General features: G+C 47.2%; 58 protein-coding genes and 1 tRNA gene (1 of these 59 running past the window's edge). 54 read left to right on the top strand and 5 right to left on the bottom strand.

What is annotated here, in order from left to right; translation table 11 throughout:
• The 24 genes from B5E64_RS14935 to B5E64_RS18085 form a co-directional block, all read left to right on the top strand.
• A protein-coding gene (locus tag B5E64_RS14935) for an Rpn family recombination-promoting nuclease/putative transposase (protein ID WP_087169246.1) crosses the window boundary here: on the top strand, nucleotides 1–609 show its 3' portion. It extends 228 nt beyond the left edge of the window; only the last 609 of its 837 coding nucleotides appear in the window; its start codon lies beyond the left edge, outside the window; it ends in the stop codon at nucleotides 607–609.
• Nucleotides 610–739: 130 nt separating this feature from the next.
• Nucleotides 740–1,231 (top strand): VanZ family protein, encoded by a 492-nt coding sequence (locus tag B5E64_RS14930; protein WP_242960247.1) that lies wholly within the window; start codon nucleotides 740–742, stop codon nucleotides 1,229–1,231.
• On the top strand, nucleotides 1,221–2,129 hold the full coding sequence (gene ispH / locus B5E64_RS14925) for a 4-hydroxy-3-methylbut-2-enyl diphosphate reductase (protein WP_087169245.1): 909 nt from the start codon (nucleotides 1,221–1,223) through the stop codon (nucleotides 2,127–2,129). The genes B5E64_RS14930 and ispH overlap by 11 nt, the downstream gene beginning before the upstream one ends.
• Nucleotides 2,110–3,201: a 30S ribosomal protein S1 gene (gene rpsA / locus B5E64_RS14920; protein WP_087169244.1), complete on the top strand. Its 1,092-nt coding sequence runs from the start codon at nucleotides 2,110–2,112 to the stop codon at nucleotides 3,199–3,201. Before ispH ends, rpsA begins: the two co-directional genes overlap by 20 nt.
• A 118-nt stretch (nucleotides 3,202–3,319) precedes the next feature.
• A complete protein-coding gene (gene rsxC, locus B5E64_RS14915; protein ID WP_087169243.1) occupies nucleotides 3,320–4,639 on the top strand; it encodes an electron transport complex subunit RsxC in 1,320 nt (439 codons plus the stop codon).
• Between the two features lie 19 nt (nucleotides 4,640–4,658).
• A complete protein-coding gene (locus tag B5E64_RS14910) occupies nucleotides 4,659–5,600 on the top strand; it encodes an RnfABCDGE type electron transport complex subunit D (protein WP_087169242.1) in 942 nt (313 codons plus the stop codon).
• Complete coding sequence (locus tag B5E64_RS14905; protein WP_087169241.1) at nucleotides 5,600–6,208, top strand: RnfABCDGE type electron transport complex subunit G; 609 nt, start codon at nucleotides 5,600–5,602, stop codon at nucleotides 6,206–6,208. The genes B5E64_RS14910 and B5E64_RS14905 overlap by 1 nt, the downstream gene beginning before the upstream one ends.
• On the top strand, nucleotides 6,201–6,902 hold the full coding sequence (locus tag B5E64_RS14900; RefSeq protein WP_087169240.1) for an electron transport complex subunit E: 702 nt from the start codon (nucleotides 6,201–6,203) through the stop codon (nucleotides 6,900–6,902). The genes B5E64_RS14905 and B5E64_RS14900 overlap by 8 nt, the downstream gene beginning before the upstream one ends.
• A 12-nt stretch (nucleotides 6,903–6,914) precedes the next feature.
• Nucleotides 6,915–7,490, top strand: a complete 576-nt coding sequence (rsxA, locus tag B5E64_RS14895) for an electron transport complex subunit RsxA (protein WP_087169239.1) — start codon at nucleotides 6,915–6,917, stop codon at nucleotides 7,488–7,490.
• Nucleotides 7,491–7,503: 13 nt separating this feature from the next.
• Nucleotides 7,504–8,292 carry an RnfABCDGE type electron transport complex subunit B gene (locus B5E64_RS14890; RefSeq protein WP_343215463.1) on the top strand — a complete coding sequence of 263 codons (789 nt, stop codon included), beginning with the start codon at nucleotides 7,504–7,506 and terminating at the stop codon, nucleotides 8,290–8,292.
• A gap of 73 nt (nucleotides 8,293–8,365) precedes the next feature.
• On the top strand, nucleotides 8,366–8,824 hold the full coding sequence (locus tag B5E64_RS14885) for a DUF2752 domain-containing protein (protein ID WP_087169237.1): 459 nt from the start codon (nucleotides 8,366–8,368) through the stop codon (nucleotides 8,822–8,824).
• Nucleotides 8,825–8,986: 162 nt separating this feature from the next.
• Nucleotides 8,987–9,550, top strand: a complete 564-nt coding sequence (locus tag B5E64_RS14880) for a hypothetical protein (protein ID WP_140398870.1) — start codon at nucleotides 8,987–8,989, stop codon at nucleotides 9,548–9,550.
• Between the two features lie 120 nt (nucleotides 9,551–9,670).
• The gene (locus B5E64_RS14875; protein WP_087169235.1) at nucleotides 9,671–10,030 is read left to right on the top strand and encodes a NusG domain II-containing protein; all 360 of its coding nucleotides are present in this window, start codon (nucleotides 9,671–9,673) and stop codon (nucleotides 10,028–10,030) included.
• 12 nt (nucleotides 10,031–10,042) lie between these two features.
• Nucleotides 10,043–10,543: a Gx transporter family protein gene (locus tag B5E64_RS14870; protein ID WP_242960245.1), complete on the top strand. Its 501-nt coding sequence runs from the start codon at nucleotides 10,043–10,045 to the stop codon at nucleotides 10,541–10,543.
• A gap of 17 nt (nucleotides 10,544–10,560) precedes the next feature.
• Nucleotides 10,561–11,175, top strand: coding sequence for a Holliday junction branch migration protein RuvA (ruvA, locus tag B5E64_RS14865; protein ID WP_087169234.1), 615 nt, complete (start codon nucleotides 10,561–10,563; stop codon nucleotides 11,173–11,175).
• A gap of 62 nt (nucleotides 11,176–11,237) precedes the next feature.
• Entirely contained in the window at nucleotides 11,238–12,242 is a 1,005-nt protein-coding gene (ruvB, locus tag B5E64_RS14860; RefSeq protein ID WP_087169233.1) for a Holliday junction branch migration DNA helicase RuvB, read from the top strand.
• A gap of 103 nt (nucleotides 12,243–12,345) precedes the next feature.
• Entirely contained in the window at nucleotides 12,346–12,759 is a 414-nt protein-coding gene (locus B5E64_RS14855; RefSeq protein ID WP_087169232.1) for a cell division protein ZapA, read from the top strand.
• 49 nt (nucleotides 12,760–12,808) lie between these two features.
• A complete protein-coding gene (locus B5E64_RS14850) occupies nucleotides 12,809–15,208 on the top strand; it encodes a U32 family peptidase (RefSeq protein ID WP_087169231.1) in 2,400 nt (799 codons plus the stop codon).
• A 23-nt stretch (nucleotides 15,209–15,231) separates the two neighbouring features.
• The gene (locus B5E64_RS14845; RefSeq protein ID WP_343284086.1) at nucleotides 15,232–16,689 is read left to right on the top strand and encodes an FtsW/RodA/SpoVE family cell cycle protein; all 1,458 of its coding nucleotides are present in this window, start codon (nucleotides 15,232–15,234) and stop codon (nucleotides 16,687–16,689) included.
• Nucleotides 16,601–18,166 (top strand): penicillin-binding transpeptidase domain-containing protein, encoded by a 1,566-nt coding sequence (locus B5E64_RS14840; RefSeq protein WP_343284085.1) that lies wholly within the window; start codon nucleotides 16,601–16,603, stop codon nucleotides 18,164–18,166. Before B5E64_RS14845 ends, B5E64_RS14840 begins: the two co-directional genes overlap by 89 nt.
• 12 nt (nucleotides 18,167–18,178) lie before the next feature.
• The gene (locus tag B5E64_RS14835; protein ID WP_087169229.1) at nucleotides 18,179–18,499 is read left to right on the top strand and encodes a hypothetical protein; all 321 of its coding nucleotides are present in this window, start codon (nucleotides 18,179–18,181) and stop codon (nucleotides 18,497–18,499) included.
• 1 nt (nucleotide 18,500) lies between these two features.
• Entirely contained in the window at nucleotides 18,501–19,481 is a 981-nt protein-coding gene (locus tag B5E64_RS14830; protein ID WP_087169228.1) for a DUF2953 domain-containing protein, read from the top strand.
• Nucleotides 19,482–19,880 (top strand): GerW family sporulation protein, encoded by a 399-nt coding sequence (locus tag B5E64_RS14825; RefSeq protein ID WP_087169227.1) that lies wholly within the window; start codon nucleotides 19,482–19,484, stop codon nucleotides 19,878–19,880. It abuts the gene before it with no gap.
• A 54-nt stretch (nucleotides 19,881–19,934) separates the two neighbouring features.
• Nucleotides 19,935–20,072: a hypothetical protein gene (locus B5E64_RS18085; protein ID WP_158099192.1), complete on the top strand. Its 138-nt coding sequence runs from the start codon at nucleotides 19,935–19,937 to the stop codon at nucleotides 20,070–20,072.
• Between the two features lie 61 nt (nucleotides 20,073–20,133).
• On the opposite strand, the gene rpmB is transcribed toward B5E64_RS18085, so the two are convergent.
• The gene (gene rpmB / locus B5E64_RS14820) at nucleotides 20,134–20,319 is read right to left on the bottom strand and encodes a 50S ribosomal protein L28 (RefSeq protein WP_024732358.1); all 186 of its coding nucleotides are present in this window, start codon (nucleotides 20,317–20,319) and stop codon (nucleotides 20,134–20,136) included.
• 240 nt (nucleotides 20,320–20,559) lie between these two features.
• Between rpmB and B5E64_RS14815 the strand changes: the two genes are divergently transcribed.
• The 3 genes from B5E64_RS14815 (at nucleotide 20,560) to recG (ending at nucleotide 24,705) form a co-directional block, all read left to right on the top strand.
• On the top strand, nucleotides 20,560–20,919 hold the full coding sequence (locus B5E64_RS14815) for an Asp23/Gls24 family envelope stress response protein (RefSeq protein ID WP_087169226.1): 360 nt from the start codon (nucleotides 20,560–20,562) through the stop codon (nucleotides 20,917–20,919).
• An 18-nt stretch (nucleotides 20,920–20,937) separates the two neighbouring features.
• Entirely contained in the window at nucleotides 20,938–22,608 is a 1,671-nt protein-coding gene (locus B5E64_RS14810; RefSeq protein ID WP_087169225.1) for a DAK2 domain-containing protein, read from the top strand.
• A gap of 75 nt (nucleotides 22,609–22,683) precedes the next feature.
• Nucleotides 22,684–24,705 carry an ATP-dependent DNA helicase RecG gene (gene recG, locus B5E64_RS14805; RefSeq protein WP_087169224.1) on the top strand — a complete coding sequence of 674 codons (2,022 nt, stop codon included), beginning with the start codon at nucleotides 22,684–22,686 and terminating at the stop codon, nucleotides 24,703–24,705.
• 39 nt (nucleotides 24,706–24,744) lie between these two features.
• Here recG and B5E64_RS14800 read toward each other — a convergent pair whose 3' ends face one another.
• Nucleotides 24,745–25,023 (bottom strand): type II toxin-antitoxin system HicB family antitoxin, encoded by a 279-nt coding sequence (locus B5E64_RS14800; RefSeq protein WP_087169223.1) that lies wholly within the window; start codon nucleotides 25,021–25,023, stop codon nucleotides 24,745–24,747.
• A 181-nt stretch (nucleotides 25,024–25,204) separates the two neighbouring features.
• Between B5E64_RS14800 and B5E64_RS14795 the strand changes: the two genes are divergently transcribed.
• From B5E64_RS14795 to B5E64_RS14780, 4 genes are all read left to right on the top strand, one after another.
• Nucleotides 25,205–25,411, top strand: a complete 207-nt coding sequence (locus tag B5E64_RS14795) for an alpha/beta-type small acid-soluble spore protein (protein ID WP_087169222.1) — start codon at nucleotides 25,205–25,207, stop codon at nucleotides 25,409–25,411.
• 216 nt (nucleotides 25,412–25,627) lie between these two features.
• A tRNA-Thr gene (locus B5E64_RS14790) sits at nucleotides 25,628–25,700 on the top strand.
• 105 nt (nucleotides 25,701–25,805) lie between these two features.
• Complete coding sequence (locus tag B5E64_RS14785; protein ID WP_087169221.1) at nucleotides 25,806–26,036, top strand: hypothetical protein; 231 nt, start codon at nucleotides 25,806–25,808, stop codon at nucleotides 26,034–26,036.
• Between the two features lie 145 nt (nucleotides 26,037–26,181).
• Nucleotides 26,182–28,704 carry a GH25 family lysozyme gene (locus tag B5E64_RS14780; protein ID WP_162610203.1) on the top strand — a complete coding sequence of 841 codons (2,523 nt, stop codon included), beginning with the start codon at nucleotides 26,182–26,184 and terminating at the stop codon, nucleotides 28,702–28,704.
• Nucleotides 28,705–28,764: 60 nt separating this feature from the next.
• Here B5E64_RS14780 and B5E64_RS14775 read toward each other — a convergent pair whose 3' ends face one another.
• Nucleotides 28,765–29,574, bottom strand: a complete 810-nt coding sequence (locus B5E64_RS14775; RefSeq protein WP_087169219.1) for an ABC transporter permease — start codon at nucleotides 29,572–29,574, stop codon at nucleotides 28,765–28,767.
• Nucleotides 29,555–30,343, bottom strand: coding sequence for an ABC transporter ATP-binding protein (locus B5E64_RS14770; protein ID WP_087169218.1), 789 nt, complete (start codon nucleotides 30,341–30,343; stop codon nucleotides 29,555–29,557). Before B5E64_RS14770 ends, B5E64_RS14775 begins: the two co-directional genes overlap by 20 nt.
• 98 nt (nucleotides 30,344–30,441) lie before the next feature.
• Between B5E64_RS14770 and B5E64_RS14765 the strand changes: the two genes are divergently transcribed.
• The 12 genes from B5E64_RS14765 (at nucleotide 30,442) to B5E64_RS14710 (ending at nucleotide 44,009) form a co-directional block, all read left to right on the top strand.
• Entirely contained in the window at nucleotides 30,442–31,089 is a 648-nt protein-coding gene (locus B5E64_RS14765; RefSeq protein ID WP_087169217.1) for an epoxyqueuosine reductase QueH, read from the top strand.
• 63 nt (nucleotides 31,090–31,152) lie between these two features.
• Nucleotides 31,153–32,532 carry an argininosuccinate lyase gene (argH, locus tag B5E64_RS14760; protein ID WP_087169216.1) on the top strand — a complete coding sequence of 460 codons (1,380 nt, stop codon included), beginning with the start codon at nucleotides 31,153–31,155 and terminating at the stop codon, nucleotides 32,530–32,532.
• 12 nt (nucleotides 32,533–32,544) lie between these two features.
• On the top strand, nucleotides 32,545–33,630 hold the full coding sequence (gene asd, locus B5E64_RS14755; RefSeq protein WP_087169215.1) for an aspartate-semialdehyde dehydrogenase: 1,086 nt from the start codon (nucleotides 32,545–32,547) through the stop codon (nucleotides 33,628–33,630).
• Between the two features lie 142 nt (nucleotides 33,631–33,772).
• Nucleotides 33,773–35,881, top strand: a complete 2,109-nt coding sequence (gene ppk1, locus B5E64_RS14750) for a polyphosphate kinase 1 (RefSeq protein WP_087169214.1) — start codon at nucleotides 33,773–33,775, stop codon at nucleotides 35,879–35,881.
• An 18-nt stretch (nucleotides 35,882–35,899) separates the two neighbouring features.
• Entirely contained in the window at nucleotides 35,900–37,900 is a 2,001-nt protein-coding gene (locus B5E64_RS14745) for a DNA topoisomerase (protein ID WP_087169213.1), read from the top strand.
• Between the two features lie 13 nt (nucleotides 37,901–37,913).
• Nucleotides 37,914–38,579, top strand: coding sequence for a UDP-N-acetylglucosamine pyrophosphorylase (locus tag B5E64_RS14740; protein ID WP_087169212.1), 666 nt, complete (start codon nucleotides 37,914–37,916; stop codon nucleotides 38,577–38,579).
• Between the two features lie 110 nt (nucleotides 38,580–38,689).
• Complete coding sequence (locus tag B5E64_RS14735; RefSeq protein ID WP_087169211.1) at nucleotides 38,690–39,163, top strand: methylglyoxal synthase; 474 nt, start codon at nucleotides 38,690–38,692, stop codon at nucleotides 39,161–39,163.
• Nucleotides 39,164–39,343: 180 nt separating this feature from the next.
• Entirely contained in the window at nucleotides 39,344–40,405 is a 1,062-nt protein-coding gene (gene recA / locus B5E64_RS14730; protein ID WP_087169210.1) for a recombinase RecA, read from the top strand.
• 3 nt (nucleotides 40,406–40,408) lie between these two features.
• Nucleotides 40,409–41,023 carry a regulatory protein RecX gene (locus B5E64_RS14725; protein ID WP_087169209.1) on the top strand — a complete coding sequence of 205 codons (615 nt, stop codon included), beginning with the start codon at nucleotides 40,409–40,411 and terminating at the stop codon, nucleotides 41,021–41,023.
• 151 nt (nucleotides 41,024–41,174) lie between these two features.
• Complete coding sequence (gene rny / locus B5E64_RS14720) at nucleotides 41,175–42,728, top strand: ribonuclease Y (protein ID WP_087169208.1); 1,554 nt, start codon at nucleotides 41,175–41,177, stop codon at nucleotides 42,726–42,728.
• Between the two features lie 87 nt (nucleotides 42,729–42,815).
• The gene (locus B5E64_RS14715) at nucleotides 42,816–43,355 is read left to right on the top strand and encodes an NUDIX hydrolase (RefSeq protein ID WP_087169207.1); all 540 of its coding nucleotides are present in this window, start codon (nucleotides 42,816–42,818) and stop codon (nucleotides 43,353–43,355) included.
• A gap of 114 nt (nucleotides 43,356–43,469) precedes the next feature.
• On the top strand, nucleotides 43,470–44,009 hold the full coding sequence (locus tag B5E64_RS14710; protein ID WP_087169206.1) for a hypothetical protein: 540 nt from the start codon (nucleotides 43,470–43,472) through the stop codon (nucleotides 44,007–44,009).
• A 94-nt stretch (nucleotides 44,010–44,103) separates the two neighbouring features.
• Here the strand turns inward: B5E64_RS14710 and B5E64_RS14705 are convergent, their stop codons facing one another.
• A complete protein-coding gene (locus tag B5E64_RS14705; protein ID WP_087169205.1) occupies nucleotides 44,104–45,438 on the bottom strand; it encodes a polysaccharide biosynthesis protein in 1,335 nt (444 codons plus the stop codon).
• Between the two features lie 123 nt (nucleotides 45,439–45,561).
• Between B5E64_RS14705 and B5E64_RS14700 the strand changes: the two genes are divergently transcribed.
• The 11 genes from B5E64_RS14700 (at nucleotide 45,562) to B5E64_RS14650 (ending at nucleotide 57,291) form a co-directional block, all read left to right on the top strand.
• A complete protein-coding gene (locus tag B5E64_RS14700; RefSeq protein ID WP_087169204.1) occupies nucleotides 45,562–46,065 on the top strand; it encodes an Rrf2 family transcriptional regulator in 504 nt (167 codons plus the stop codon).
• Nucleotides 46,058–47,242, top strand: coding sequence for a cysteine desulfurase NifS (nifS, locus tag B5E64_RS14695; protein WP_087169203.1), 1,185 nt, complete (start codon nucleotides 46,058–46,060; stop codon nucleotides 47,240–47,242). Before B5E64_RS14700 ends, nifS begins: the two co-directional genes overlap by 8 nt.
• Before the next feature lie 31 nt (nucleotides 47,243–47,273).
• Nucleotides 47,274–47,717, top strand: coding sequence for a Fe-S cluster assembly scaffold protein NifU (nifU, locus tag B5E64_RS14690; protein ID WP_087169202.1), 444 nt, complete (start codon nucleotides 47,274–47,276; stop codon nucleotides 47,715–47,717).
• 21 nt (nucleotides 47,718–47,738) lie between these two features.
• Nucleotides 47,739–48,791, top strand: a complete 1,053-nt coding sequence (gene mnmA / locus B5E64_RS14685) for a tRNA 2-thiouridine(34) synthase MnmA (protein ID WP_087169201.1) — start codon at nucleotides 47,739–47,741, stop codon at nucleotides 48,789–48,791.
• Between the two features lie 17 nt (nucleotides 48,792–48,808).
• Entirely contained in the window at nucleotides 48,809–49,615 is an 807-nt protein-coding gene (locus B5E64_RS14680) for a histidinol-phosphatase HisJ family protein (protein ID WP_087169200.1), read from the top strand.
• 208 nt (nucleotides 49,616–49,823) lie between these two features.
• Nucleotides 49,824–50,837, top strand: coding sequence for a type I glyceraldehyde-3-phosphate dehydrogenase (gene gap / locus B5E64_RS14675; RefSeq protein WP_087169199.1), 1,014 nt, complete (start codon nucleotides 49,824–49,826; stop codon nucleotides 50,835–50,837).
• A gap of 120 nt (nucleotides 50,838–50,957) precedes the next feature.
• On the top strand, nucleotides 50,958–52,151 hold the full coding sequence (locus tag B5E64_RS18525; protein ID WP_087169198.1) for a phosphoglycerate kinase: 1,194 nt from the start codon (nucleotides 50,958–50,960) through the stop codon (nucleotides 52,149–52,151).
• A 24-nt stretch (nucleotides 52,152–52,175) separates the two neighbouring features.
• Complete coding sequence (gene tpiA / locus B5E64_RS18520; RefSeq protein WP_087169197.1) at nucleotides 52,176–52,925, top strand: triose-phosphate isomerase; 750 nt, start codon at nucleotides 52,176–52,178, stop codon at nucleotides 52,923–52,925.
• Nucleotides 52,926–53,083: 158 nt separating this feature from the next.
• The gene (locus B5E64_RS14660) at nucleotides 53,084–54,121 is read left to right on the top strand and encodes a LacI family DNA-binding transcriptional regulator (protein ID WP_087169196.1); all 1,038 of its coding nucleotides are present in this window, start codon (nucleotides 53,084–53,086) and stop codon (nucleotides 54,119–54,121) included.
• 99 nt (nucleotides 54,122–54,220) lie between these two features.
• A complete protein-coding gene (gene gpmI, locus B5E64_RS14655) occupies nucleotides 54,221–55,762 on the top strand; it encodes a 2,3-bisphosphoglycerate-independent phosphoglycerate mutase (protein WP_087169195.1) in 1,542 nt (513 codons plus the stop codon).
• A 239-nt stretch (nucleotides 55,763–56,001) separates the two neighbouring features.
• Nucleotides 56,002–57,291: an aminotransferase gene (locus tag B5E64_RS14650; protein WP_087169194.1), complete on the top strand. Its 1,290-nt coding sequence runs from the start codon at nucleotides 56,002–56,004 to the stop codon at nucleotides 57,289–57,291.
• Nucleotides 57,292–57,671: the final 380 nt, after the last annotated feature.

Raw genomic sequence — 57,671 nt, 5'->3', positions numbered from 1 at the left:
TATGATACAGAAATGCAGCAAAACTGGAGGGATGACTTAGAAAAGCGAAGCAGGTATTATCAGGGACTGCTGGACAGTTCCCTGCTGGTTCCGGGAGAGCAGAGTTATAATGCGTTAAATGATACGTATATCATCATGATTATGCCCTTTGACCTGTTTGGAAAAGGAAGATATCAGTATACAATCAAAGCTTTTTGTGAGGAAGACAAAGAAATTCAGATACAGGATGGAGCTACCCGTATCTTCCTAAATACCCACGGAAAGAACAAAGAAGAAATTAGGCCGGAACTGATTGAATTTCTGAATTATGTAGAAAAGACCAATGAGCTGCAGGAAGAAACGTTCCGTAGCGAAAAAGTAACAAAAATCCAGAGAGCCGTGCAACAGATCAAATCCAATGAACAGATTGGAGTGAAATATATGCAGAAGTGGGAAGAAATCGCAGAAGCACGCGCAGAGGGACGCGAAGAATATACTCTTGAATTAATTCAGAAAAAGCAGGCAAAAGGTAAAGATCTCACACAGATCGCAGATGAACTTGAAATGACCGAAGAGGAAGTGCAGAAAATTCTGGACAAGTATGCCGAAACAATTCAATCCCAAATCTGAAAAGGAATCAATAAATAATAAATCATCATTTTTTTGAAATCCAGACCAGCGTCTCCATGCACCCATTACTTGACTTCCGGATATGCTTTTCGATATAATACACGAAGAAAAACATAAAGGGGAGCAGGGTGTGAAAGAAAAGAAACGGATGTGGACAATCCTCGTGGCTGTCTGGATGGTCGTGATCTTTTTGTTCTCGGCGCAGCCGTCCGACGAGTCTTCTAAAGAAAGCCTTTTCGTGGGCAGGATGGTAGGCCAGATCTTTGTGAAGGATTTTGAAGAATGGCCGGAAGAGGAGCAGGAGGCATTTGCAGAGGCAATCAATTATCCGGTCAGGAAGACGGCTCATGCGACGGAGTATGCCATTCTTGGCATTTTTGTGTTTATGAGATGCCGTTGTCAGGACACATGGAGCAGAAAGCGGATGATTGCGACTGCGTGGGGAATCAGTACAGTTTATGCGGCGACAGATGAGTTTCATCAGATTTTTGTCCCGGGACGGGCAGGAATGGTGACGGATGTGATGATTGATTCATCCGGAGCACTGGCAGGAATTCTGCTGGCGGCTTTGGCTGGATTTATTATAATAGGTAGAAACAGGAGAACAGAGTATGGAAGTTAAACTCGCAAAAACGGCGGGGTTCTGTTTTGGGGTAAAACGTGCTGTAGACACGGTTTACGAGCAGGCCCGGCAGCGAAAGGAACGGCTGGACGCCGGCGAAGAAAATGTGCCGGATATTTATACCTTTGGTCCGGTCATTCACAATGAAGAGGTCGTAAAAGATCTGGAAAAGAAAGGGGTCAAAGTGCTCCGGTCAGAAGAAGAGCTGATGGAGCTCCGGGAAGGACATGTCATTATCCGTTCTCACGGAGTCGGAAAAACCGTTTATGATATTCTGGAAAAAAATAACATCGGGTACACGGACATGACCTGTCCGTTCGTGAAAAAAATCCACGATATTGTGAAGCGGGAAAGCGAAGCAGGAAAGTACATTATTATCATCGGAAATCCGGAACATCCGGAGGTGAAAGGGATCCGCGGATGGGCCGGAAACCGGGTGAGCGTGATCGAAAGTGAGGCGGAAGCAAGGGAATTTTGCCTTGGGAATACAGAATTAAAAGATGAGTCAGACAATAAAATCTGTATTGTCTCGCAGACGACATTTAATTACAATAAATTCAAATATTTAGTTGAAATTCTTATGAAAACGAGGTATGATATAAGTGTTTTAAATACAATCTGCAATGCCACAAAAGAGCGTCAGACAGAGGCTGAACATATTGCAAACGAAGTGGACGCGATGATTGTGATCGGTGACAAACACAGTTCCAATACCCAGAAATTGTTTGAAATATGTAAGAAGGCATGTGAAAATACGTACTACATACAGACTCTTGACGATTTGAATATGAATCAATTAAAGTTAAAGTCCGTGGAAGCAGTAGGTATTACAGCAGGGGCATCCACGCCCAATAATATAATTGAGGAGGTTCAAAATAATGTCAGACTTAACTTTTGAACAAATGTTAGAGGAATCTTTTAAGACAATACACAATGGAGAGGTTGTAGAAGGTACAGTAATCGATGTGAAACCGGATGAGATCATCTTGAACATCGGATACAAAGCAGACGGAATTATTTCCAGAAGCGAATATACAAACGAACCGAACGTAGACCTGACAACCATTGTATCTGTTGGAGATTCCATGACAGCGAAAGTTTTAAAAGTAAACGACGGGGAAGGCCAGGTATTACTGACCTACAAGAGACTCGCAGCTGAAAAAGGAAATGAAAGACTCAGGGAAGCATTCGAAAATAAAGAAGTACTCAAAGCGCCGGTTACACAGATTCTTGGCGGCGGCCTGAGTGTTGTTGTTGAAGAAGCACGAGTATTTATCCCGGCAAGTCTTGTATCAGATACATATGAGAAAGACCTGAGCAAATATCAGGGACAGGAGATTGAATTTGTAATCAGCGAGTTCAATCCGAGAAGAAACCGTATCATCGGTGACAGAAGACAGCTTCTTGTTGCTGAGAAAGCAGAAAAACAGAAAGAGATTTTTGCAAACCTGCATGCAGGTGATACAGTAGAAGGTGTTGTAAAGAATATTACAGATTTCGGTGCATTTATCGATCTCGGCGGAGTAGACGGACTGCTTCATATTTCCGAGATGTCCTGGGGACGTGTCGATAATCCGAAGAAACTGTTCCATGTAGGAGAGACAGTAAAAGTACTTGTAAAAGATGTTCACGATACAAAGATCGCATTATCTTTGAAATTCCCGGAGACAAATCCATGGCTTCACGCAGCTGAGGATTATGCAGTGGGAAATGTCGTAACAGGAAAAGTAGCCAGAATGACAGATTTTGGTGCTTTCGTAGAGCTGGTACCGGGTGTTGACGCACTCCTTCATGTATCTCAGATTTCAAGAGCGCATGTTGAGAAACCTGCGGACGTTCTGAAAGTCGGACAGGAAATCACAGCGAAAGTCGTTGATTTAAACGAAGAAGAAAAGAAGATCAGTTTAAGCATGAAAGCGTTAGAGCCGGCTGCTGAGGAAGCAAAAGAGGAAGTTGCAGAGGCAGAGTAGTACTACCGGTTGTGATGCATATATAAATGCTGCAGAGTAAAAATAGAGGCTACTTGCTTTAGTCTCTATTTTTTCATGTTTTTACATATGTTAAAAAAAGAACGAGGAGGAAAAAAAGATGGGACTTTTAACTTTCAAGGGTGGAATACATCCGAATGATGGAAAAAGTCTGGCCAAGGACAAGGCGATTGTCGAAGTCATGCCTGAAGGAGATCTGGTCTTTCCGCTTTCGCAGCACATTGGTGCTCCGGCAGCCCCGATTGTCAAGGTCGGAGATCAGGTTCTGAAAGGACAAAAGATTGCAGAGGCCGGAGGGTTTGTCTCTGCCCCGGTCTATTCATCTGTTTCCGGAAAGGTGAAGGCGATTGCTCCGTACTTTACACCGACCGGGGGAAAGGTTTCGTCCATTATTATTGAGAATGACGGGACCTATACGGAAGCTGAAAGGCTGAATACCAGATCGCTGGATCTGATTACCAAAGAAGAGATTCTGAATCTGATTTCAGAGGCCGGAATTGTCGGAATGGGCGGTGCCGGATTCCCTACAAGGGTGAAGCTTTCACCGAAGGAGCCGGAGAAAATCGAATACGTCATTGCAAACTGTGCGGAGTGTGAGCCGTACATTACAGCCGACTACCGCAGAATGCTGGAAAATCCGGAAGAGCTTGTAGAGGGGATGCGCGTGATTCTGAAGCTTTTCGATAATGCAAAGGGTATCTTTGCGGTGGAGGATAACAAGCCGGACTGTATCGCGAAGCTGGAACAGCTGACAAGCGGTGAGCCGAGGATGGAAGTGGTCAGACTGATGACCAAATATCCGCAGGGCGGTGAGCGCCAGCTGATCTATGCAGTGACAAAAAGAGCCATCAATTCTTCCATGCTTCCGGCGGATGTTGGATGTGTCGTAGACAATGTGGAGACAATCATTCACATTTACGATGCGGTAGTCAACGGAAGACCATGTATTGACCGTGTTGTGACAGTCAGTGGAGATGGAATTGCCGAACCGGGCAACTTTAAGGTTCCGCTTGGCATCAATCAGCAGGAGCTGATCAGGGCGGCAGGCGGATTGAAAGGGGCTCCTGAGAAAGTGATTTCCGGAGGACCGATGATGGGATTTGCCATGTTTACTCTGGATGTTCCTGTCACGAAAACTTCTTCATCGATTTTATGCCTGACAAAGGATGAGGTGGCAATGTATGAGCCGTCAGCATGTATCAACTGCGGCAGATGTATTGACGCATGTCCGAGCCGTCTGATCCCGTCCAGACTTGCAGATTATGCAGAGCGTCATGACGAGGCGGCATTTGAAAAAGAATTCGGTGTGGAATGTATGGAATGTGGTTCCTGCAGCTATGTCTGCCCGGCAAAACGGCAGCTGAAGCAGGCAATCAGCTCCATGAGAAAGACCGTTCTGGCGAACAGGAAGAAAAAGTAGAAAGTGAGAGGTGGACAAAGTGAACGAACAGTTTAATATTTCGGCATCTCCGCACATACGGGCCAAAGACACTACAGAAAATATCATGCTGTGGGTGATCATCGCGCTTCTGCCGACAACCCTTTTTGGAATCTGGAATTTCCGTGATCAGAATGCGTGGATTCTTGTCGTGGTGACAGTGGCAGCGGCTGTGCTTACGGAGTATCTTTATGAGAAGCTGATGCATAAAAAAGTGACAATCAAAGACATGAGTGCGGCAGTCACAGGACTTCTGCTGGCACTGAACCTTCCGGCGTCCGCTCCATGGTGGATGGGCATTCTGGGAGCCGTATTTGCGATTCTGATTGTCAAGCAGCTTTTCGGAGGCCTGGGACAGAACTTTATGAACCCGGCTCTTGCTGCAAGATGTTTCCTCCTGATTTCTTTCACAGGAAGAATGACATCCTTTACATATGACGGTGTAACCGGGGCAACTCCGCTTGCAACCATGCGTGCGGACGGCTCCATTGCCAACGTAGACACAATGAAAATGTTCATCGGTCAGATCCCGGGAACAATCGGTGAGACATCCGTTATCGCGATCATGATCGGTGCGATTATCCTTCTTCTGAAAGGAATCATTGATCTGAGAATTCCGGGATCCTATCTTGTGACATTTGTGATCTTCATCACAATTTTCGGCGGCCACGGATTTGACTGGAGCTTCATCACCGCGCACCTTTGCGGCGGCGGTATCATGCTGGGCGCATGGTTCATGGCAACAGACTACGTGACAAGCCCGATCACGAAGAAAGGTCAGATTATTTATGGTATCCTTCTTGGTATCCTGACAGGACTGTTCCGTCTTTTCGGAGGATCTGCAGAGGGAGTTTCCTATGCGATCATCATCGGCAATATCCTTGTTCCGCTGATCGAGAAGGTTACTCTTCCAAAACCATTTGGTAAAGGAGGAGAGAAATAATGAACAAGATTATTAAAAATACAATTATCCTGACAATTATCACACTTGTTTCCGGAGTGGCCCTCGGCGCGGTATATGAGATTACAAAGGCTCCGATTGCCAACGCACAGGAACAGGCAAAGCAGGAAGCATACAAACAGGTATTCGAGGATGCGGATTCCTTTGATGACCTGGAGGTAGATGCCAAAGAGGCGGCGGAAGCTGTCAAGGCGGCAGGCGTGGATGACGGTGCAGAGATCAATGAAGCAGTCGAGGCAAAACAGGGCGGTGAAACGATCGGATACGTGATCACAGCTACCGACCCGAACGGATACGGCGGGGATATTCAGGTGTCCGTTGGAATCCAGAATGATGGAACAGTAAACGGAATCGCGATTCTTTCCATCAATGAGACTGCAGGACTTGGTATGAAAGCTTCCGAACCGGAATTCTACGAGCAGTATTCCGGCAAGCAGACCGATCATTTCTATGTCTCAAAAGACGGAGGCGAGGGAGAACAGATCGATGCCATCAGCGGTGCTACAATCACTACCAGAGCGGTGACAGGAGCGGTCAATGCGTCTCTTGGATATTATCAGAATGTGTTAGGAGGCAGTGCAGATGAATAGATGTGTCGAACGTTTATATAATGGTATTATCAAAGAGAACCCGACTTTCGTCATGATGCTCGGAATGTGTCCGACACTTGCGGTAACGACTTCCGCCATCAACGGAATCGGAATGGGACTCTCCACAACGGTGGTACTGGTACTGTCCAATATGATGATTTCCGCACTTCGGAAAATCATTCCGGATTCAGTCCGTATCCCGGCGTTTATCGTAGTCGTTGCATCTTTCGTAACGATTGTACAGTTCCTTCTTCAGGGATTTGTGCCAAGCCTTTATGATTCGCTTGGGCTTTACATTCCTCTGATCGTTGTAAACTGTATCATTCTTGGACGTGCGGAAAGCTACGCGTCCAAAAACCCGATTATTCCGTCTCTGTTCGACGGCCTTGGAATGGGACTTGGATTTACATTTGGACTTACCTGCATCGGTATCGTAAGAGAGCTCCTTGGAGCAGGCCAGGTATTCGGTTTCCAGATTATGCCGTCCTCCTATGAACCGATCACGATCTTTATCCTGGCGCCGGGCGCGTTTATCGTGTTATCCATGCTGGTAGCCACAAGAAACAAGATCATGAACAATATGGAAAAGAAAGGCAAGAAAGTTGTGAAGCCTCAGGGCGGCTGCGCGGAAGGCGGATGCGCTTCCTGCGGCGGATGTGCTTCTTCACTTTCTTCCGGTCAGGACAAGGAATAGGAGGGGGAACAGATGAAAGAATTATTTATCATTGCAGTAGGTTCTGCACTTGTTAATAACGTCGTGCTGAGCCAGTTCCTTGGAATCTGCCCGTTCCTTGGAGTATCAAAGAAGATTGAAACAGCGGCCGGTATGGGCGGAGCGGTTATTTTCGTTATTACGATCGCATCCTTCTGTACAAGTGTTGTATATGAATTTATCCTGCAGCCGTTGAATATCGAATATCTGCAGACGATTGTATTTATTCTTGTGATCGCCGCGCTGGTACAGTTCGTGGAAATGTTCCTGAAAAAGTCCATGCCGTCGCTTTATCAGGCGCTGGGTGTGTACCTGCCGCTGATCACTACAAACTGTGCAGTACTTGGCGTGGCTTTGAACAACGTACAGTATGAATACAACATTTTAAGCAGTGTGGTAAATGGATTTGCGACAGCGGTCGGATTCACAATCGCAATCGTAATCATGGCAGGAATCCGTGAGAAGACAGAACATAATGACGTGCCGGAATCATTTAAAGGAACGCCGATTGTTCTGCTTACGGCAGCGCTGATGTCCATTGCGTTTTTTGGATTTTCAGGTTTGATTTAAGGGAGGAAAATGGATTATGACAGGTATACTCATTGCTGCCGCGATTGTCGGCGGTGTAGGTTTGTTCATCGGTGTCTTCCTGGGAGTCGCAGAAAAGCAGTTCGCAGTGGAAGTTGATGAGCGTGAAGAGGCAATTACCGGGGTGCTTCCGGGAAACAACTGTGGCGGCTGCGGTTACGCAGGATGTTCCGGGCTTGCGGCGGCGATTGTCAAAGGAGAGGCTCCGGTCAATGCCTGCCCGGTAGGGGGCGCGCCGGTTGCCGCGAAAGTAGGAGCGATCATGGGTCAGGACGCAGGAGAGATGACAAAGATGGTTGCTTTTGTGAAATGTGCCGGTACATGCGAAAAGGCAAAAGAAAATTATAAGTACACCGGAACAAAGGACTGTGTCATGGTCAACATGATGCAGAACGGAGGACCGAAAGCATGTACATTCGGATGTCTTGGAGAAGGAAGCTGCGTGGCAGCATGTCCGTTTGACGCGATTCATATTCAGGATGGAATCGCGGTTGTAGATAAGGAAGCATGTAAGGCCTGCGGAAAATGTGTGGCAGCATGTCCGCGGCATCTGATTGAGCTTGTACCGTATGAGCAGAAACATCTTGTACAGTGCAGTTCCCTTGACAAGGGAAAAGATGTAATGAGTGTATGTTCTGTAGGATGTATCGGATGTAAGATGTGTGAAAAAGTCTGCGAATTTGACGCGGTGACTGTTACAAATAATGTGGCACACATTGATCCGGAAAAGTGTACAAACTGCGGAAAATGCGCGGAAAAATGTCCGAAGAAGATTATCAGCTGATGACTATGGTCTGGCGATAGCCGGGACGGAAAAGAGTCGCTGATCCCATGAGGGCAGGAAGAGGAAAGAATCAATGAGCAGAAAGAAACGGCTAATGGAAAGCATCAGGATGATAAAAGCGGATCTTTGGAGTATCCGGTATGTTATCCTTGTGCTGGCGGTTTACTTTTTTCTTGCGTGGAACTTCTTTTACTCTTCCTGCCCTTTTGTCATGGTCACCGGCCTGCCATGCCCGGGATGCGGGCTTTCCAGAGCAGGGTTCTGCCTCCTTCGGGGTGAATTCGCGGACGCATGGTATCTGAACCCGTTTATATACGGCATTGCGTTTCTTGCGGCGGCATTTGTAATCCGGAGATACGTGCTTCAAAAAGAGGTCCGGTCTCTTCAAAAATGGCTGATTCTGCTTCTGGCAGGCATGCTTGTATTTTACATTTACCGGATGATCCGATACTTCCCGGGAGAACCTCCTATGAGCTACTATCCGGGAAATCTGCTGAACCGGATTTATCAGGCCCTGGGACGGATCATGTAAAGTTTACGCTGATCACACCGAACTGCCGCCTGCATGCACACTCGTCGCGCTGTCTCGCTTCAGTTCCGCACTACGTTCTAAGACTGCTTATACGGGCGTCAAGTTATGCAGATTCTGTGAAATCGGGGATTTCTGTTGTGCTGACGAAAAAAGCATGATAAAATGAAACAAGCGAAAGGGGTAGTCAGACACATGGAAGAGAATAAGAATAATTTTGAAAATACAGAAGAAGTAATGACAGAGCAGACCGGTGCAGGTGATGCTCCGGTGACTCAGCAGCCGGAGGAGCAGCAGGCGGTTCCTATGCAGGAAGAGACAATGCCGAAACAGCCATATACTGCGCCTGATCAGGAACAGCGGGAACAAACTCAGGCTCCGAAGGAAGATATTTCCTATTCTTATGGGGAACAGGCGAGAGACGGTATGCCGTACCAGACACAGGGGAATCAGTATCAGGAAGAGTGGGATACGACGCCGCTGACAATGGGTGACTGGCTGTTGACTTTGCTGGCGGCATTTATTCCATGCTGCGGAGGGATTATTCTGTACTGTTACTGGGCGTTTGCCAGAAAGGGAAATATTCACAGGAGAAACTTCTGCCGTGCGGCACTGATAGTAGAGGCGGTACTTATTGTATTACTGATTATTTTCCTGATCCTGGTGGTGATCATCGGAAGTGTATCCTACGGTGAGACAATGAGTGACTATTATTATTACGGATATTAGAAGATGAAAACGGGGCGGCCATTTCGGAAGCTCCGTTTTTCAATGCGGGTTTCACTATCGAACATACGGTTGCAGTGCCGGGGCGGATGTGCTAAAATAAACCGGAAGAAGGAGGTCCCCATGAAAAAGGGAGATATCATTTTGATTCTTTTGATTTTGCTTGTAGCAGGATCGGCATTTGGAATATACAGAGCCTTTACCGGAAGCGGAGGCGGCGAAGCGGTCGTCTATGTAGACGGCGAAGAGGAGGGCAGATACAGTCTGAATGAAGATCAGACGATCGAGATCAATGGAGGGACAAATACACTTGTTATCGAAAATGGAAGCGCCAGTATGGAGAAGGCGGACTGTCCGGATCAGGTCTGTGTCCGTCACAGCGCAATTTCGAGAAATGGAGAAAGTATTATTTGTCTGCCTCACGAGGTTGTTGTATCGATTGAAGATGGAGAATCATCCGGAGCGGATGCGGTCGTGCAGTAAAAGAGGTGCAGTGTGGAAAGAAGAGGAGCGGGCCTGGCGTCATTTGGAGTGTTTGTGGCGCTGGCATTGATTTTCAGTTATATTGAGACGTTGATACCGTTTCAGATCGGGATTCCGGGGGTCAAGCTTGGACTTGCCAATATTGTGATTGTGATAGCACTTTACAGGATGCCTGCGGGAGAGGCATATCTCCTTTCCGTTGTGCGGGTGGTTCTGTCAGGATTTCTGTTCGGTAATCTGATGAGTATTCTTTACAGTCTGGCAGGAGGACTGTTGAGCCTGACTGTGATGTGGGGATTGAAGCATGTGAAATCAGTCAGTGTTCTGGGAGTGAGCATTGCCGGTGGTGTGTTCCACAATATCGGGCAGCTTCTGGCAGCGGCCCTTGTGGTGGAGACCTATGGCGTGTTTTCGTATGTTCCGGTGCTTCTGGTTTCCGGTCTGGTTACAGGGCTTGTGATCGGGCTTGCATCCGGGGAAATGCTGAAAAGGATCAGGGGGATCCAGTTTTAATTGACGGAGGAAGAAAGATGATTTCATATATACGAGGGGAGCTTGCGGAGATTGGCGAGAACCATGTGGTTATTGATGTAGGAGGCATCGGATACGGGATTTTCATGTCCGGAAGTGACATGTCCAGCCTTCCGAAGACTGGACAGGAAGTGAAGATCCATACGTATCTGCATGTGAAAGAAGATCTGATGCAGCTTTTTGGATTCCTGACAAAGGACGGACTGGAGGTCTTTAAGCTGATCATCGGGGTCAGCGGGATCGGCCCGAAGGGAGGTCTCAGCATACTGACGCAGATGACACCGAATGATCTGCGGTTCGCAGTGATGGCGGGGGACGCAAAGGCCATTTCAAAGGCTCAGGGAATCGGAAAGAAGACAGCGGAAAAGTTGATTTTAGAGCTGAAAGACAAGCTGAAGCTTTCTGATACCATCGGACAGGAGACGGATGCGCCGTCTGTTCCGGGAAATGAAGAAGGAGCAGGGCGGATTCAGAACGAGGCAGTGGAAGCGCTGACAGCGCTGGGATATGGAAGTACCGAAGCATTCCAGGCAGTCAGAAACGTGGAGATCCATGAGGGCAGTACCGTAGAAGATGTGCTGAAACAGGCCCTGCGGCAGATGGCACTGTTTTAATGGAGGAGGGCCGGGCAAAAGGGCGCGGTTCATTCAAATAACTATCCGGAAGGCAGAGAAGCATGAAGAAACGAATTATTACGACAGAAACACTGGAGGAAGACCAGAAGATTGAAGGCAGCCTCCGGCCTCAGTATCTGGAAGATTATATCGGACAGACAAAGGCGAAAGAAACGTTAAAGATTTATATAGAAGCGGCAAAGGCAAGAGGGGAAGCACTGGACCATGTGCTCTTTTACGGACCTCCGGGGCTGGGAAAGACGACTCTTGCCGGGATCATTGCCAATGAGATGGGAGTCAATATGAAAGTGACCTCCGGTCCGGCGATCGAAAAGCCTGGGGAGATGGCTGCGATTTTGAATAACCTGCAGGAGCGTGATGTGCTGTTTGTGGATGAGATCCACAGACTTAACCGGCAGGTGGAAGAGGTGCTGTATCCGGCCATGGAGGATTTTGCCATCGATATTGTGATCGGAAAAGGAGCAGGGGCAAGATCCATCCGTCTGGATCTCCCGAAGTTTACGCTTGTGGGGGCGACGACGAGAGCAGGAATGCTGACGGCGCCGCTTCGGGACCGGTTTGGTGTGGTGAACCGGCTGGAGTTTTATACGGCTGAGGATTTGCAGACGATTGTCCTGCGTTCCGCCCAGGTGCTCGGAGTTGAGATTGACCCGAAAGGAGCGCTTGAGATTGCGAGACGTTCCAGAGGGACGCCGCGTCTGGCCAACCGCCTTTTGAAACGGGTGCGGGATTTTGCGCAGGTTAAATATAATGGTGTGATTACCGAGGAAGTAGCGGTTTTTGCGCTGGATCTTCTGGAAGTGGACCGGTTCGGTCTGGATTATGCGGACCGGACGATTCTGACGACCATGATCGAAAAATTCGGAGGCGGGCCGGTAGGACTGGATACACTTGCAGCTGCCATCGGCGAGGATTCCGGTACGCTGGAGGATGTATATGAGCCTTTTCTCCTGAAAAACGGCTTTATTCAGAGGACTCCGAAAGGGAGGACGGCTACGGCTCTTGCATATCAGCATCTTGGATTTTCCATGGGAAAGGAAGAGTAAAATTCCCTTCTACGGAGAATATCAAAGAAAAAGGTTGGTTTTTCCAACCAGATCGTTTATAATGAATAACAGAGACTTCATATAGGAGGAGGAAGCACCGGCTATGGCAGCATCAAGAAATTATACCGAAGTTATCATTGATGGCAGGGTATTTACGCTGAGCGGCTTTGAGAGCGAGGAGTATCTTCAGAAAGTATCAAATTATCTGAATCACAAGATTGCAGAATGCAGTGAGAATGAAAGCTACAAAAAGCAGAGCAGCGACACAAAAAGCATCCTTCTTGCACTGAACATTGCGGACGATTATTTTAAAGCAAAGGAGCAGGGCTCGTCTCTTGAAATTGATATGGAATCGAAAGATAAAGAGATGTATGACTTAAAGCACGAATTGATCTCTGCGCAGATCAAGCTGGAAAATGCGGACAGGGCAATGGATAAGCTGAAGGAAGAAAATCAGGAGCTGCAGATGAAGATTGTGCAGTTGGAAACAGAAATGAAAAATCACCGAAAGAATTAGGGCTGTCGAAGGACAGCCTTTTTTCGAAGTAAGGCAGGAATAGAAAGAGATGAATAATAAGAAACAGAATAAAGAAGTGGAAATTCTCGCACCCGCGGGCACTTATGAAGCCTTTCAGGCGGCGATCCGTTCCGGAGCGGATGCAGTCTATGCAGGAGGGGACCTGTTTGGAGCCAGAGCGCATGCCGGGAATTTTGACCGGGAGACATTGATCCGGGCTATCCGGGAGGCACACCTTTACGGAAAGAAGCTGTATCTGACCGTCAACACACTGATCAAAGAGCGGGAGATGGAAGAACGTCTCTTTTCGTTTTTGAAGCCGTTTTATGAAAACGGTCTGGATGCGGTTCTGGTACAGGATCTGGGAGCGCTTTCCTTTATCCGGGAGCACTTCCCGGATCTTGCGCTTCATGCGAGCACCCAGATGTCTGTGGCAGGGGCTTCCGGAGCAGGATTTTTAAAGAAATACGGTGTGGAGCGGATTGTTCCGGCAAGGGAGCTTTCCCTTTCGGAGATCCGGAAGATGAAAGAGGAGACCGGGCTGGAGATCGAGTGCTTTGTCCACGGCGCGCTCTGCTATTCTTATTCCGGGCAGTGCCTGTTCAGCAGCATGCTCGGTGGGCGGAGCGGCAACCGGGGACAGTGCGCGCAGCCGTGCCGTCTGAAATATCAGGTGGAAGGAATGAAGAAGCCATCCTGCATTCTGAGCCTGAAGGATATCATGGCTCTGGATGACATCCCGGATCTGATTGAGGCCGGAGTGGACTCTTTTAAAATTGAAGGACGGATGAAAAAGCCGGAGTATGTATCTGAGACTGCTCGGATGTACCGGAAATACGCAGACCTTTTCCTTGAGAAGGGAAGAGAGGGATACCGGGTGTCAGAAGAGGACAAAATGAGACTGATGGATCTGTATAACCGCGGGGGCAGCTGCAGGGGCTACTACCATATGCAGAACGGCCCGGAGATGCTTTCGCCTGACAGGCCGAATCACGCCGGGATTCCGGCAGCCTGTGTGGAGCGGCAGAAGGGAAGGAGCCTTCTGTTAAAAGCACTCGCAGCGGTACAGAAAGGCGATGTTCTGGAAATCTCCGCCAAAGAAAATGTTACACTTGGACAGGACGTAAAAAAGGGCGGCCAGTTCCAGATTCTCGTGGCAAAGGGAACGGCAGTGAAGCCGAGAACGATTCTGTCAAGAGTCCGGAATGAAAGCCTGATCGGGGAGATCCGGGATCATCTGAAAACCGCTGATATCCGGCGTCCGGTGCAGGCGGAGGCAGTGTTCCGTGCTGGAGAGCCGTCCAGGCTGACTCTCAGGATGGGAAGCATCGAGGTCAGCGCCGAGGGCATGGTTCCGGAAGAGGCGAAAAAGCAGCCGCTGGACCGGGCGAGAGTGGAAAAGCAGCTTGGCAAGATGGGGAATACTCCGTTCCGGACAGAGAAGATGGCTGTTGAGATGGACGAAGGGATTTTCTTCCCGATGCAGGTTGTCAATGAGCTTCGCAGACAGGCGGCACAGAAGCTGGAAGATGCCATTCTGGGACAGTATGAAAGATCCTGTCCGGAGATACCGGAGAAAAAGGAGACCGGTACAATAGTCCGGGATCCGCATGCGAGGATGCTTTCTGTTCTTGTGCAGACAAGAGAACAGTTAGCTGCAGCGGTACAGGAGGAAGACGCAGGCCGTATCTACGTGGAAAGCCATCTGGCGGCCGACCTGTTTGCGTCCGGATCGGGAAGAGCGGAGATCCGGGCACTTTTTGAAACAAGGAAAGCCGAATGGTATCTTGTATTTCCTCACATTTTCAGAGAACAGGCCGAACGGCTCTACGACAGAATCTGGGGAGATCTGGAAGCGTTCCCGTGGGATGGTGCGCTCGTGAGAAATCTGGAATCTTTGTCATATCTGCAAAAAAAAGTATGGAAAAACAAGGTTCAGGCGGACCATCATTTGTATACATTGAACAAAAAAGCTGTAGAATTCTTGAAAAATGCAGGGATAAATGGTACAACAGTATCATTAGAGCTGAACAGCCAGGAGATTCGTGAAACCGTTTCCGGAGAAGAAGAGATGGTCGTATACGGATATGCTCCGATGATGATCAGCGCGGGATGCGTAAAAAAATCTACGGGACGCTGCGATGGAAAAGCAGCTGTCACAAAGCTGAAGGACCGGTATCAGAAGACATTTTATGTAAAAAATTATTGTGATACATGTTATAATATTATCTATAATACGGCGCCGCTTGTGCTGCTGGATCTGCTTCCGGAGATCGAACGGATCGGGATTGACAATGTCCGGCTGGAATTTTCGCTGGAGGACGCCGATGAGACGAGGAGAGTAATCAGGATTTACGGGGACGGCTTCCTGAGAGACGGAGGGTATCCGCAGGCAGCAGAGCAGTTTGATGATTTTACGCGTGGACATTTTAAAAGGGGAATAAAGTAGGTGGCAATTTGTTTAATATTATAATGGAAATTTCAAAATATCTGATTCTGCTGATGATGGTAATCTATACTTTTGAGTGTTTCAGCGTGTTCGGATATCACGATGCTTATACGAAGATGTGGATTTTAAGGAGGCAGAGCATCTGGATCTTCATGATCCACTTCCTGGCATTTCTGACCCTGTTTCTGCGTATGCAGGAGGCCAGAATTCTCGTATTTTATGTCATACAGGTAGCGCTTTTGGGATCAATTATTCTGCTTTATGGTTTTCTGTACCCGAAAGTGTCCAGACTGGTTATCAACAATATGTGTATGCTTCTTGCGGTAGGATTTATCATGCTGACAAGGCTTTCATATAACAATGCGGTTAAGCAGGTAATTATTGTAGCGGCATCCGGTGTCATTTCGCTGTTTGTTCCGGTCATTATCCGGAAAGCCAGATTTTTAAGCAGACTGAAACTGGTCTATGCAGTGGTCGGTGTTGCGGCACTTGCCGCGGTTATTGTTGTAGGACGGGTATCAAACGGAGCCATGCTTGGATTTGAAGTGGCGGGAATCAGTGTGCAGCCGTCAGAACTCGTGAAGATTGTATTTGTATTTTTTGTGGCATCCAGTCTCTACAGGGCAAAGGATTTCAGAAATGTAGTTATCACAACGATCGTGGCGGCGCTGCATGTTCTGATTCTGGTCGCTTCTACAGACCTGGGAGCGGCACTGATTGTTTTTGTAGTGTACCTTGTGATGCTGTATGTGGCCACACGGCAGCCGCTCTATATTGCGGCAGGCGTGGGAGCCGGAAGTGTTGCTTCGGTAGCCGCATATTTTCTGTTTTCTCATGTGAGGACGAGGGTAACGGTTTGGAGAGACCCGTTCGCGGTCTATAATGAAGGGGGATATCAGGTGGCGCAGTCGCTGTTTGCGATCGGCACAGGAGGATGGTTCGGCCTTGGACTCTGCCAGGGACTTCCGGACAAGATTCCGGTTGTTACGACAGACTTTATTTTCTCCGCGATTGCGGAGGAACTGGGAGCTGTCTTTGCGATCTGCATCATTCTGATCTGTGTCAGCTGCTACATTATGTTTCTGAATATTGCGATGCAGTTAAGAGACAGCTTTTATAAACTGGTAGCGCTGGGACTTGGAACCTGTTATATCTTCCAGGTATTTCTTGCGATCGGCGGAGTAATCAAATTTATCCCGTCTACGGGTGTGACTCTGCCGCTTGTGAGCTATGGAGGAAGTTCCCTTTTAAGCACGATGATCATGTTTGCGATCATCCAGGGGCTGTATATTTTAAGAGAAGATGAGGAAGAGGATATTGAACGACAAAGAGAGAGACAATTACGGGCGAAGAGAAGACGGCAGGCACAGCAGACCGGAAGACCTCGATCAAATGGAACGAGGCCTTCAGCGGGAGCTCCGTCGGGAGATCGAAGAAGAAACTCTAAGAACCGGAACTCACAGCGTGTACGGAGACCGTAAGCCGGCTCCAAGGAAGCCCGGAAAGGCAGAAAAGAAGAAAGAACAGCAGGAAGAAAGGCGACGTGCCAAAAAGAAGAAAAAGGCGAACCGCCAGTATGTTTTTGTAACTTACTTTTTTGTTCTTCTTTTTGTGGGAATGATCGGCTATTTTTCCTATTTCAACGTGGTACAGGGAAGAGAAATTATCAATGATTCCAGAAATCCAAGGATGGATCTGTATGAAAACCAGGTGCTCCGGGGCTCGATTCTGGACAAGGATGGAAATGTCCTTGCCGAGTCTGTGGAAAATGAAGACGGCACCCAGACGAGAACCTATCCGTACGAAGAGCTTTTTGCCCATGTCGTCGGATATTCGGACAAAGGAAAGTCCGGTCTGGAGTCCTCGCAGAATTTCCAGCTTCAGACTTCAAATGTTTCGTTCCGGACAAAGCTTCTGAATGAATTCAGAGGGCGGAAAAGCGCAGGAAACAATATTATCACGACACTCGATACGGATCTCCAGCAGGCGGCTTACGATGCGCTCGGAAACAACCGGGGAGCAGTCGTGGCGATTGAGCCTAGTACGGGAAAGATCCTTGCGATGGTTTCCAAACCGTCCTACAATCCGAATACCATTGTGGAGGACTGGGAAAGCTTAAACGCAAACACGGAAGGAATTCTTGTCAACCGTGCGACGCAGGGACAGTATGCTCCGGGATCTACATTCAAGGTAGTGACAACTCTTGCGTATATGCGCCAGAATGCAAATTATCAGGATTATACCTACCGCTGTACAGGAGAAATCACAGCAGGGAAAAATGAAATTCACTGTTTTGGAAATGATGTGCATGGAACGGTCGATCTGGCAGATTCCCTGGCATATTCCTGCAACACATCGTTCTCCAACATCGGACTCAGCCTGGATATCGATGAGTTCCGCAATACGGCAGAGGATCTTCTGTTTGATTCAGAGCTTCCGTGTCCGCTTGTCTATAATGAAAGCAAATTCAATCTGCAGGACGATGATGGAGACGCTGCCATCGCCATGACGGCTTTTGGACAGGGAAAACTTCAGGTGAGTCCGTACCATATGGCGTTGATTACATCTGCCATCGCCAATAATGGAATTCTGATGCAGCCGTATCTGGTAGATCAGATTACAAGTGCAGAGGGCGAGACGGTAGAGAAATACGTTCCGGAGTCTTACAAAGAGCTGATGACCTCCGAGGAGGCAGCTCAGCTGACAGAATATATGCAGGGAGTTGTGGAATACGGAACAGCCCGTTCCCTGAATTCTCTTGGGGTTTCCATCGCAGGGAAGACAGGAACAAGTGAGTACAGTGATGATAAACAGAAAACACACTCCTGGTTTATCGGATTTTCCAACGTGGACAATCCGGATCTTGCACTGGCTGTTGTGATCGAAAACTCCGACAGTACCGGTGATGTTGCGACGGATGTTGCGGGAGACGTCTTCGAGGCATTCTATGCGGAATAGAGGTGCTTTACAATGCGGTATTTGAAAGATCTGTATGTAAGTGAAGAATTAAAAGGCAGGGAAGAGGAGATAATGGAACATCTGGAAAAGAAAGAATTCCAGTTCCGGGTCTACCTGATTGCCCTGCCGGAAAATGAGAAAAATCAGCTGGAAATCTATCACAGCGGGATGCTGAATCAGGAATGGTACCGGGATAAGGATGTGTTTGTGGTAGGCCTGGCAAAGGGATATCTGCAGGCGCTGGAGCTTGTCCGGAAGATTGCCGAAGAGACAGTGGACAAGACAGGGGATGCGGATATCCGGCAGTATATTTTGAAGCGGCAGGGAAATTAGAATGATAATCGTACATATTTTACTGTGGATTCTAAAGATAGCAGGGATTTTACTTCTTCTTGTTCTGGGACTCCTTCTGCTTGGAATTCTGACGGTTCTGTTTGTGCCGGTCCGGTATGAACTGAGCGCGTCCGGAGACATTGAGGAGCCGGAAAAGATTACAGGAAAGATTTCCATCCGGTATTTTTTCCGACTGATCCGTTTTCAGGCAGCCTACGAAAATCAGAAATTTCACTGGATGGCGGGAATTGCATGGAAAAAGATCGGGCAGGATAAGAACGAGGAGCCGGAGGAAGAAATTCAGGAAAAAGAGACTCCTGAAAAGTACAAAGAGGATAAAAAAGTCCCTGGAAGACCTGAGGACGGTACAAGAGAACCGGAAGAGCAGGAAGGCAGAGGAAAAGAGAATGATTCCCGGAAGCGGGAAGCTGTAAAAAAAGAAAAGCCGGATCCGGAGAAGAAGCAGGAAGAAAAGAGCGCAAAAGAAAAGCCGCAAAGCCGGAAAGGCGAGAAAAAGGAATCCGGATGGCAGCGGATTTCCGGGAAAATCAAGTATACATTTCAAAGAATCTGTGATAAGATAAAGACGCTGTCCAAAACAAAAGACAGGATAGAAAAGTTTATCAAAGATGAAGTACATCAGGCTGCCTTCAAAAAGGGGAAGATAGTTCTGATTCATTTCATAAAGACATGGATGCCAAAAGAAGCGCGAGGGTATGTGGAGTATGGGTTTGATGATCCGTATTATACCGGGAAACTGCTTTCCTGGCTTGCGCTTTTCTACCCGTTTTTCGGGAAATGGCTTCAGATTGCACCTGATTTTGAAAAACCTGCATTAAACGGCAGTATATTTATCAAGGGACATCTTCGGATGAACCATCTGGCAGCAGCGGCTGTCAGGCTTGTGGCAGATAAGAATATCCGCAGTACCGCAAAAGAAGTACTGCATCTGTTAAAACGCCAGAAGAAGGAGGAATCATAAATGGCAGAGAGTAATTTCAAATCAACGATGGAAGCATTGTTCCACGGAATGGATAATGTGATTTCATCCAAGACGGTGGTCGGTGAGGCGATCCATGTAAAAGATACGATCATCCTCCCGCTTGTGGACGTGTCCTTTTCTGTAGGGGCAGGTTCTTTTACCGCAGATAAGAATGAAAAGGGAGCCGGTGGACTGGGAGGCAAGATGACTCCTTGCGCAGTGCTTGTGATTCAGAACGGGACGACAAGACTGGTTAATATTAAAAATCAGGATACGATCACAAAGATTCTGGACATGGTACCGGATCTCGTGGAGCGTTTCCGGACAAGAGACGAGAATAAGGTAACAGAAGAAGAAGTCAACGAGATTCTGGACGAAGGGAAAAAAGAAAACGAATAAAAGGCTGAAAAACTGCATATATAAAATCAAGAAACAAAACGGCAGGGATATCGAATGAAAAGAGTGATTGGATTTGCATGCTTTATGATCGCGGCAGGACTGATTCTTTCGATGTTCCTGCCGGGTCTGGTTTGGGATATCTGCATAACGGCAGTATTTCTCGTACTGGGCTATGTTTTTTTCTGCTGCTGATAAAAATTAAGAAACAAAAAAACCAGGATGACAAGATTCCTGGTTTTTGTGTATGCAGAACTTATGCTCTTTCTACTTTTCCGGATTTTAAGCAGGATGTACATACGTACATTCTCTTTGCTCCGCCTTCTGTTTTAACACGAACAGATTTTACATTAGATTTCCACATTTTTGGTGTTTTTCTATGAGAGTGGCTGACATTGTTTCCAAAATGAGCCCCTTTTTCGCAAATAGCACATTTCGCCATGATTACACCTCCTAACGCTCTTACTAGTCCTCAAATCGAGGACTCACAACACTAACTATGATATCAGATATATACCGGAAATGCAAGAGTTTATTTCCCGGAAATCATAATTTTTTCACTGTTTTACAGATAACATGAAGAGATGATGTTGTAAAATGTGTGTAAACAAGGTATAATAAAGCAGAATACTTCATGGAAAGAACTGAAAAAAGTATAGATAAGAATTGGAGGTATCTTAGTATGAAAGGCAGCATGAGTACGGAACTGGGAATCATCACCATTTCACCGGAAGTGATCGCCAAATATGCAGGCTCTGTCGCAGTAGAGTGCTTTGGAATCGTGGGGATGGCGGCAGTCAACATGAAAGACGGACTTGTAAGACTGCTGAAAAAAGACAGCCTTACACACGGTATCCAGGTAGAGCTTACGGAAGATAACAGAATCCGCCTTGATTTCCATGTTATTGTTGCATACGGGGTCAGTATTTCGGCTGTTACGGATAACCTGATCAGCAATGTAAAATATAAAGTCGAAGAATTTTCCAATATGCCGGTTGACAAGATCAATGTCTATATTGAAGGCGTACGGGTAATCGATTAATGTGGGAGGAACTTTGAGGTGGAAATTAAAACGATAAATGCAGACATGCTTGCGAAGATGTTCTTGGCAGGCGCACAGAATATTGAGGCAAAAAAAGAGTACATCAATGAGCTGAATGTATTCCCTGTTCCGGACGGGGATACCGGTACGAACATGTCCATGACCATCATGTCGGCGGCAAAGGAAGTACGGGCGCTGGACAATCCGGGAATGAAGGAGCTGTCAAAGGCGATTTCAGGCGGTTCGCTGCGCGGTGCCAGAGGAAACTCAGGGGTTATTCTCTCTCAGCTTCTTCGTGGATTTACCAAGTCCATCCAGGATGAGACGGAGATTGATGCTGCGGGGATTGCAGCTGCATGCATCCGTGCAAAAGAGACCGCATACAAGGCGGTTATGAAACCAAAAGAGGGTACGATCCTTACCGTGGCAAGAGGAATTGCGGAAAAAGCGGAGGAACTTGCTTTTGAGACCGATGATCTTGCGGAAATCTTCCCGAAGATTCTGGATCATGCACAGGAAGTACTGAATCAGACTCCGGAAATGCTCCCGGTATTAAAAGAGGCGGGAGTTGTGGATTCCGGCGGACAGGGACTTCTGGAAGTCTTAAGAGGAGCGTATGACGCATTTCTTGGGAAAGAAATTGACTATTCATCGATTGAGCCGTCTGCGGCGCCGTCAGCGTCTGCTGTGCGTAAAGCGCCGATGGAGGAGACGGATATCAAATTCGGCTACTGCACAGAGTTTATTATCTTGACAGGACGGGAGTTTTCTGAACAGGAGGAGCAGGACTTCAAGGCATATCTGGAGTCCATCGGTGACTCGATTGTCTGTGTGGCAGATGACGAAGTTGTGAAAGTGCATGTACACACAAACGATCCGGGACTTGCCATTCAGAAAGCGCTGACTTACGGACAGCTGACACGGATGAAGATCGACAATATGCGCGAGGAGCATCATGAGAGAGTCATTCAGGAAGCGGAAAAGCTTGCAGCGCAGGAAAAAGTGAAAAAGCAGGAGAAAAAAGAGAGAAAGAAAACCGGTTTTATCGCGGTCTCCATTGGCGAGGGCATGAATGAGATTTTCAGAGAAATCGGAGTGGATTATATCATTGAGGGCGGACAGACCATGAATCCGAGTACCGATGATATGCTTCAGGCGATTGATGAAGTGAATGCCGACACGATCTTTATCCTGCCGAATAATAAAAATATTGTACTTGCCGCAAATCAGGCAAGAGATCTCACAAGAGATAAAGATATCATTGTGATTCCGACCAGGACAGTACCTCAGGGAATTACAGCAGTGATCAGCTTTTCGCCGGAAGAAGACGTGGATACGAATGAGCAGATGATGCTTGAGGCTATCCAGACTGTAAAGACAGGTCAGGTGACCTATGCAGTGCGTGACACCAGAATCGGAGAAAAGGAGATCCATGAAGGAGATATTATGGGAATTGGCGATGAGGGAATTCTCTCCGTAGGTTCTTCTATCTCCGAAACATCCAAAGAACTTCTGGAGAAACTGGTGACAGAAGATTCGGAACTCATCAGTATTTATTACGGTGAAGACATTTCCGAGGAAGAAGCGGAGCGTTTTGTTTCTGAAGTTGAGGAAGCGTATCCGGATCTCGATGTCGATGCACACCGTGGCGGACAGCCGATTTATTACTATGTGATGTCGGTCGAATAAGTAAAGATAAAATAGAAGAAACAGAAAAGGATACTTCGAAAAAGTATCCTTTTCCTGTATAAAGGAGAGAAATACATGAATGAGCATTCTCCAGTCAGAGAAATCAAAGGGATCGGAGAAAAAACAGAAATGCTGTTTCAGAAGATGGGAGTTTATACAGCAGGAGATCTTCTGCGCTATTATCCGAGAACCTATGACATTTATGAGGCCCCGGTTCCGGTGAGTGAACTGGAGGAAGGGACAGTTGCTGCCGTGGAAGGCTGTGTTTTTGGGAGTGTCCAGGTTTCACCGAACAGGAAGCTCCAGACTGTAAGCGCCCTGATCCGGGATCTGACGGGAACTTTGAAAGTCCTCTGGTTCCGGATGCCGTTTCTGCGCAATACGCTCCGGTCCGGAAGCCGGATTATTGTCAGAGGCAGGGTGGCGAATAAACGGGGCGGACTCGTGATGGAGCATCCGGAAATCTTTCAGCCTGTGGAGAAATATCAGGAAAAGCTCAATACGATGCAGCCGGTGTATCCGCTGACTGCAGGGCTTTCCAATCTGACGGTCATGAAGGCGGTCCGGGAAGCGCTGGAACATATTCATCTGCAGCGGGAAACGATTCCCGAAAGCATCAGGCAGAGATACCATCTGTGCGAGTACAATTACGCTCTCAGGGGCATCCATTTTCCGGCAGATAAAACGATGTACATGTATGCGAGAAAACGGCTTGTCTTTGAAGAATTTCTGGAATTCCTTCTGGCCATCCGCCAGATGAAAGAAGAAAAAGAGACGAGTGTGAATGGCTGTCGGATGGAAAAAAAGCAGGAAGTGGACGATTTTCTGTCACAGCTTCCGTTTGAACTGACAAATGCGCAGAAAAAAGTCTGGAAGGAAATACGGAAGGATATGCAGGGGGATTACACCATGTCCCGTCTTGTACAGGGCGACGTAGGATCCGGTAAGACGATTGTGGCCGTGCTTGCGCTTCTGGAAGCGGCCTGCAACGGGTATCAGGGAGCGATGATGGCTCCGACGGAAGTGCTTGCAAGGCAGCATTACCAGTCCGTCTGCGAAATGTTTGAGAAATATGGAATTCCGTTTCGCACGGAGCTTCTGACCGGTTCCATGAAGGCAAAAGAGCGCCGGGAGGCGTACGAGCGGATTGAAACAGGAGAATCACAGATTATTATCGGTACCCATGCGCTGATTCAGGAGAAAGTAAATTACCGCAATCTGGGACTTGTCATTACGGATGAGCAGCACCGGTTTGGAGTCAGACAACGGGAGGCTCTGGCAAAGAAGGGAAACATGCCGCATATTCTGGTTATGAGTGCCACTCCGATTCCGAGAACACTTGCGATTATCATCTATGGAGATCTGGATCTTTCTGTCATCGATGAGCTTCCGAAAGACCGTCTGCCAATCAAAAACTGTGTGGTGGATACCGGATACCGGGAGACGGCCTACCGCTTTATGAAAAAGCAGGTGGAAGAGGGAAGACAGTGCTACGTCATCTGTCCGATGGTGGAAGAAAGCGAAGCCATGGAGGCGGAAAATGTCATTGATTACTCCACGATGCTGTCCGAACGGATGGGGCCGGAGGTGACGGTAGGTTATCTTCACGGGAAGATGAAACAGACGCAGAAAGATGAAATCATGGAGAAGTTTGCCCAAAACCAGATTCAGATTCTTGTCTCTACGACAGTTGTGGAAGTGGGGATCAATGTACCGAATGCCACGGTGATGATGGTGGAGAATGCGGAGCGTTTCGGCCTGGCACAGCTTCACCAGCTGCGCGGACGCGTTGGCCGTGGGGCGTTTCAGTCCTACTGCATTTTTATGACGGCATCCAGGGCGAAAGAGACGAAAAAACGGCTGGATATCCTCAATCATTCCAATGACGGATTTTATATCGCGGGGGAAGATTTAAAGCTGAGAGGCCCGGGAGACCTGTTCGGAATCCGACAGAGCGGACTGATGGAATTTAAACTGGGAGATATCTTTCAGGATGCAGGGATTCTTCAGATGGCGGCAGAAGCCGCGTCATCGGAAGAAATCAGGGAATTTCCTGTATATGGAAGGGCAGACCGGGATAATATTCATGTACTGTAAGACGGCCAAAAAGGCCGTCTTTTTCTGATTTACATACGGTTATTCATCCCAACCTTCGTAAAAACGTATATTGACAGCGATATTCCGGACGATATCTCCATCCTGTGTCTTGATATCTTCCGGATCGGTAATCGGCGGCAAAACAGGATCGTTCTCCTCCAGCTCTACGCTGATCCACGTTCTGGCAGCTTCGTTGGCATTGTCAACGGCATCGTCCAGAGTATCTCCGGATGCTTCGCAGCACTCCAGATCCGGAAAAAACGCATGATAGCGTCCATCTTCTTTTTTACGGAAAACCGCAGGGTATATAAATATCATGATAGTTGTCCTCCTTTTTTCAACATATTTATATAATAGTAGATCGGGAGGAAAATGCAATACATTTCGGGAACAAATTGTTTTTCCTGTTTTTACCAGAGTATTTCACAAAAATGTTCATATACTATGAATGTAACAAAAAGTTACAAAAAAACACATGACGATAAAGGAGGACATTATCATGACAAATCGTTCATCTAATAAAGCAGCCGTACCAGAAGCAAAAGGTGCTTTAGACAAATTCAAATATGAGGTGGCAAACGAACTCGGTGTTCCGTTAACAGACGGATACAACGGAGACCTTACTTCCAGACAGAACGGATCTGTCGGCGGTTATATGGTCAAGAAGATGATCGAAGAACAGGAAAGACAGATGGCTGGTAAATAACTCTTTCTGAACAAAAGAATGTGACATGTGAAAAAGGCATCCCTGCTTCCCGAACCGGAAAGGAAGGATGCCTTTCTTCCTGTATGTTAAAAAAGAATCGACTACCAGAAAAAATGTATCAAAACCAAAAAAAGTGGTTGCATATTTTGAAAAAATGTATATAATAATATTTGTGCCTGTTGGAGAGACATCATGGTAAGGCATCGTGCAGGACAGGCCGGAATAGCTCAGTCGGTAGAGCACTTCACTCGTAATGAAGGGGTCGTCGGTTCAAGTCCGATTTCCGGCTTACAGAAAAAAGAGTCGTAATTTCAGGAGATTCACAGAATCCAGGGAGTTACGGTTCTTTTTTGCTATTAAGAGGAAAAGGCAATATAGAAAAGAGGAAACAAAAATGAGAACAATGGAATTTAAAATGGAACGTCCGGGACTGATCGAAGAAGGTCAGGAAGCGGAAATCACGGAACTGCAGGCACTTGGAGGATACAGTTATCTGATTGAACCATCGGTTGCCATGAGCGGCCTGTATAAAAGCTGGGACCGCCTGAAGTCAAGAAAAGGAACGGTAAAAGAAATTAAAGAAACAGACAGGGGTTACTATGTAACAATGGAATTTCAGGAATAAAGGCGCAGTGAATCACACTGGCAAGGATTGGAAGGACCGGATCTATTATTGATTTTGACAGTGATTATGAGGTGTGATAAGATAGAGAACGTAGTATGCGTAAAATGAATCAATGAAAGGAATGAAAGTACAGATGAGGAGGAACGTGCATAAGCTACTGGGGATCGGCCTCAGTCTATGCTTGATTTTAGGAGGTTCCCTTGGCCCGGCATCGACAGGATACGCGGCAGATATCTCCGGAGAAGAGATTGCAACGGTAGAAGTATCAGAGCAGTCACAGGATATACAGGAAGATACTGTACAGTCTGAGACGCAGAATGAAGATGCGGAGCCGGATGTGCAGGAAAGTGATGCTTCCGGGCAGGAGCAGCAGACACAGCAGGATGCTTCCGGAGAGCAGGAAATTACTCAGCCGGCAGAAGGAACAACAGAAAGTGAAAGCACAGAGCCGGAAAAAGCAGATACGGCTGAAACAGCTGATACAGAAGTGCCTGAGACACAGAAGACAGAACCGGAAGAGTTAAAGGAAAACAGTTTCCGGTATCAAAACGGAGAACCGGTTCATCAGCCGCAGGTTTACTCCAGAGCTGCATCCTATCCGTATGCATGGGAGAAAGTCAACGGAAAATATATGAACAGCATCGGACAGGTGATTGAAGGTGCGACAAAGAAAGGAATTGATGTCAGCCATCATCAGGGAACGATTGACTGGCAGAAAGTGAAGAATGACGGGATTGATTTCGCCATTATCCGCTGCGGATACGGTGGAAATTACACATCCTACGATGACAGGCAGTGGCTGCGGAACGTATCCGAATGCGAACGTCTGGGAATTCCATACGGGGTTTACCTGTATTCCTATTCGGAAAATACAGAAGATGCAAAAAGCGAAGCGGCTCATGTGCTGCGGCTTTTAGAAGGTCACAATCCGGCATATGGAGTGTACTATGATCTGGAAGATGAGAATACGACCGGAACGGTAAGCAATACCACGATCGGAACCATTGCCAAGACATTCTGTGATCAGGTTTCCGCATCCGGATATAAGGTGGGAATTTATGCCAGCAAATACTGGTGGCAGTACAAACTGACCTCTTCTGTTTTCAAAAATGAAAAATGGTCCAAATGGGTTGCACAGTATAATACTTCCTGTACCTATGAGGGGACCTATGATATGTGGCAGTGTACTTCCGAGGGAAGTGTCAGCGGCATCAACGGGTTTGTAGACTTGAATTTCTGGATGAGCGATTCAGAACCGGATGAGAATGCAGTGAGTGTATCCGACAGAAATATCATCTCCGGCAGCGCCCATATGCAGGACTATGGCTGGCTGAATTCAGTAAAGAACGGAGTGCAGATCGGTGTGACGGGCGAGTCCAGGCGGCTTGAGGCATTTAAGCTCAGCATCGGAAGCGGTTATGGAGATCTGGGTGTACGCTATACGTCCTTTGTGGAAGATAAAGGATGGCAGACTTACGCCGCAGGCGGACAGGTATCCGGTGCGACAGGACAGAACAGAGCCGTTCAGGCAGTGAAGATTGAGCTGACCGGAACGCAGGCAAAAAATTATGATATTTATTATCGTGCCCATGTACAGGACTATGGCTGGCTTGGCTGGGCAAAAAACGGTGCCGCAGCGGGAACAACCGGCTATGAGAAACGGATGGAGGCTCTTCAGATTGCAGTAGTTCCAAAAGGATCCGCTGCGCCGGGATCTACTTCCAATGTCTACAAAGAGAAGGCGGTAACCGGAGGAGTCGGTTATGAGACTCACATGCAGACATACGGCTGGAGAGCGATGACGCTTAACGGTGCAACAGGCGGTGTCGTTGGCGAGTCCAAACGAATGGAAGCCTTCAAGGTAGATCTTCTGTACCCGCAGTACAGCGGAGATGTCGAATACAGATCCTATGTACAGAACAAAGGCTGGCTTGGCTGGGTGAAAAACGGTACAATGAGCGGAACTTCTGGACAGGGACTCCGCATGGAGGCGGTTCAGATCCGTTTAACCGGCGAGATGGCAAAGAAATATGATATTTACTATCGCGTACATACACAAGACTTCGGCTGGCTTGGCTGGGCGAAAAACGGAGCAGGCGCAGGATCATCCGGATATAGCAGACGGATTGAAGGAATTCAGATCAAGCTTGTGGCAAAAGGAGCAGCAGCTCCTGGAAGCACCTCCGGGGCATTCAAAGACAGAACTACGATTCAGAACGTAGTATACCAGGCTCATATGCAGGATTATGGCTGGTATACAACCGCGTTTAACGGTTCAACCGGCGGTGTGACCGGCGCCGCAAAGCGGATGGAAGCTTTGAAAATCAGCCTTGAAAATACAGCATACACCGGTGGAATCCAGTACCGGGCACATGTCCAGAATATCGGCTGGCAGAGCTGGAAGAGCAATGGAGCTGTTTCCGGAACAGAAGGGAAGAAACTTCGGATGGAAGCGGTTCAGATTCAGCTGACCGGTGAAATGGCAAAGAAATATGACATCTATTACCGGGTGCATGTACAGGATTATGGCTGGCTTGGCTGGACGAAAAACGGGGCAAAGGCTGGCACGGAAGGACTGAGCAGGCGGATGGAAGGAATTCAGATTCAGCTTGTAGAAAAAGGAAAAACAGGTCCGACAGGCGGCGGAACTGCATTCCGTACAAAATAAATGGATAAAGAAAAGGGCAGGATCACAAGAGAAGGATCCTGCCCTTTCTGCAGGAGTTCTTCACAGGACTTTCCGGCAGAGACGTTCCAGAAGCCCGATGACCGCATACAGGACCATCGCCATGATACAAAGAAGGATGATAGACATTAACAGCCAATCCATTTTAAATACCTGGCTGGAGTAGATGATCAGATATCCAAGCCCTTCTCTGGCTGCCAGAAATTCACCGATGATGACACCGACAAGGCAGAGACCAATGTTTACTTTCATGTTGCTGATAATGGCAGGTACGGCAGACGGCAGCACGACTTTGGTAAGGGCATGCAAGGATGTACCATGGAGGGTGTAGATCAGCTTGAGTTTATTTTTATCCGTCCCTGTAAAGCAGGTGTAAAGTGTCATAATGCTTCCAAAGACAGCCACAGACATTCCGGCCACAATAATTGTTGTCCGGTCTGCGCCAAGCCATACAATGAGAAGCGGTGCAAGAGCAGACTTTGGAAGACTGTTTAAAACGACCAGATAAGGCTCCAGAACCGCGGAAAGTTTTCTGGAAAACCAGAGCAGGACAGCAGCAAGGATGCTGATGCCGGTGACAAGAAGAAAACTGACGATCGTTTCATACAGCGTGACCGAAAGATGCGGGAAAATACTCTTATCCGCTGCCATAGATAAGAAACAGGTTAGAATTTTGGATGGGCTGCTGAAAATAAAAGAATCGATGATTCCCTCGCCTGCAGTCCATTCCCAGAGAACAAGAAAGAGGACCAGAACGGCGATGCGGAAAAACAGGACAAGGCGCCGTTCTTTTTTTCGGGCGGCAAGATAAGATGACTGGGAAGCAGAAAGATCAGTCTGTTTGGTTTTCATGTTGATTCAGCTCCTTCCAGATCAGATTAAAATAGGTTTTAAACTCCGGTGCGTTCCGCCGGTTCAGCGGGGTATCGTCTGCAGGTTTTGGAAAACCGAAATGTAAGCTGACTGTGGTTTTCAGAGAAGCAGGGCGGCTGGAAAGTACAAGGATGCGGTCTGCCAGACTGATGGCTTCGGAAAGATCATGGGTTACCAAAAGGGCGGTTTTTCCTTCGCGGCGGATGATCTGGCCGATGTCGTCACTGACATTGAGCCGCGTCTGGTAGTCGAGAGCGGAAAACGGCTCATCTAGCAGGAGAACTTCCGGATTCAATATCAGTGTGCGGACAAGTGCGGCTCTCTGCCGCATCCCGCCGGAAAGCTCGGAAGGGCGGGAAGACTGAAACTGTCCCAGACCATAAGCATCCAGAAGTTCATGGGCCCTTTTTTTCACTTCCGGATTCAGGGAATGCTGAATTTCGGGACCGAGGAGCACATTTCGGTAAATGCTGCGCCATTCAAGCAGCTCATCTCTCTGAAGCATATATCCGATTTTATCCTTTTGTTCCTCAATCGGCTTTCCGTGCAGGAGAATTTCCCCCTTTTCAGGCTGTAACAGACCGGAAATAAGAGAGAGAAGGGTGGACTTGCCGCATCCGGAGGGCCCGACAACAGCAAGAAATTCACCCTGGTTTACGGAAAAAGAAATATCGTAAAGAGCAGGAGTCTCCCCTTTTAATGTATGATAGGAATGGCTGATATGATTGATGCTCAGGATGGTATCCATATTGCTGACCTCCTTCTATTTATATCATAATGTATGTTGACAGAGAAAAAGATGTGAATTATAACTATCAGTAGAATAAAAGCCGAAAAGGAGAAACCATGCAGGAGCAGAAGAAAAACTATCAAAAAGAACTGGAAAAAATACTGGAAAAAATCGGGAAGGAAGAGCAGGTTCCGACCCTTTTGCTTCACAGCTGCTGCGGGCCGTGCAGCAGTTATGTGATGGAGTATCTTTCAGATTATTTCCGGATCGCGGTTTTTTACTTTAACCCGAATATCACAGAGGAAGCGGAGTACCGGAAGCGGGCAGAAGAGCAGAGACATCTGATTGAGCGGATGAATGAGAAACTGAAGTATCCGGTTTCTTTTCTTGAAGGAGACTATGATGCGCATGTTTTTTTTGACATGGCAAAGGGAATGGAACAGCTTCCGGAAGGAGGAGAGCGCTGTTTTCGCTGCTATGAGATGCGGCTTCGCCGGACGGCCGAAGAGGCAAAGAAAAGGAAGATGGATTTCTTTACGACGACTCTTTCCATCAGTCCGATGAAGAATGCGCAGAAACTCAACGAAATCGGACAGAAGCTGCAGGAAGAATACGGGGTTTCCTACCTGTTTTCTGATTTCAAAAAGAAGAACGGATATAAGCGCTCCGTGGAACTTTCCGGGGAATACGGACTCTACCGCCAGGATTACTGCGGGTGTGTCTTTTCAAAAAGAGACAGAAATAATTCTTTACAAACAGAATAAAATTTGGTAAATTATGTTTTAATAGTTTAACTCACTAAAATAAGAAAGAAACGGGGAACGCAGATGGCACAGTTATGGGGAGGACGCTTTACGAAAGAGACCGATCAGATGGTATATGATTTTAATGCCTCCATCGGATTTGACAAGCGTCTGTACAGACAGGATATAGAGGGAAGCATGGCACACGTCAAAATGCTGGCAAAGCAGCAGATCCTGACAGAACAGGAGCGGGATCAGATTCTGGAAGGCCTGGCCGGAATTTTAAAAGATGTGGAAGACGGCACGCTTCTGATTACGAAAGAATATGAGGATATTCACAGCTTTGTAGAGGCAAATCTGATTGACCGGATCGGGGATGCAGGGAAGAAGCTGCATACCGGCCGCAGCCGGAATGACCAGGTAGCTCTTGACATGAAGCTTTATGTAAGGGAAGAAGTTCAGAAGACAGACGCGCTGCTGAAAGATCTTCTGACGGTGATTCTGCATATCATGGAGGATAATCTTGATACCATTATGCCGGGATTTACCCATCTTCAGAAAGCACAGCCGATTACCCTTACGCATCATATGGGGGCATATTACGAGATGTTCCGGAGAGACAGAAGCCGTCTTTCGGATATTTATAAAAGAATGAATGTCTGCCCGCTTGGAAGCGGCGCACTTGCGGGAACGACCTACCCGCTTGACCGGGAATATACGGCAAGTATTCTTGGATTTTCCGGAGCTACACTGAACAGCATGGATTCTGTATCCGACCGGGACTATGTGATTGAATATCTGTCGGCACTTTCAACGATTATGATGCACCTGAGCCGGTTTTCGGAGGAAATCATTATCTGGAATTCCAATGAATATCAGTTTGTGGAGATCGACGATGCGTACAGCACCGGAAGCAGCATCATGCCGCAGAAGAAAAATCCGGACATTGCGGAGCTTGTAAGAGGAAAGACCGGACGGGTTTACGGGGCACTGATGTCGATGCTGACAACGATGAAAGGGATTCCGCTGGCATACAACAAAGACATGCAGGAAGATAAGGAGATGGCGTTTGACGCGATGGATACGGTCAACAGCTGCCTTCCGCTTTTTACCGGCATGCTGGCAACAATGAAGTTCAGAAAGAATGTAATGGAGAGAAGCGCCCGGAGAGGATTTACCAATGCTACGGATGCTGCAGACTATCTGGTGAACCATGGCGTGCCGTTCCGGGATGCCCACGGAATTATCGGCCAGCTTGTGCTGACGTGCATTGAGAAGGAGTGTGCACTGGATGATCTGCCGCTTTCCGAATACAAGGCGGTCAGTCCGGTATTTGAAGAAGATATTTACGACGCAATCAGCATGAAGACATGCGTTGAGAAACGTCTGACAAAGGGAGCGCCGGGAAAAGGTGCCATGCTGGAGGCAATTCAGGTTTATAAGCAGGAACTGGAAACAGAGTAGGAGGACCATACAATGGAAAAGAAATTACGTGTTGGAATATTAGGAGCAACAGGGATGGTAGGACAGAGATTTATCTCTCTTCTGGAAGGCCATCCGTGGTTTGAAGTTGTGACGGTGGCTGCATCTCCAAGATCAGCCGGTAAAACATATGAGGAAGCGGTAGGAGACCGCTGGAAAATGAAAAAACCGATGCCGGAAGGAGTCAAAAAGCTGATTGTACATAATGTAAATGAAGTGGAAGAAGTTGCTTCCACGGTAGACTTTGTATTCAGCGCGGTTGATATGAGCAAAGAGGAGATCCGCGCGATCGAGGATGCTTACGCAAAGACGGAGACACCGGTTGTTTCCAATAACAGTGCACACCGCTGGACGCCGGACGTACCGATGGTCATTCCGGAGGTAAATCCGGAGCATTTTGAAGTGATTGAGGCGCAGAAGAAACGTCTCGGAACGACACGCGGATTTGTAGCTGTAAAACCGAACTGCTCCATTCAGAGCTACGCCCCTGTTCTGACTGCATGGATGGAGTTTGAACCGACAGAAGTGGTGGCAACGACATATCAGGCTATTTCCGGTGCCGGAAAGACATTTAAGGACTGGCCGGAGATGGTGGAAAACATCATTCCGTACATCGGAGGCGAAGAGGAAAAGAGCGAGCAGGAACCGCTTCGGATCTGGGGAAAAGTGTGTGATGGAAAAATCGAAAAGGCATCCGCTCCGGTAATCACGACTCAGTGTATCCGTGTGCCGGTGCTGGACGGACATACGGCGGCAGTATTTGTCAACTTTAAGAAAAAGCCGACGAAAGAGCAGCTTATCGAGAAACTGGTAAATTACCGCGGACTTCCGCAGGAACTGGAGCTTCCAAGCGCACCGAAGCAGTTTATCCAGTATCTTGAGGAGGATAACCGCCCGCAGGTTGCTCTGGATGTGGACTATGAAAACGGCATGGGCATTTCGGTAGGACGTCTGAGAGAGGACAGCCTGTACGACTTTAAATTTATCGGACTTTCTCATAATACGGTAAGAGGGGCTGCAGGAGGCGCCATCCTCTGTGCGGAGACGCTGGCTGCACAGAAATATATTCAGGCAAAATAGCAGAAAGCCTTGGAATGGAATTTTTCATCAGGGACGGGAAATTTTACCCGTCCCTGATTGCACGTTTGTAGAGAACCATGTAAAATAGAAAGGACGACAGACTGACAAACTGATTTCAAAATATAGAATAAAGGAGCGAAAAATGGACGGGGAACTTCTGAAATATACGCAGAATCGGGAACTTTCATGGTTGAAATTTAATAAAAGAGTATTGGAGGAAGCGAAAGATCCGGATGTGCCTCTGATGGAGCGGATGAAATTTGTAGCGATTTTTACAAGTAATCTGGATGAGTTTTTCATGATCCGGGTGGGAAGTCTTTACGATATGGCTTCCATGAAAGTACAGACGACGGACAAAAGGTCAGGCATGACAGCGCAGCAGCAGCTGGACCGGATTTATGAGGCGGTGGCTCCGCTTTACAAAGAGCGGGATAAAACTTATGCGGAGATCAAAAAGAAACTGAATCCCTATGGAATCTGCGGGCTTTCTTTTAAGGAGCTTCAGGATCCGGAAAAGAAATATGTAAAGAAGTATTTTAAGGATCAGATTCTTCCGGTTCTTTCCCCTCAGATTGTAGATGCGAACCATCCGTTTCCGCATCTTCTCAATAAGGAGATCTATGTCGTTGCAAGTCTGAAACAGGATAATAAAAAAATGATGGGAATTGTTCCGGTGCCGCAGTATATTTCAGAGATCCTTTTTCTGCCCGGACACGATATCCGGTATATCCGGATGGAAAAGATCCTGATGGAATATCTGGAGGTTATTTTTGATAAATATGAAGTATCCGACAAGAATTATATTTGCGTGACGAGGAATGCGGACATTTCACCGGATGACGAATCACTGGATATCAACGATGATTTCCGAGTCCTGATGAAAAAGACGCTGAGTAAGCGGAGAAGGATGGCGGTTGTCCGGCTTGAGACGGCAAATCCGCTTCCGGAGAGCATGGAAACCTATTTTTGTGAGAAGTTCCACATTACACCGAAACAGATTTTCCGGACGAAGATGCCGCTGAAGCTGTCCTATATTTTTTCCGTAGCGGAAAAGGTGCCGGAACACCTGAGGAGAACACTGGTATATGAGCCGTTTTCCCCGCAGAAGGCAGCTATGGTGGAGGATGAGACTTCCATCATGAAGCAGATCAGAAGAAAGGACATTCTCCTTTCTTATCCGTACGAATCCATGGAGCCGTTTTTAAAGCTTCTGAAGGAGGCGGGGGCGGATCCGTCTGTCGTGACGATCAAAATTACTATCTACCGGCTTGCAAAGAAAGCAAGACTTGTGGAGTATCTGTGCGCTGCGGCGGAAAACGGAAAAGAGGTTACGGTTCTGATTGAGCTGAGAGCCCGGTTTGACGAGCAGAATAACATTGAGTGGTCCGAACGGCTGGAAGAGGCAGGATGCCGGGTGATTTACGGGTTTGAAAACTACAAGGTTCATTCCAAAATCTGCCTGATTACCTGTAAGACACGAAACGGGTATCAGTATATCACTCAGGTCGGAACCGGAAATTACAACGAAAAGACAGCGGCCATGTATACGGATGTGTGCCTGATGACAGCAGACCAGGAGATCGGGCAGGATGCGGCGGTCTTTTTCCAGAATATGTCCATGGGAAATTTAAGAGGCACCTATCGGCATCTGATTGTCTCGCCGAATACGTTGAAGAAAAAGGTTCTGGAATTGATTGAGGAAGAGACAAAGAAAGGTACAAACGGCCGGATTATCATGAAGATGAATTCAGTGACGGATGTGGAATTTATTGAAAAGATTTCCATGGCCAGCCGTGCCGGGGTGGAGGTCGACCTGCTTGTGCGTGGAATCTGCTGTATCCTTCCGGGGATAAAGGGGTACACGGACCATGTGCGTGTGACAAGTATTGTCGGCCGCTTTCTGGAGCATCCAAGAATTTTCATTTTTGGAAGGGGAAGTTCAGAAAAAATGTATATCGGTTCGGCCGATATGATGACAAGAAATACAGAAAAGCGTGTGGAAGTTGCATGTCCTGTTTACGATCCTGAAGTGAGGGAGAGGCTGAATCATATGATTCAGGTTATGCTTGAGGACAATGTAAAGGCGAGGGCGCTGGATTCATCCGGCAACTACCGGAAGAAAGAACAGACGGGACAGCCGGTTGATGCCCAGGAGGTGTTCATGCAGGAAGCAGTGCAGGAGGCGGCAAGGGTGAAAAAACAGGCAAAAAGGCCGTTTCTTGATTTTCTGCTTCGTATCTTCCGCAGGTAAAAGAAGGAGATTGTAAATATGGGGAAATCTCTCTACATAGCAGAGAAGCCGAGTGTGGCGCAGGAGTTTGCAAAGGCGCTGAAACAGAATATGAAGCGGAGGGACGGATGGCTGGAATCCGATGAGAGCATTGTTACATGGTGCGTGGGGCATCTGGTGACAATGAGCTATCCGGAGGCCTATAATCCGAAATATAAAAAATGGAGTCTAAGCACCCTCCCGTTTCTTCCAAAGGAATTCAAGTATGAGGTGATTCCGAATGTGAAGAAGCAGTTTGACATCGTAAGCGGACTTCTCAACCGAAAGGATGTAGATACGATCTATGTCTGTACGGACTCCGGGCGGGAAGGGGAGTATATTTACCGCCTGGTGGAGCAGATGGCAAAAGTAAAAGGGAAAACGAGAAAGCGTGTCTGGATTGATTCCCAGACAGAGGAAGAGATCCTGCGGGGAATCCGGGAGGCAAAAGATCTGTCAGCCTACGATAATCTTTCCGCTTCCGCTTACCTGCGGGCCAAGGAAGACTATCTGATGGGAATTAATTTTTCCAGAATTCTGACATTGAAATACGGGAACAGCATTGCCGGATTTTTACATAAAAACTTTGTGGTGCTCTCGGCGGGCCGGGTCATGACCTGTGTGCTTGGGATGGTGGTAAGAAGAGAACGGGAGATCCGGGAGTTCGTCAAAACCCCGTTTTACCGTGTGCTTGCGAATATGGACGCGGACGGGGCCGCATTCCAGGGAGAATGGAAAGCAGTCAAAGGGTCCCGTTATGAGATGTCTCCGAAGCTGTACCGGGAAAACGGGTTCAAAGACCGGGAAACAGCACAGGAGCTGATCGATGAGCTGATGGACAGCGACCGGATGGGCGCGCTTGTTTCCGTGGAAAAAAAGAAAGAAAAGAAAAATCCGCCGTTGTTATTCAACCTGGCGGAACTGCAGAATGAATGCTCGAAACGGTTCAAGATCAGTCCGGATGAAACCCTTCGGATTGTGCAGGAGCTGTATGAAAAGAAGCTGGTCACCTATCCTCGTACCGACGCGAGAGTCCTTTCCACAGCGGTGGCAAAAGAGATTCACAAAAATCTGAACGGGCTTGCGAAATATGAACCTACGGCAGAACTGCTTGGGTTTATCGCAAGGGAACGGACGCACAAAGGACTGGAAAAGACGAGATATGTTAATGACAGTCAGATTACGGATCACTATGCCATCATTCCGACCGGGCAGGGACTTCCGGCGCTGAAGTCCGTATCTGCAACCGGTGCGAAGGTATATGATCTGATTGTGAGGCGTTTCCTTTCGATTTTCTACCCGCCTGCAGTGTACCAGAAACTATCACTGGAAATGGTGCTGGGAGGAGAGCATTTTTTCTCCGGCTTTAAGATTCTGACGGAGGAAGGATTTTATAAAGTGACGGGCATTCCGGGTAATAAGAAAGGAAAGTCAGAGGAGGACGAGGAGACGATTCCGGATGCGGAGCTGTTTGCCCGGATTCAGAAGCTGAAGAAGGGAGACCGGATCCCGGTGAAAGGATTTGAAATCAAAGAAGGCGAGACATCGCCGCCAAAGCGGTACAACTCCGGTTCCATGATTCTTGCCATGGAAAATGCCGGACAGCTCATTGAGGATGAAGAGCTCAGGGCCCAGATCAAAGGAAGCGGTATTGGAACGAGTGCGACGCGGGCGGAAATACTCAAGAAGCTGATTCATATCAAATACTTATCTCTTAATAAAAAGACCCAGGTGATCACTCCGACGCTGATGGGAGAGCTGATTTACGATGCGGTGGATCATTCGATCCGCTCCCTTTTGAATCCGGAGCTGACGGCCAGCTGGGAAAAGGGACTGACCCTGGTGGCTGAAGGGCAGATCACCTCGGAAGAATATATGCAGAAACTGGAACATTTTATCGCGGTCAGGACGAACGGCGTAGTCGGACTGAACAATCAGTACCAGCTGAAAGCCTGCTACGATAAGGTGTCCCCTTATTATAAATCAATGAAAAAGTCATAGAAGGAGGAACAATATGAAAGAATTAACAGTACAGGAGCTTTATGATCTCAACGAGACGATCGCAGGAGAACTTTTTGAGGGAGTGACCTATCCGTGGGAAGTCCTTCCGAAAATCGGGGAATTTATTGTAAAACTTGGAAACACACTGCCGGAGGACGAGTATGAAAAGAAAGGCGAGAACATCTGGATTGCAAAGTCTGCAAAGGTGGCTCCAAGTGCATACATTAACGGTCCGGCAATCATCGGCAAAGACGCTGAGATCCGGCACTGTGCATTTATCCGTGGAAACGCGCTGGTAGGAGAAGGTGCAGTAGTCGGGAATTCTACAGAACTGAAAAATGTTGTGTTATTCAACAAGGTTCAGGTGCCTCATTACAATTATGTCGGCGACTCTGTCCTTGGATTCAAGTCCCATATGGGTGCCGGCTCCATCACATCCAATGTGAAATCTGACAAGACACTTGCAACAGTCAGTACACCGGAGGGTAAAATCGAGACCGGACTGAAAAAGTTCGGCGCCATGCTCGGAGACAATGTGGAGGTAGGATGCGGCAGTGTCCTGAATCCGGGGACGGTTGTAGGAAGAAATACAAATATTTACCCGCTTTCCATGGTGAGGGGGTATGTGCCGGCCGGAAGTATTTACAAAAAACAGGGCGAAGTTGTAGAAAAACAGTAGTAACCTGTGAAATTTTACTGTGAGAATCCGGAGAAATATTGTATAATAAAAGAGAAATTCGTTGACGGGACAAAGAAGGAATGACGGATCGGGAAAGGAGACGAAACACAATGGGAAAGCAGTATGTAGATTTTGAAATTGGAAAGCAGAAACATATCGCACTGGTGGCGCATGATGGAAAGAAAAAAGAAATGGTGGACTGGTGCGATAAGAATAAAGATATTCTGAAAAATCACTTTCTTTGCGGTACCGGGACGACAGCCAGACTGATCGCGGAAAAAACGGGGCTTCCGGTGCGCGCGTACAACAGCGGTCCCCTCGGAGGGGATCAGCAGATTGGAGCAAAGATCGTAGAAGGCGGCATTGACTTTATGATCTTTTTGTGGGATCCGCTGGAAGCACAGCCGCATGATCCGGATGTCAAGGCGCTTCTTCGAATTGCGGTCGTATATGATATTCCGGTAGCCAATAATCTTGCTACTGCGGATTTCATGCTTACATCCCGGTATATGAATCAAACATACTCCAGAAAAGTTCTGAATTTCTCCGCGGAAGTAGAGGAGAGAGTCAGACAGATGAAATAGGAATATGATCTGTTTTTATGAAAGGCCTGCCGCAGCCGGACTGTGGCGGGCATTCTGTCTTGTTTCCGGTCCGGGCATTTCTGCCAAAACTCAAAAATCAGCTTGACAACAAAATAAGAATCGGTTACTATTAAAATCACAGGCGAACATTTGTTCGGATTCAAAAAAGGAGATCAGAGTATGACAAATAATGAAGATAAAAAGAAGGCCCTTGAGGCCGCGATAGCCAAACTGGAAAAGGATTTTGGAAAAGGAACGGTGATGCGTCTCGGAGATCCGAAGGCACAGGTGGCAGTTGAGACCGTTCCGACAGGAGCGCTGAGTCTGGATATCGCCCTTGGACTCGGCGGCGTTCCAAAGGGGCGTATTGTAGAGATTTACGGACCGGAGTCAAGCGGTAAGACGACAGTTGCCCTTCACATGATTGCAGAGGTGCAGAAAAGAGGGGGAATTGCAGGATTTATCGATGCGGAGCATGCGCTGGATCCGGTTTATGCGGGGAATATCGGCGTGGATATCAATGAGCTTTACATTTCCCAGCCGGACAGCGGAGACCAGGCCCTTGAGATTACGGAGACGATGGTCAGATCCGGAGCAATGGATATTGTTGTCATTGACTCGGTAGCGGCTCTTGTTCCAAAGCAGGAGATCGAGGGAGATATGGGAGACAGCCATGTCGGACTTCAGGCACGACTGATGTCCCAGGCGCTCAGAAAGCTTACTCCTGTCATCAGCAAGTCAAACTGCGTTGTGATTTTCATCAATCAGCTCCGCGAGAAGGTCGGTGTCATGTTCGGCAACCCGGAGACGACTACAGGAGGACGTGCACTGAAATTCTATTCCTCGATCCGTCTCGACATCAGACGAACAGAGACCCTCAAGCAGGGCGGAGAGATGGTCGGAAACCATGTCAGAGTCAAAGTTGTAAAGAATAAGATTGCGCCTCCGTTTAAAGAGGCGGAGTTCGATATCATGTTCGGAAAAGGCATTTCCAGAGAGGGAGATGTGCTGGATCTGGCAGCAGGCCTGGATATCGTCAATAAGAGCGGAGCATGGTATGCATATGAGGGAAACAAGATCGGTCAGGGCCGTGAGAATGCGAAAGGCTATTTAAGAGAGCATCCGGAAGTGATGGATGAGATTGAAGCGAAAGTACGCGCTCATTATGGACTGGACGGCAGTGCAGGACAGGGGCAGGAAGCTGCGGATAACGGCAGCAAAGAGGCCGAAAGCGAAGAATAAGCGATGAGACAGGTTGGGATTGAGCCGGTTACAAAGACAAAATTTCGGATTTATCTGGACGGACAGTTCGCTTTTGTATTATACAAAAGCGAACTGTCCTCCTGCCATCTGAAAGACGGGGAAGCTGTGACAGAGGATCAGATAGAAACGATATTATCGGAGATTGTACTGAAGAGGGCAAAGCGTAAGGCAATGTCTCTTCTTCAAAGTATGGACAGGACCGAGAGCGAACTGCGGGACCGTCTTCTGCGCCAGGATTTTCCGGAGGAAACAGTGGATCAGGCTGTCCGCTATGTAAAGTCATTCGGCTATGTGGATGACAGAAGATATGCGGAGAGTTTTATTCTTTCCAGAAAAGGACGCAAAAGTAGACGGGAAATCTATGCAGAGCTTTCCGGAAAGAAAATAGATGGAGAGATTGTAGACGAAATGATGGAGAGGTGCTATGAGGAGAGCGATTCCGGCGAGGCGCTCCGCCACCTTCTGAGAAAAAAACATTATGACCCTTCCCGCGCTTCTGTGGAGGAAAAACAGAAACTGTATGCTTATCTTGCAAGAAAAGGATTTTCCTACGGAGAGATTAAAAAAGCGCTGAATCTGGAATTTCCGGAAGATTAGCCGGGAATGCCGGAAAAGCCGAAAGATCTTCCGGTGTGGAATTCCGCGATTTCAACGAAAGGAAAGAGTCTGTGCTTGACATATTTGTTAAAACAGTATAAAATTTAAGTGTTGTAATTGTACAATGAAAATTAAATAAGGAGGTGCTCCTGTGCAAATTTTCTATATTATCGTTGCAGTAGTGATTACGCTTGTCGTAACAGCAGCAGTTACTTACAATGTGACGGTTTCGAACTTGAAAAAAAATGCGGAATCCAAAATTGGAAATGCAGAGAGTAAAGCCAGAGAAATCATAGATGATGCACTGAAAAAAGCTGAGACGACGAAAAAGGAAGCCCTTCTGGAAGTGAAAGAGGAATCGATCAAGACCAAAAACGAACTGGAAAAAGAGACAAAGGAACGCAGGGCAGAGCTTCAGCGTTATGAAAAACGCGTCCTTGCAAAGGAAGAAGCGGTAGACAAGCGTTCTGACGCGGTCGAACATCGGGAAATGAATCTTGCAGCGAAGGAAGAGCAGATCAAAGAGCGTGAAGCGAAAGCGGACGAGTTAAACAGACAAAGAGTACAGGAACTGGAAAGAATCTCAGGACTAACCTCCGAACAGGCAAAAGAATATCTGTTAAAAACTGTTGAAGACGATGTGAAGCATGATTCAGCCAGAATGATCAAAGAGCTGGAAAATCAGGCCAAGGAAGAAGCAGGAAAGAAAGCGAAAGAGTACGTAGTCAATGCGATTCAGCGGTGCGCTGCGGATCACGTGGCAGAGACGACGATTTCGGTAGTCCAGCTTCCGAGTGATGAAATGAAGGGACGTATCATTGGACGAGAGGGAAGAAATATTCGTACACTTGAGACACTGACTGGTGTCGAACTGATTATCGATGATACACCGGAAGCAGTCGTACTTTCCGGCTTCGATCCGATCCGGCGTGAAGTCGCAAGGATTGCACTGGAAAAGCTGATTGTAGACGGACGGATTCATCCGGCCAGAATTGAAGAGATGGTTGAAAAGGCACAGAAAGAAGTGGAGTCCATGATCCGGGAAGAAGGAGAAGCTGCTGCGCTGGAAGTCGGCGTACACGGTATCCATCCGGAACTGATCCGTCTGCTTGGACGTATGAAATTCCGTACAAGCTATGGACAGAATGCGCTGAAACACTCTATCGAAGTGGCACAGCTTGCAGGACTTCTTGCAGGAGAAATCGGACTGGATGTCCGTGTGGCAAAGAGAGCCGGACTTCTGCATGACATTGGAAAGTCTATCGATCACGATGTGGAAGGATCACATATTCAGATCGGTGTGGATCTGTGCAGAAAATATAAAGAATCAGCAGTTGTTATCAATGCGGTAGAGGCACATCACGGAGATGTGGAACCGCAGTCACTGGTTGCATGTGTTGTACAGGCGGCTGACACGATTTCAGCAGCCCGTCCGGGTGCAAGACGTGAAACATTGGAAACATATACAAACAGGTTAAAACAGTTGGAAGATATCGCAAACCAGTTTAAAGGTGTCGATAAATCTTTTGCTATTCAGGCGGGAAGAGAGATTCGCGTTATGGTAGTTCCAGAACAAATATCAGACGATGATATGGTATTACTGGCGAGAGAGATTTCAAAACAGATTGAGTTCGAACTGGAATATCCGGGCCAGATTAAGGTAAATGTAATCCGGGAGTCAAGAGTCACGGATTATGCAAAATAGATATTAGAGTCGATAATGTAAACGTAAGAATCCCTGATTTACTGAAAAGTAGGTCAGGGATTCTTTTATCATGAGGAGGCGGTAATGATGAGTGAGAATATCAGACGTGTGGGAAGAGAACTGAAATATAAAGGAGCAATTCTGGATGTATATACCGATCATATGGAATTTGCAAATGGAAATACGGCAGAGTGGGATTTCATCAAGCACAAAGGGGCTGCCGCAGTTGTTCCGGTTACAGAGGACGGGAAACTGGTCATGGTGCGGCAGTACCGGAATGCACTGGACCGCTATACGCTGGAAATTCCGGCGGGGGCACTGGACTATGCGGAAGAGCCGGGAATTGTCTGCGCGGGAAGAGAACTGGAGGAAGAGACCGGATATCGGTGCGACAGCCTGGAGTGGCTGATCAATATCCGCACAACGGTCGCATTCTGCAACGAGAAGATCGAGGTATTTGTCGCCCGGCATCTGATTCCGTCCCACCAGCACCTTGATGAAGACGAATATATTGAACTGGAAACATATACAGTGGAAGAACTGAAAGAAAAGATTTTTAGAGGCGAGATCGAGGACTCCAAGACAATTGCGTCGATTCTGGCCTACGATGCCAAATACTGCCGTTAAAATTCTTCGTGCAAAATCTGACTTCTGACAGGAACCGGATTCGAACGAATTTGTGAATACAGAAAGGGACAGCCGAATATGTATTAGTATCTGTTTGATGAGGAGGCTTGTCTTGTGAGAATAGAAAGAGCAAAGCAGTATTTTGCAGCAGCATTTATGGCAGGGTTTATCGGAGGAATCTTATTTGCCAATCTGACAGTGAAAGATTACGTGACCACATCAGGTATCTTCAACCCGTATTTTCTAAAACAGTATGCGCAATCGGAAATTGAAGCAGGAGAATATATCCTGTACTTGTGTGGTATCCGCCTTATCCCGCTGCTTCTGATCGTGTTTTTGGGACAGACCAGGGTCAGAAGGATTGTCACCGTTGCAGTATTTGTCTGGGCCGGTTTTTCGACCGGAACAATTGTGTGTGCGGGGATTCTGAATATGGGAATTCAGGGTATTGTGTTCTGGGTGATTGCGATGGTGCCGCAGTTCCTTTTTTACGCACTGGCCTATCTGATTGTTCTGTGGCATTTTTTCATTTTTCCGCAGGCCAGATGGAATATGGGAAAGACCTTCGCAGTACTTGTTTTTATGACGGCAGGACTGATTACGGAAGCGTATGTCAATCCGATTTTGATGCAGATGTTTCTGGATACATTGTAAAAAGACAGAAGAAAAATAAAGAAGACAGCTTAAGTTCCCGGGAAAAGGAATTTAAGCTGTCTTTTTGATGTACAAAATTATTTTACCTGCCGGTTCATGTGCGCTGTACGGTACGGAAGAGTACCCGGACAGATGCCAGGAATACGAAAATCTGGCTTGAGAGGAGACCGGTCAGATATCCGCTGATTCCGGTCTGTGGGATCAGAAAGAAGACACCGGCAATCCGGATGCACAGGCCGGTAAAATTAATCAGAAAGGCCAGACCGGTATGTCCCAGCCCGTTCAGCATACTGATGTAGGTCGAATTTGTATAGAGAAACGGGCAGATAAAAGCCAGCACCCGTATGTAGGAGGCGGCCTTCGGACTTTGAAAGACAAAGGAGCCGAGAAAGTCCGCGGTCAGAAGAAAGCCGCAGGTACAGAAAAAGCCAAGCAGAAGGCAGGAGATACTTACCTTCCGGATCAGCTGCCTCAGAGTCCGGTTCTGGCTTGCCGCCTGAATCTCGGCCACAGTGGGGAGCATCATCATGGAGATGGAATTGGTGATGGCAGACGGAAATAAAATACAGGGCATGGCGATCCCGTTCAGGATTCCGTAATGGCTCAGGGCGGCGGAGCGGGAGAAGCCGTAAAGCATGAGGCACTTTGGAATGGAAACGACCTCGATGCTCTGCAGAATATTCAAAGAAATCCGGTTGGCCGTGATAGGTACGGCATGTTTTAAAATATCGCCAAGACACCCGGCATAGCAGGAAAAGCTGCATTTCTGTGCTGCCTTTTTTGTATAAAGAATCCGCCGGACGGCAAAAATGCTGTAGAAGGCACCTGCAATTTCTCCAATGACCAGTCCGCAGACGGCAAGGATGATTCCGGCCTGCCCGGATTCCTGTATGGCGGCGGTATAGAGGAGGTAGACGCCGAGGACACGGGTGCATTGTTCAGCGAGCTGTGAAATGCCGGGAATCCGTGTCTGCTTGAGCCCGAGGGAGTATCCGCAGATGCAGGAATGGACACTGGCAAAAGGGAGCGCGTAGGACATGACTTTTAAAAGCGGTTCACAGCGTACATCGCCTAAAGCCGAAACTGCAATATCATGCGCGAAAATCTGGATGAGCGCAGTACAGATCAAAGACATGCCGGCAGACAGAAGAAGAGCCATCTGGAAGGATACCTTTGCAAGTTCCGGTCTGCCAAGAGAAGTGTAACGGGCGGTCAGACGGGAGAGGGAGGTTTCGATTCCGGCGGCCGACAAAGAGATACAAAGTGCAAAGACAGGAAAAATCAGATGATAGATACCGATTCCTTCTGTACCAAACGCACGGCTTAAAAAAATACGGAAGAAAAATCCGATCACACGCGTGACCAGACCGACAAAAGTCAGCACAAAGGCTCCTTTTAAAAAGATTTTTTTTCGGGTGGAAAGATGCATAAGATACCTGACTTTGTTTTTACTAGTATGATATTCCGGAATATGGGTTGACAGAACCAGATCCGGATGCTATCCTACAAAAGGAAACCCTAGTAAAAAAGTAGGATTAAAAGAGGTGACAGTGTGAAATTATCAACTAAGGGAAGATATGGGCTGCGGGCGATGATCGATCTTGCAGAATTTTCAGAGGCGGAGCCTGTCTCGATCGCCAGTATTTCACAGCGTCAGGGAATTTCAGAACGATATCTGGAACAGTTGATGGCAAAGCTGAAAAAAGCGGGGCTTGTGGAGAGCATCCGGGGCGCCGGAGGAGGATATATCATCCATGGAGATGCCGGAAAGATCTCGGTTGGAGACATTCTGCGGGCGCTGGAGGGAAGCCTTGAGGCAGTGACCTGCGCCGCTTTTCATGCGGACGAGTCCTGCCAGGCTCAGGATATCTGTGCCACAAAATATGTCTGGCAGAAGATCAACGAAAGCATCCGCACGACAGTAGACGGCATTTATCTGGATCAGCTTGTAGAAGAAAGCAGAAAAAATAAAGCCCGTTGCCGGAAGGAGATTCAGCCGGAGGCACTGTGCGGAAGTTCCAGAAAAGAGAAGAGAAAGGAAGAAGACAATGAGTAAATTGATCTATTTAGATAATGCGGCGACGACAAAGACGGCGCCGGAAGTTGTGGAAGCAATGCTCCCGTATTTTTCAGAATATTACGGAAACCCGTCCAGCGTATACAGTTTTGCGGCAAAGAGTAAAGAGGCAGTGACAAAGCAGAGAGAGATCATTGCGGATGCCATTGGAGCCAAGGCAAATGAGATCTACTTTACAGCCGGCGGAACAGAGAGCGACAACTGGGCAATCAAGGCTGCGGCAGAGGCATATGAGTCAAAAGGAAAGCATATTATCACATCCAAAATTGAGCATCATGCAGTGCTTCATACATGTGAATATCTGGAAAAGCATGGATTTGAAGTGACATACCTGAACGTGGATGAAAACGGAGTGGTAGATCTGGAAGAGCTGCAAAAAGCCATCCGTCCGGATACGATTCTGATCTCCATCATGTTTGCGAACAATGAGATCGGAACGATCGAACCGGTCAGAGAGATCGGAGCGATTGCAAAGGAACACGGAATTTTATTCCATACCGATGCAGTGCAGGCGTTTGGACAGATTCCGATACAGGTAGACGACCTGAATATCGACATGTTAAGCGCAAGCGGACACAAGCTCAATGGACCGAAAGGGATCGGATTTTTATATATCCGTAAAGGACTCCGTCTGAAAAACTTCATCCATGGCGGAGCACAGGAGAGAAAACGCCGTGCCGGAACCGAAAATGTTCCCGGGATTGTCGGACTTGGAACTGCAGTGGAGCGGGCTGTCCGTACGATGGAAGAGAGAACATCCAAAGAGAAAGAAGTCCGGGATTATCTGATTGACCGTGTACTCAAAGAAATTCCGTATACGAAGTTAAACGGACATCCGGCAGACCGGCTTCCAAACAATGCAAACTTCAGCTTCCGCTTTATCGAAGGCGAGTCCATGCTGTTAAGCCTTGATATGGCAGGTATCTGCGGCTCCAGCGGTTCTGCGTGCACATCCGGCTCTCTGGACCCGTCCCATGTGCTGCTCGCCATTGGACTTCCGCACGAGATTGCGCACGGTTCACTGAGACTGACATTAAACGAGGAAATTACAAAAGAAGACATAGACTACGTGGTGGAGAATCTGAAACAGATCATTGAAAATCTCAGAAACATGTCTCCGCTTTACGAAGATTTTATAAAGAAACAGGCAAAATAAAAAAGAACGGATTGAACTTAGGAGGAAACATATGTATTCAGAAAAAGTAATGGATCATTTTCAGCATCCAAGAAACATGGGAGAAATTGAAGGGGCAAGCGGCGTCGGAACAGTCGGAAACGCAAAATGCGGGGATATCATGAGAATCTATCTGGACATCGATGAAAACCAGATCATCCGGGACGTGAAATTTAAGACTTTTGGATGCGGCGCGGCTGTCGCGACAAGCAGCATGGCAACGGAACTTGTAAAAGGGAAAAACATTCAGGAAGCAATGCAGGTGACAAACAAAGCCGTGATGGAGGCTCTGGACGGACTGCCGCCGGTTAAAGTGCACTGCTCCCTTCTGGCGGAGGAAGCGATCCACGCAGCACTGTGGGATTACGCACAGAAAAACGGTATTGAGATCGAAGGTCTCGAAAAGCCAAAGTCCGATATTCATGAAGGTGAAGAAGAGGAAGAAGAGGAATATTAAAACAGATTTGAGGAAGAAAGCATGAAAAAAGAAAAAATCGTCATCGGCATGTCCGGGGGAGTCGATTCTTCCGCAGCGGCATATCTGCTGAAAGAGGAAGGATACGATGTAACCGGCGTGACAATGATCACGTGCGATGAAGCGCAGTGCGGACAGGATCCGTCCAAAGATGCCAAAAAGGTAGCAGACGAGATCGGGATTCCGCATTACACGGTGGACTTCAGGAATCAGTTCAAGTCCAATGTCATGGACTATTTCTGTAGAGAATATCTGGAAGGCCGGACGCCGAATCCGTGTGTTGTCTGCAACCGGTTTGTGAAGTGGGAGGCCCTTCTCGGATGGGCGAAAGAAATCGGGGCAGACCTGATTGCCACCGGGCATTATGCGAATATTGTGAAGCTTCCAAACGGACGTTACGCAGTGGCAAATGCGGACGTTTCCAGAAAAGACCAGACGTATGCGCTTTACAACCTGACACAGGAGCAGCTGGCACACACCCGGATGCCGGTCGGAAAGTATGAAAAGGATACGATCCGTGAAATTGCGGCAAAAGCAGGAATTTCCGTGGCACAGAAAGCGGACAGCCAGGATATCTGCTTCATTCCGGATGGAGACTATGCATCCTTTATCAAAAGCCATACCGGGCAGGAACCAAAAGAGGGAAATTTTGTCGATGTAAACGGCAACATTCTCGGGAAGCACAAAGGAATTATCCATTACACGGTAGGACAGAGAAAAGGACTTGGAGTGGCCCTTGGTTATCCGGTTTTTGTCCTTGCGATCCGTCCGGAGACAAACGAAGTGGTACTTGGAAATGATGAAGAGTCACTGAAACGGGAAGTGAAGGCACGCCTGCTCAATCCAATGGGAGCGGCAGACTTTAAGGAACTGGAAGGAAAGAGGATCTTCGCCAAAATCCGTTACAACCACCGGGGTGGCTGGTGTACGCTCCAGAAGACAGGGGATGACGAAATCACCTGTACATTTGAAGAACCTCAGCGGGCGGTGACACCGGGACAGGCACTGGTTCTCTACAGTGACGGCTATATTCTTGGCGGAGGACGTATCATCTGATACGGGAAGGAGAAAGTATGATCACAGCAGATTATCACATGCACACGAATTTTTCATCGGATTCGGACGCATCTCCGGAATCGATGGCGCTTGGCGCAGTCAGAAAAGGATTAAAACAGATCTGTATTACAGACCATCAGGACTGGGATTATCCGGAAGACGACCAGCAGTTCCGGATTGACATGGACCGCTATATACCGGCAATCCAGGAGTTAAAAGAGAAATTCAAAGATCAGATTTCCGTCGGACTTGGGGTGGAAATCGGATTTCAGCAGCATCTGGGAGAATACTATCGGAATTTTACAGCCTCCTATCCCTTTGACTTTGTGATCGGAAGCACACATGTTGTGGAGGGGAGAGATCCGTATAACCGGGTACTGTTCGCAACCCGTTCAGACGCGGAAGTATATGAAAAATCATTTGTAGAGACATGGGAAAACATCCGGATCATACAGGATTTCGATGTGCTCGGCCATATGGACTATATCGTGCGGTACGGCAGAAACCAGGCAAGAGATTACAACTGGAAAAACTATTCAGACCTGATTGATGAAATCCTGCGATGGCTGATTGAACACGGAAAGGGAATCGAGATGAACATGGCAGGCTTTAAGTACAAACTTGGATTCTGTCATCCGTACCCGGAGATTATCAGGCGTTACAGAGAGCTTGGCGGAGAGATCATCACAGTGGGATCTGATGCCCATCAGCCGGATCACATCGCATACCAGTACGAGGATGCCGGAAGGATTCTGGAGGAATGCGGATTCCGGTATTATACAATATTTATAGACAGAAAGCCGAAATTTTTGAAAATCATTTAAAATGTCTATCGAATATAAACAAAATTCTTGCAGGGCAGGAATCGATATAAGAGAAATGGCAAAAACTTGGATAAAAATATGTAAAGATACTTGAATTCCTGTCTTTTTTTTAGTACAATCAGTATGGTTGATGAATCTTTAACAAGGAAGAATCACCATCTGCATCATGCAGAACAGAAACTAAATTAAACTTTAGGAGGAATTAATCATGGCAGTAAAAGTAGCGATTAATGGTTTTGGACGTATCGGACGTCTTGCATTCAGACAAATGTTCGGAGCAGAAGGATATGAGATTGTTGCAATCAACGACCTCACATCTCCGAAAATGCTTGCTCACTTATTAAAATATGACTCAACACAGGGAAAATACGCATTAGCAGATAAGGTTACAGCAGGCGAAGATTCCATCACAGTTGACGGACAGGAAATCAAAATCTATGCAAAAGCTAACGCTGAAGAACTTCCATGGGGAGAGATCGGAGTAGATGTAGTTCTTGAATGTACAGGTTTCTATACATCCAAAGAAAAAGCTTCCGCTCACATCAAGGCAGGTGCTAAGAAAGTTGTTATTTCCGCACCGGCAGGAAATGATCTTCCTACCATCGTTTACAATGTAAACCACGACAAACTTACAAAGGATGACAACATCATCTCCGCAGCATCCTGTACAACAAACTGCTTGGCTCCTATGGCTAAAGCACTGAACGATCTTGCACCGATCAAATCCGGTATCATGTGCACAATCCACGCTTACACAGGCGACCAGATGACACTTGACGGACCGCAGAGAAAAGGTGACTTAAGAAGATCCCGTGCAGCAGCATGCAACATCGTACCAAACTCTACAGGAGCAGCAAAAGCCATTGGATTAGTTATTCCTGAATTGAACGGTAAATTAATCGGATCCGCTCAGCGTGTACCAACACCTACAGGATCTACAACAATCTTAACAGCTGTTGTTGAAGGAAATGTTACAAAAGAACAGATCAACGAAGCTATGAAAGCAGCATCCAACGAATCTTACGGATACAACGAAGACGAAATCGTATCCAGCGATATCGTAGGAATGACATATGGTTCCTTATTCGATGCTACTCAGACAATGGTATTACCATTAGATAACGGAACAACAGAAGTTCAGGTTGTTTCCTGGTATGACAACGAAAATTCTTACACAAGCCAGATGGTAAGAACAATCAAACATTTCGGAACATTATTATAATTTCTGATATTCCGAATCATAAGCGGGGCAGGCTATCCTGCCGGAATAAGACTCAACGCAGGGTCCGGTCTTTTATGGGACCGGACCCTTTTTGTCAGAATAATAAGGAGGCAAAAAACAATGCTTAACAAAAAATCCGTAGATGATATCAATGTAAAAGGGAAAAGAGTCCTTGTAAGATGCGATTTCAACGTACCGTTGATCGACGGCAAAATCACAGATGAAAACCGTCTTGTTGCAGCACTTCCGACCATTAAAAAGCTCATCGCCGACGGCGGAAAAGTGATTCTCTGCTCCCACCTTGGAAAACCGAAAGGAGAACCGAAACCGGAATTATCTCTGGCACCGGTTGCTGTAAGACTTTCTGAATTACTTGGACAGGAAGTGAAATTTGCAGCAGATCCGGAAGTAGTAGGACCAAACGCAAAGGCTGCAGTAGAAGCAATGAATGACGGAGATGTTATTCTTCTTGAAAATACACGTTACCGCGCAGAAGAGACAAAGAATGAAGATAAATTCAGCCAGGAGCTTGCTTCTCTCTGCGATGTATTCGTAAACGATGCGTTTGGTACAGCTCACAGAGCGCACTGCTCCAATGTAGGTGTGACAAAATATGTAGATACAGCTGTTGTCGGATATCTGATGCAGAAAGAGATCGATTTCCTCGGAAACGCAGTAGAACATCCGGAAAGACCGTTCGTTGCAATCCTTGGCGGAGCAAAAGTTTCCAGCAAGATTTCTGTAATCGAAAGACTGCTTGACAAAGTGGATACTCTGATCATCGGAGGCGGAATGGCCTATACATTTGCAAAAGCACAGGGCGGAAAGATCGGTATCTCCCTTTGCGAGGATGATTATCTGGAGTATGCATTAAACATGATTAAAAAAGCGGAGGAAAAAGGCGTGAAACTTCTTCTTCCGGTTGACAATATTATCGGCGACCAGTTCTCAAATGATGCAAACACCCAGATTGTAAAGACTGGAGAAATTCCGGACGGATGGGAAGGAATGGACATCGGACCTGAGACTGAGAAAATTTTTGCCGAGGCTGTAAAAGATGCGAAGACAGTTGTATGGAACGGACCGATGGGATGTTTTGAAATGCCGAAATTTGCTCATGGAACAAAGGCAGTGGCAGAAGCACTTGCAAACACAGAAGCTGTAACAATCATCGGAGGAGGAGACTCTGCAGCAGCTGTCAACCAGCTTGGATACGGAGATAAGATGACACATATCTCTACAGGCGGCGGTGCATCTCTGGAATTCCTTGAAGGAAAAGAATTACCGGGTGTAGCAGCAGCGAATGATAAGTAGAACACAGAAAAGAGGGTAAACAAAATGGCAAGAAAGAAAATTATCGCCGGAAACTGGAAAATGAACATGACTCCGTCCCAGGCAGTTGCTCTGGTAAACGAGTTAAAGCCTCTCGTAGCAACAGAGGAAGCAGATGTAGTATTCTGTGTACCGGCAATTGATATTATTCCGGCTATGGAAGCAGCAAAAGGCAGCAATATCGTAATTGGTGCCGAGAACATGTACTTTGAAGAAAAGGGTGCATATACAGGAGAAATCGCTCCGGAAATGCTGACAGATGCAGGAGTGAAATATGTCATCATCGGACATTCCGAAAGAAGAGAGTATTTTGGAGAGTCAGACGAAGATGTTAATAAGAAAGTACTGAAAGCATTTGAACACGGCATCACACCGATCATCTGCTGCGGAGAAACTCTTGCACAGAGAGAACAGGGCGTGACAATGGATTTCGTTCGTATGCAGATCAAGATTGCTTTCCAGAACGTGACAGCAGATCAGGCAAAGACAGCAGTGATCGCTTATGAACCGATCTGGGCAATCGGAACAGGAAAAACAGCAACAACAGAGCAGGCACAGGAAGTATGCGCAGGCATCCGTGCATGCATTGCAGAAATCTATGATGAAGCAACTGCGGAAGCAATCCGGATCCAGTACGGCGGCTCTGTAAATCCGGCAACAGCTCCGGAATTATTCGCACAGCCGGATATCGACGGAGGACTTGTTGGAGGAGCTTCTCTCAAAGCTGATTTTGGTAAAATCGTAAACTGGAAATAAGGAAGAGAAACCCTGCGGATTCAAATGTCCGCAGGGTTTTGCTGTTACCCGGCACTTTCCCTGAAAATATTGCAAAATGCAGCTGAAAATAGTACAATAGAAAAAGTCAGAAGAAGATCTGAGAAGCGTGAAACACAAATGCGGGAAGGGAAAGTAGAATGGTTACGATTAAAGATATCGCACAGGCAGCGAATGTCAGCGCCATGACAGTGTCCAATGTTATACACGGAAGAACCAAAAAGGTCTCCAAAGAGACGAAAGAGCGGATCGAACGGATTATGGAAGAGATGCAGTACGTCCCGAATATGGGAGCGCGCATGCTTGTCCAGAATCAGTCCAGAATTATCGGAGTGATTTCCAACGTTCCGGCAGGTTCCGAACGTGAGACACTGTATCATCCTCTTGCCGCTGAAATGATTGTAGAGATTGAAAAGGAAGTGCGGTCGCGTGGATACTATATGATGCTGTACGCCGCATCTACCGAGAGAGAAATCCGGGATCTGATACATACGTGGAATGTAGACGGTCTGCTGACGATCGGTATTCCGACAGAAATCTGCAGAGAACTTGGAAAGGACATGAAAATGCCGGCAGTTTTTACCGACTGCTATTTCCGGGAGGATGAAATCTTCAGAAATGTTGGAACCGAGGATGAAGAGGGAGCTTATCAGGCAGCCTCTTATCTGATCGGGAAGGGGCACCGGAGAATTGCCTATGTTGCAGACGGGCCATACGATCCGGACGGAACACCGGGCGATGTGTCTGAAAGACGTCTGGCCGGGTATAAGCGGGCTCTCAAGGAGGCACACCTTCCGTTTGCGCAGGAGCACATTTATATGGGAAGTATCCATGAGGACAGGCAGCTTGCCATGCTGCAGTCTCTGGCGGGGCATATTTTTGATTATACAGCAGTCATTTTCAGCAGAGATTATTATGCTCTGGAAGCCATGGATTATTTCCGGCATCACGGGATCTGGATTCCGAAAGATATTTCGATCATTGGATTTGACGATCTTGGCATGTCAAAATTTGCATATCCAAGACTGACGACAGTCAGACAGGGCGCGGCGGAAAAAGGGCGCAAAGCCGCAGAACTGCTGTTTCAGGCACTGGAAGAAAAGGAAGATAAAAAGGTAGATATCCGGATTCCGGTCCGGCTCATGGAGCGGGAAACGGTCAAAGAAATTTATGTATAAACTGCCCGGAAACGCGGCAGGTTTTCTGGCACTGCTTGAAAGCGGCGGGAAAATCATGTAAAATAGCAGAGTGGAAAAAAGTAAAAAGGAGAGAAAACAATGAGTAAGAAACCAACAGTATTGATGATCTTGGATGGTTATGGGCTGAGCGAGAAGACCAACGGGAATGCGGTTGCAGAGGCCAAAACTCCTGTTATGGATAAATTAATGGCAGAGTGTCCGTTTGTCCGCGGAAATGCAAGCGGCATGGCGGTAGGACTGCCGGACGGACAGATGGGAAATTCAGAGGTCGGACACCTGAACATGGGTGCAGGCCGGATCGTATATCAGGATCTGACAAAGATCACAAAATCCATTCAGGATGGAGATTTCTTTGAAAATGAAGCACTGCTTGCAGCATGTGAAAATGTAAAGAAGAATGACAGTGCACTGCACATGTACGGACTTGTCTCTGACGGAGGTGTACACAGCCACAATACACATATCTACGGACTTCTGGAACTTGCGAAACGTCAGGGAATCTCCAAAGTCTATGTTCACTGCTTCCTGGACGGACGTGACACACCGCCGGAATCCGGAAAAGATTATGTGCAGGAACTTTCTGACAAGATGAAGGAGATCGGCGTCGGTGAGATTGCTTCCGTGATGGGACGCTACTACGCAATGGACAGAGATAACCGCTGGGATCGTGTAGAACTTGCATACAATGCCCTTGTAAAAGGCGAAGGAAATACATGCGAAGATGCTGTAGAAGCAGTACAGAAATCCTACGATGACGGAAAGACGGATGAATTTGTTGTTCCGGCTGTCATTACAAAAGACGGAAAACCGGTCGCAACAATCAAGAACAACGATTCCATCATCTTCTTCAACTTCCGCCCGGACCGTGCAAGAGAGATCACAAGAGTGTTCTGTGCGGATGAATTTGACGGATTTGACAGAGGAGACCGCATCTGCACAACCTATGTATGCTTTACAGAATATGACGTGACAATCCCGAATAAGCTGATCGCGTTCCATAAGACAGAGATCACAAATACGTTCGGAGAATTCCTTGCCGCAAACAATATGACACAGGCAAGAATCGCCGAGACAGAGAAATACGCGCACGTTACATTCTTCTTCAATGGCGGTGTGGAAGAGCCGAATCCGGGAGAAGACCGTATTCTTGTAAAATCACCGAAAGTTGCGACCTATGACCTGAAACCGGAAATGAGTGCGTACGAAGTGTGTGACAAGCTGGTTGAAGCAATCCGCTCACAGAAATACGATGTAATCATTATCAACTTCGCAAACCCGGATATGGTAGGCCACACGGGAGTAGAAGCAGCTGCCATTAAAGCGATCGAAGCGGTCGATGAGTGCGTAGGAAAAGCGGTAGATGCCATTAAAGAAGTGGACGGACAGATGTTTATCTGCGCAGACCACGGAAATGCAGAGCAGCTCATCGATGAGACGACAGGCGAGCCGTTTACGGCCCACACAACCAACCAGGTGCCGTTCATTATCGTCAACGCAGATCCGGCATACGGACTGAGAGAAGGAGGATGTCTGGCAGACATCGCACCGACTCTGATCGAGATGATGGGAATGAAACAGCCGGAAGAGATGACAGGAACATCCCTTCTTGTACGTAAATAGAAATTGAATGTCAAAATGAGCGGGGCGGCTTCGGCTGTTCCGCTTTTTTTCAATCTGTTCACAACCGGATCTTGCAGGATGGGCTGAAAAATGAATAAAATCAACATAAAAAATTCATTTTCAACCTGATTTCCCGTGAAAATTAGAAAAATAAAGAGAAAATTGCAAGAAACAGTTGACGAAAAGTCAAAAGCCCGATACAATAGAAACCAGTGAAAATGAAGAAGGGCGGTAGAACCATGACAGCATATAAAGATCTGAGCAAAAATGAGCTGAAAGCTCTGAAAAAAGAGCTTACGAAAAAATTTGAGGATGTAAAGGCGAAGGGACTGAAACTTGATATGTCCCGTGGAAAGCCTTCTACAGAGCAGCTGAATCTTTCTATGGGAATGATGGATGTTCTGACCAGCAGTTCCGACCTCGTATGCGAAGAGGGCGTTGACTGCAGAAACTACGGAGTATTAGACGGGATTAAAGAGGCAAAGCAGCTTCTGGCAGATATGATGGAAGTTCCGAAGGACAATATCGTTATTTTTGGAAACTCCAGTCTGAATGTAATGTACGATACGGTAGCGCGTTCCATGATTCACGGTGTTATGGGAAGTACGCCATGGTGTAAACTTGACAAGGTGAAATTCTTATGTCCGGTTCCGGGATATGACCGACATTTTGCGATTACAGAGCATTTTGGAATCGAGATGATCAATATCCCAATGACTCCGACCGGACCGGATATGGATATGGTAGAAGAGCTTGTAAGCACAGATCCGGCAGTGAAAGGGATCTGGTGCGTGCCGAAATACTCCAATCCGCAGGGAATTACCTATTCTGATGAGACGGTACACCGTTTTGCGAAGCTGAACCCGGCAGCAGAGGATTTCCGAATCTACTGGGATAATGCTTACGGAATCCACCATCTCTATGAAGATAAACAGGACTACCTGATTGAAATTCTGATGGAATGTAAGAAAGAAGGCCATCCGGATATGGTCTATAAGTTTTCTTCCACATCCAAGATCAGTTTTCCGGGATCCGGTATCGCAGCGATTGCCGCTTCTGATGCCAACTTAAAAGAGATTCGTGAGCAGATGAAGATTCAGACAATCGGACACGACAAGCTGAATCAGCTCCGCCACGCAAGATTCTTTAAGGATATTCACGGCATGGTGAAGCACATGAAGAAACACGCGGACATTATGAGACCGAAATTCGATACAGTTCTTGCCTCTCTGGAAAAGGAGCTGGGCGGACTGGAGATCGGAAGCTGGCTTGCTCCAAGAGGAGGATATTTCATCTCCTTTGACTCCATGGACGGATGCGCGAAGGCGATCGTCGCAAAGGCAAAGGAAGCAGGTCTTGTGATGACAAATGCCGGAGCGACCTATCCGTATGGAAAAGATCCGCACGACAGCAATATCCGAATTGCACCGTCTTATCCGACACTGGATGAGATCAAACTGGCAATGGAAGTATTCACACTGAGCGTCAAACTGGTAAGTGTGGATAAGCTCCTTGCCCAGGCTGAATAAATTAAGCCCCTTCTTAAATATTATTATATATGCCCTATGTGAAATACTGTATGCAGGATACCGGACGTATCTGGCATACAGTATTTTGCGTTAGAAATGAAATAGAAGGATGTCCGAGGAATACCAATTTCTACCCATTTGTTTTAGGATCCTCAAACGCTTGTTGGGATTTTTAGTGGTTTTCCTACCAACAGATAGAAATACTAAAGATTCTGCAACAATGATACTCTTGTTTTTGAGGCTGAAATCACGCCTATAAAATACAAAAATTATAATAATTATGCATCTATATATAAATATATTTATATTTCTTGTAAGAAATAAACAAAAAATATAAATTAATTTTATCAAATTTGCTAAAAAATAATGTGGAATAACGA

Source organism: Drancourtella sp. An12, from assembly GCF_002160935.1.
GTDB classification, from domain to species: Bacteria; Bacillota; Clostridia; order Lachnospirales; family Lachnospiraceae; genus Sellimonas; species Sellimonas catena.
This window is presented reverse-complemented; position numbering and strand designations above follow the sequence as displayed.

Bases quoted from the DNA above. Each gene is read 5' to 3' on its own strand.
- B5E64_RS14785 (WP_087169221.1), top strand. From the start codon at position 25,806: ATGAGAACAATGGAATTTAAAATGGAACGTCCGGGACTGATCGAAGAA.
- B5E64_RS14775 (WP_087169219.1), bottom strand. From the start codon at position 29,574: ATGAAAACCAAACAGACTGATCTTTCTGCTTCCCAGTCATCTTATCTT.
- B5E64_RS14875 (WP_087169235.1), top strand. From the start codon at position 9,671: ATGAAAAAGGGAGATATCATTTTGATTCTTTTGATTTTGCTTGTAGCA.
- B5E64_RS14815 (WP_087169226.1), top strand. From the start codon at position 20,560: ATGAAAGGCAGCATGAGTACGGAACTGGGAATCATCACCATTTCACCG.
- B5E64_RS18085 (WP_158099192.1), top strand. From the start codon at position 19,935: ATGAAAAGAGTGATTGGATTTGCATGCTTTATGATCGCGGCAGGACTG.
- B5E64_RS14765 (WP_087169217.1), top strand. From the start codon at position 30,442: ATGCAGGAGCAGAAGAAAAACTATCAAAAAGAACTGGAAAAAATACTG.
- rsxA (WP_087169239.1), top strand. From the start codon at position 6,915: ATGAAAGAATTATTTATCATTGCAGTAGGTTCTGCACTTGTTAATAAC.
- B5E64_RS14905 (WP_087169241.1), top strand. From the start codon at position 5,600: ATGAACAAGATTATTAAAAATACAATTATCCTGACAATTATCACACTT.
- B5E64_RS14825 (WP_087169227.1), top strand. From the start codon at position 19,482: ATGGCAGAGAGTAATTTCAAATCAACGATGGAAGCATTGTTCCACGGA.
- B5E64_RS14835 (WP_087169229.1), top strand. From the start codon at position 18,179: ATGCGGTATTTGAAAGATCTGTATGTAAGTGAAGAATTAAAAGGCAGG.
- mnmA (WP_087169201.1), top strand. From the start codon at position 47,739: ATGAAAAAAGAAAAAATCGTCATCGGCATGTCCGGGGGAGTCGATTCT.
- B5E64_RS14855 (WP_087169232.1), top strand. From the start codon at position 12,346: ATGGCAGCATCAAGAAATTATACCGAAGTTATCATTGATGGCAGGGTA.
- B5E64_RS14840 (WP_343284085.1), top strand. From the start codon at position 16,601: ATGGAACGAGGCCTTCAGCGGGAGCTCCGTCGGGAGATCGAAGAAGAA.
- B5E64_RS18525 (WP_087169198.1), top strand. From the start codon at position 50,958: ATGCTTAACAAAAAATCCGTAGATGATATCAATGTAAAAGGGAAAAGA.
- recG (WP_087169224.1), top strand. From the start codon at position 22,684: ATGAATGAGCATTCTCCAGTCAGAGAAATCAAAGGGATCGGAGAAAAA.
- B5E64_RS14885 (WP_087169237.1), top strand. From the start codon at position 8,366: ATGAGCAGAAAGAAACGGCTAATGGAAAGCATCAGGATGATAAAAGCG.
- asd (WP_087169215.1), top strand. From the start codon at position 32,545: ATGGAAAAGAAATTACGTGTTGGAATATTAGGAGCAACAGGGATGGTA.
- B5E64_RS14745 (WP_087169213.1), top strand. From the start codon at position 35,900: ATGGGGAAATCTCTCTACATAGCAGAGAAGCCGAGTGTGGCGCAGGAG.
- B5E64_RS14845 (WP_343284086.1), top strand. From the start codon at position 15,232: ATGGAAATTTCAAAATATCTGATTCTGCTGATGATGGTAATCTATACT.
- B5E64_RS14770 (WP_087169218.1), bottom strand. From the start codon at position 30,343: ATGGATACCATCCTGAGCATCAATCATATCAGCCATTCCTATCATACA.
- recA (WP_087169210.1), top strand. From the start codon at position 39,344: ATGACAAATAATGAAGATAAAAAGAAGGCCCTTGAGGCCGCGATAGCC.
- nifU (WP_087169202.1), top strand. From the start codon at position 47,274: ATGTATTCAGAAAAAGTAATGGATCATTTTCAGCATCCAAGAAACATG.
- nifS (WP_087169203.1), top strand. From the start codon at position 46,058: ATGAGTAAATTGATCTATTTAGATAATGCGGCGACGACAAAGACGGCG.
- rpsA (WP_087169244.1), top strand. From the start codon at position 2,110: ATGTCAGACTTAACTTTTGAACAAATGTTAGAGGAATCTTTTAAGACA.
- ispH (WP_087169245.1), top strand. From the start codon at position 1,221: ATGGAAGTTAAACTCGCAAAAACGGCGGGGTTCTGTTTTGGGGTAAAA.
- B5E64_RS14900 (WP_087169240.1), top strand. From the start codon at position 6,201: ATGAATAGATGTGTCGAACGTTTATATAATGGTATTATCAAAGAGAAC.
- B5E64_RS14680 (WP_087169200.1), top strand. From the start codon at position 48,809: ATGATCACAGCAGATTATCACATGCACACGAATTTTTCATCGGATTCG.
- B5E64_RS14715 (WP_087169207.1), top strand. From the start codon at position 42,816: ATGAGTGAGAATATCAGACGTGTGGGAAGAGAACTGAAATATAAAGGA.
- ppk1 (WP_087169214.1), top strand. From the start codon at position 33,773: ATGGACGGGGAACTTCTGAAATATACGCAGAATCGGGAACTTTCATGG.
- tpiA (WP_087169197.1), top strand. From the start codon at position 52,176: ATGGCAAGAAAGAAAATTATCGCCGGAAACTGGAAAATGAACATGACT.
- B5E64_RS14795 (WP_087169222.1), top strand. From the start codon at position 25,205: ATGACAAATCGTTCATCTAATAAAGCAGCCGTACCAGAAGCAAAAGGT.
- rsxC (WP_087169243.1), top strand. From the start codon at position 3,320: ATGGGACTTTTAACTTTCAAGGGTGGAATACATCCGAATGATGGAAAA.
- gap (WP_087169199.1), top strand. From the start codon at position 49,824: ATGGCAGTAAAAGTAGCGATTAATGGTTTTGGACGTATCGGACGTCTT.
- B5E64_RS14880 (WP_140398870.1), top strand. From the start codon at position 8,987: ATGAAACAAGCGAAAGGGGTAGTCAGACACATGGAAGAGAATAAGAAT.
- B5E64_RS14660 (WP_087169196.1), top strand. From the start codon at position 53,084: ATGGTTACGATTAAAGATATCGCACAGGCAGCGAATGTCAGCGCCATG.
- B5E64_RS14830 (WP_087169228.1), top strand. From the start codon at position 18,501: ATGATAATCGTACATATTTTACTGTGGATTCTAAAGATAGCAGGGATT.
- B5E64_RS14705 (WP_087169205.1), bottom strand. From the start codon at position 45,438: ATGCATCTTTCCACCCGAAAAAAAATCTTTTTAAAAGGAGCCTTTGTG.
- B5E64_RS14650 (WP_087169194.1), top strand. From the start codon at position 56,002: ATGACAGCATATAAAGATCTGAGCAAAAATGAGCTGAAAGCTCTGAAA.
- B5E64_RS14800 (WP_087169223.1), bottom strand. From the start codon at position 25,023: ATGATATTTATATACCCTGCGGTTTTCCGTAAAAAAGAAGATGGACGC.
- gpmI (WP_087169195.1), top strand. From the start codon at position 54,221: ATGAGTAAGAAACCAACAGTATTGATGATCTTGGATGGTTATGGGCTG.
- B5E64_RS14735 (WP_087169211.1), top strand. From the start codon at position 38,690: ATGGGAAAGCAGTATGTAGATTTTGAAATTGGAAAGCAGAAACATATC.
- B5E64_RS14740 (WP_087169212.1), top strand. From the start codon at position 37,914: ATGAAAGAATTAACAGTACAGGAGCTTTATGATCTCAACGAGACGATC.
- argH (WP_087169216.1), top strand. From the start codon at position 31,153: ATGGCACAGTTATGGGGAGGACGCTTTACGAAAGAGACCGATCAGATG.
- B5E64_RS14725 (WP_087169209.1), top strand. From the start codon at position 40,409: ATGAGACAGGTTGGGATTGAGCCGGTTACAAAGACAAAATTTCGGATT.
- ruvA (WP_087169234.1), top strand. From the start codon at position 10,561: ATGATTTCATATATACGAGGGGAGCTTGCGGAGATTGGCGAGAACCAT.
- ruvB (WP_087169233.1), top strand. From the start codon at position 11,238: ATGAAGAAACGAATTATTACGACAGAAACACTGGAGGAAGACCAGAAG.
- B5E64_RS14850 (WP_087169231.1), top strand. From the start codon at position 12,809: ATGAATAATAAGAAACAGAATAAAGAAGTGGAAATTCTCGCACCCGCG.
- rpmB (WP_024732358.1), bottom strand. From the start codon at position 20,319: ATGGCGAAATGTGCTATTTGCGAAAAAGGGGCTCATTTTGGAAACAAT.